Here is a 57,015-nt window from a genome sequence, read left to right as displayed (position 1 = left end):
GCGCCGTGAGCGCCGAGCTTGGTGTGTCCCATCTTTCGGTATCGGCCGTGACCAAGCGGGCTGGCTGCACGCGTTCGCTGTTCTACCACTACTTTGCCGATATGGATGCCGCCGTCACCGCCGTTATGGACGAGGCAATCGACGGCTTTATCGCCGAGCTCGAGCAGTGGAACGCCAGCCGCACGGTTGGCGACATCGAAGGCGCACTCGACACCGTTGCTCCGCTCTTTAAGCGCCTGGTCGTGAGCGGCCACGAGTTGCCGAGCACGCTCACCTCGAGCAGCGGCGCGCTCTACGGCGGCTTTTTGCACAACGTGGTCCAGCGTGTGGCGCAGTATATCTGCGATACCACCGTGGTGGATTTTGTCGCCCATCATGAGCTACGCATCGACCATGTCTACGAGACGTTCTACACCCTCATTATGGGGTTGTTGATGTATATCCGCACGCACCCCGATGTGCCCGACGAGACGGTCAAGGAAATCATCGCCTCGACACTCCACATCGAGGGCTATACCGCCAAGTATCCGGAGCGCAAGCCCCAGAACTGACGACATTTGGCCAAACTGCCCGCGATCAGAAGAGGGGCCGCGGGCGTGTGAAAGGAGAGCAGCATGCTGTTCGATGTTTGGGGTAGCGATACCCTTATCCACTGGGCCGGCTGGGCCATGGTCTTTATTGGCCTGATCGTGCTCAACGAGATCGGCCGCCGCACCAAGCTGGGCGCGGCAATCATCTTTGGCGTGGCTCCGCTGGCCATGACCATCTACTGCGTCGCTATCGCCATCGGCGTTTCGCAGGGCGCCGAGTGGGCGCTCACCAACCCCACCCATGTGTACCAGAACAGCTGGTTCCACTACGCCAAGGTCTACGCGGCGTTGACCGGTTGCTGGGGCTTCATCGCCATTAAGTATCAGTGGGGCAAGATCGGCAAGGCGCACTGGTTCCGCGCGTGGCCGTTTGTGATCGTCGCCATCAACATCATGATCGCCGTCGTGTCCGACTTTGAGAGCGCCTATCACTTCTTTGTCCTGGGCCAGTCCACTTGGGTCACCTCCGAAGGTGCTACGCAGCTTGCCGGCTGGAACAACGTGTTCAACGGCATCGCCGGTATCATCAACATCTTCTGCATGACCGGTTGGTGGAGCGTCTACGCCTCCGAGGACAAGACCGACATGCTGTGGCCCGACATGACCTGGGTCTACATCATCGCCTACGATATCTGGAACTTCTGCTACACCTACAACTGCCTGCCCGCCCACTCCTGGTTCTGCGGCTTTGCGCTGCTGCTGGCGCCCACCGTCGCCGCCTTTATCTGGAACAAGGGCGGTTGGATCCAGAACCGCGCCTTTACGCTGGCCATTTGGTGCATGTTTGCCCAGGTGTTCCCGTACTTCCAGGAGGAGTCCATCTTTGTGACCCACTCCACGCTCGACCCCAGCGCCGCTACTGCGGTCTCGATCGCCGCACTGGTCGCCAACATCGCCGCGATCATCTACATCGCCTACCGCGCCAAGAAGCTCGGCCGCAATCCCTACAAGCAGGATGTCTTTGAGGGCACCAGCGATTGGGAGAAGGCTACCGCTCGCCGCGCCAAGGTGGATTACGCACACGCCGAGTAACGCGCTCGCTGCCGTCCGCATTTGGATGTAGGCGCGTCTCTTTGGCTCCGTAATCTCGCGTTATGCGCAGCCCCCGGAAAGCAATTCGTTTGCTTTCCGGGGGCTTTTTGCTGTCGCGCGTGCATTCATGCACATATTCACAATGTATCGCGCAGATAAAATCGAATTTCCGACTGCACGCCAGCTCTATGTGACCTTAATTTTGGGTACATTGTTGTCCCGATATTGAGCTTGGGGGATATATGGAAAATGAGACGAGGGGCCAAGAGGACGCGGCCCAAGATGCAGCGGCGTGCGCCGAGGCCTTGGAGAGCCTAGACCGGTTTTCGCTGGACGAAGTTGCGTTTGACGAGACAATCGTCGACATGCAGGACGCGGCGGGCGATGGCATACCGGATACGGGCGACGACGTCGAGGATGCTCGCGATGAAGCCGATGTCGAAAAAGGCGATGACGAGGGCAATGGCCAACCGGAACCCAACGCGGGAGATGAGACCTCCCTGCTTGGCGACTTGCCCGTCGACGAATCGCTCACCCGCGAGCTCCCCGGCTTGGGCTCTGCGCCAGTCGTCGACGAGACCATCGCCATGGGAGATATTCCCCTGCCGTCCGCTCCCTCGGCACACGAAGCCGAGGTTCGTCATCGTAAGATGTCGCCCAAGCGCCGCAATCTGATGGTCGCCGGTGTCGTGGCTGTCGCGCTCGTCGCCGGCGGCGCGGGCTATGCGGCTTGGAACGGATACCAGCAAGAGCAGGCCGCCGTAGTTGCCGCAAACGCCCATACCATGATGTCGGTGCAAATTGGCGTACATGCCGCGGGACTCGACTGCTCCACCGGCTCGAAGATCCCCGTGCAGGTGAGTGGCCAGGACTCCGACGGCTCTTCTGTGAGCGAAACGCTCTACGTTGACGAGCACGGCCGCGGCATCAAACTGCTGCCCGGCGATTACACGCTCTCCATCGCTGCCTCCCCCATCGCGGCCGACGGCACCATCTATACCGTCCCGACCACCAAGACGCAGGTCACCGTTAAGAGCGATGGACAGGATTTAAGTGCCCAGGCTGCCTTTAAACTCAAGGTGCCTTCGGCCGACACGGTAACCAACGACCAGATCGACGCCGCCGCCAAGTATGCCGAGGAAGGCGGCGCGAGCTCCGCCGCCACCGCCAAGGTGCTCCAGCAGGCGGCAACCGCGCGGCGCGACGCCGCCGTCAATGCCGTGAGCGCGCAAAAGGCACAGGCAGCCCGTGATGCCGACGCCCGTCACAAGGCAACCGACCTCTACCAGCTCGATATCCCCGTCGAATGGTACGGCAAGGTCGAGACTTGGCAAAATGGCAGCACGCTATGCATCTATCTTGCCGGCGACAGCGATACGCCGATTGTGACGCTCGTCGCGGTGCGCGAGGGCGAGAGCTTTACGCCCGATGAGGGCGATACGGTTTTGGGTGCGGCCAATCTAGGCAACGGTTATACCGTCTACGCCAGCGGCCCCGTCTATCCGTACGTGGTGCCCCAGACCATCAACGGGCGCACGCAGAACCCCGTGTCGACCTATCCCATGGACACAGCCATTGAGCTTGTCGAGCTTACGACCGGCAACCGCTACACCTACAGCCAGATCAAGAGCGTGCTGGTCGGCAAAGACGGCAAGGCCGACGCTGCCACCAAGCTCGAATGCGACTACATCGCCCAGATTCTGCTGCCGAGCATCAAGGCCCAGGACTAGCCGGGCGCATCATGGTACTCCCCAACCGTGATGAAGGGGCCAGGAGGTCCTGGCCCCACAGATCCGTAGATGATTAGGCAAGGAGCCACTTCCATGCGGGCACAGCGTGTACCACACCGTGTTCACATGGAATATCGGCCTGTTCATCCATAGTAACGATTACCGACTCGCCAAGATCAAACTGGGCCATCGAGGCATCGAGGGCTGCAATTTCGCGTTCGCGCGTTTTCTCGCTTGCCATATCCACACTCACCTGAGTCAGGCTATAAGCCTGCATGAGAAGTGCATCCCCAGCCACAAAGTCAACCTCATGGCTTTTATTCTTCTCCTTGACCAGTAGGCGGCAGACCGAACCGACCCGCACCGCAGGAGTCCTTCTTCTGAGCGCATTGAACACCGCAGTCTCGAGCCTCTGGCCCTGGTCCAATGCCGATGCGGGAGAGAATGCTCCAAACATCGCAGGATCGACAGCGTAGACTTTAGACGCAGACCGCGTATTATTTGCAAGTGAACGCGTAAACTCCGGCACAGAAAACAGCAGGTAGGCGTCCTCGTAATACTCAAGTAAGTCGCTGAGCGAATTACGACTGACGGGTATCTGCCTGCTCTTGAACTCGTTGTACACCTTGTTCACCGACAGCTCTCGTCCCGAAGATGCCATACACCGCGTCAGAAACAGTGAGGCCAAACGAGGGCTCTTGACGTCGTAACGCTCCACAACGTCCATAGCGACCGTTCGCGACGCATATTCCTGTAGCAGCTGAATCGCGTCTGCGGGCGTCTGCTCAAGTGTCGCGATGAATCCCCCTCGCTCGAGATATCCGACCAGATGGTGTCGGAGCAACGCTGCAGCGCTTGAGGAGAAGGGCGCGTTCGACTCAGGAACGCTCCCCGTCTTATATCGGACGTATTCCGAAAAACTCAACGGAAAAAGCTCTCGCACAAGAGAACGGCCCCTGAACTCGCTCTTAAGTTCTGAGGACAGCATCTTAGAAGAAGATCCCGTCACGTAAACGGTCGCCTTCTCCGTATCGACCACGCGTCGCAGAAACGCACCCCATTCGGGTATTTCCTGGATCTCGTCAAAGAAAAGGTAGGCGCCCTCGCCTCGAGCAGCAGGATATAGTGCATAGAATGTATCGAGCACGTCCGCTAGTAGCGATGGCTCATACGGACGCAAGCGCTCATCCTCAAAATTGAAATATAGCATCCGGTCAAGCTCGACGCCTTGGCCCTGAAGCCGCCGCATCTCCTGATACAGGCGATACGTCTTTCCACAACGACGGGCGCCCACAATCACATATACGATGTTGTCGCGCTTTGGCTCCTGCGGGTTGCCCAGATCAAGGTCGCGCTCAAAGACCTGCGGAATCCCCTGTTGCTCAAAGTCCTTTATTTTTTGAGCCACCAAGTCGTTGAATGCCATAATTCTCCAATCTTGCTCTCCTGCTAATCAAGATTATAACGATTCTTGATTAGCAGGAGAGCAAGATTACGTGTAACTTGATTAGTAGCTAAGCAAGTTTTTCTGTTGCCGAACATCAAAGGCCAGGGCTAGCGGCTCCTATTAGATGCTGGCTCACATAGCAGCCCAAGTAGCTAAAAGAGCCCCGTCCCAAATGAGCTACTTAGCGCCAGGGGTCGGCTTCGAAGAGGGGCTCGCGCTCGGGGCGGCGATCGCTGTAGGGATCGTAGCCGTCGTCATCCTCGTTCTCGGCGCGGATATAGGGGTCGCGCGGCTTGGGTGCCGGCTTAGGCGCAGGCTTGGGTGCGGCGGGTGCTGCATCGGTCGCCGGCGCGCTTGTCTTGATCTCGTCTTTCATCTGCATAGCTCCTTGCATCGCATCCGTTCAGCATTATCGATTGTCGCACGAAAAAGGGCGGCGGACCCAATTGGATCCGCCGCCCTTGGCGTTCGGCTCAAAAGGCAGATTGTAAGGCATGCGCCAAAAACCTACTGCGCGTTGGGGACCTCGTAGGTGGCCGCCGGCGTGTTGTCGCACACGACGGTAAAGCCGCCGTCCTTGTCGGCATCGACCGTCACCTGATCGCCCTCGCGCACCGTACCGTCGATGATGGCGGCGGCGATGGCGTCCACGACCTCGCGCTGGACCAGGCGCTTGAGCGGACGGGCACCGAACACGGGGTCCAGGCCACCCACGGCGAGCATCTGCTTGGCCGCCGGGGTGATGGCAAGCGTCATGCGCTCCTTGGCCAGACGTGCACGGACATCGGCAAGCTGGATATCGACGATCTTTTCGATTTGCGCCATGCCGAGCGGATGGAACACCACGATATCGTCGATGCGGTTGAGGAACTCGGGGCGGAAGGTCTGAGCCATGGCCGCATCGACCTGATGGCGCATCTCTTCCTCGTCCTTACCGGACAGATCGGCGATGGCCTTGGAGCCCACGTTGGACGTCATGATGATAATCGTGTTCTTGAAGGACACCTGGCGACCCTGGCCATCGGTCAGACGGCCGTCATCAAGCACCTGCAACAGCACGTTGAAGACATCCGGATGAGCCTTCTCCATCTCGTCGAGCAAGATTACGGAGTACGGACGACAGCGCACGGCCTCGGTTAGCTGGCCGCCCTCGTCGTAGCCCACGTATCCCGGAGGCGCACCGATCAGACGCTGGACGCTGAACTTCTCCATATACTCGGACATGTCGATACGCACGAGCGCGCGCTCGTCATCGAACAGGCACTCGGCCAGCGCCTTGGCGAGCTCGGTCTTGCCTACGCCGGTGGGGCCCAGGAAGAAGAAGCTGCCGATGGGCTTGTCCGGATCGGAGAGGCCCGCACGGCTACGGCGCACGGCCGCGGCCACAGCGGACACGGCCTCGTCCTGACCGATGACGCGCTTATGCAGCTCGCCCTCCAGGCCCTTGAGCTTGTCGAGCTCGCCCTGCATCATCTTGGACACGGGCACGCCGGTCCAGGCACTCACGACCTCGGCAATCTCGTCGGAGGTCACCTGCTCGTTGAGGCCCTCGCCGTCCTGCTCTTTTTGTGCCTCGAGCGCAACCTCGGAATCCTGAATCTGCTGCTGCAGACCCGGAATCACGGAGTAGCGCAGCTCGGACGCACGGCCCAGATCGCCATTGCGCGTTGCGCGCTCCTCTTCGCTCTTGGCCTCGTCGAGCTGCCCCTTGAGCTCCTGCACGTGGTCGATAGCGTTCTTCTGGTTGAGCCAGCCGGCCTTTTGCACGTTGAGCTTTTCTTGGACCTCAGCGATCTCTTGGCGCAGAGCCTCCAGACGCTCCTTGGAGGCGTCGTCGGTCTCCTTCATGAGCGCCTGCTCCTCGATCTGCAGCTGGGTGAGCTGACGCGTGGTGGCGTCGATCTCGACCGGCATGCTGTCGAGCTCCATGCGCAGGCGGCTTGCCGCCTCATCGACCAGGTCGATGGCCTTATCGGGCAGGAAGCGGTCAGCGATGTAGCGATCGGAGAGGTCGGCGGCGGCCACGAGCGCGCTATCGGTGATATGCACGCCGTGGAAGATCTCGTACTTCTCCTTGAGGCCACGCAGAATCGAGATGGTGTCCTCGACGGTGGGCTCGGAGACCATCACGGTCTGGAAACGTCGGGCGAGTGCCGCGTCCTTCTCGATGTACTTACGGTACTCGTCGAGCGTGGTCGCGCCGATCGCATGCAGGTCGCCACGGGCGAGCGCAGGCTTGAGGATGTTGCCGGCATCCATGGAGCCCTCGGTGGCACCCGCGCCCACGATGGTGTGGAGCTCATCGATGAACAGGATGACCTTACCCTCGGATTTTTGTACTTCCTTGAGCACGGCCTTCAAGCGGTCCTCGAACTCGCCGCGGTACTTGGCGCCGGCGACCAGCGCGCTCATGTCGAGCTCGATGAGGTCGCGGTCGCGCAGGGTGCTCGGCACGTCGCCGGCCACGATACGCTGGGCGATGCCCTCGACGATGGCCGTCTTGCCGACGCCCGGCTCGCCGATGAGCACGGGGTTGTTCTTGGTGCGGCGCGACAGTACCTGGATGGTACGGCGAATCTCGTCGGTACGGCCGATGACCGGGTCGAGCTTGCCGGCGCGGGCGAGGTCGCAGATGTTGCGACCGTACTGCTCCAGCGCCTCAAACTGCGTCTTGTCCTCGGCAGACGTTACGCGGTCATCGCCGCGCAGCTCCTCGTAAACCTGCTCAATGCGCTCCTTGGTGACGCCAGCGTCGCGCAGAACGCGGCCGGCCTCGCCCTTGTCCTCGGCAAGTGCCATCAGCAGATGCTCGGTCACCACAAAGCTGTCGCCCATCTTGGTGGCCTTCTTCTCGGCCTTTTCGATGACGCGGACGAGCTCGTTGGACAGGCCCATCTGCTGGCCCTCGCCCGAAACCTTGGGCGCGCGGTCGATGGCATCTTGTGTGGAGCGTGCAAGCTGGGCCGGATCGGCGCCGATGCGCTCGATGATCACGGAGATATTGCGCTCGCCGGCACCAAGCAGGGCGGACAGCAGGTGAATCGGCTCCACCGCGCCGGCCTGCGCGTCGGCAGCCGTGCTCATGGCGGTCTGCAGCGCCTCGCGCGACGTCATTGCCAGCTTATCGATTCTCATGGAATCACCTCTCTTGGGGCGGCCGCCCTACGGGGCGGCTTCACGTTGTTCGAGAAGTATTGTTGCCAGCTTTGCGCGATCTTATACATAAATCTAAGTCTCTATATATAAGATTTTCTGAGTGCTCTCATGACATGCGGACCACCACAAAGGGGGCAGGCACCTTTGTGGTGGTCCAGAGAAGAATCAGCCCCAATTATAAGAGGCGGCATCAAGCCCAGCCTACGTTTCGCGACCCCAAATCGAAGCCCAATAGGGCCTTTTAGCCCTCTCATTCCGGGCGGTCGCTTTCTTTTGAATATTGTCGTAAGCTGGTATCACTTATCTTAATGAATGCATGCTGTTTGCGAGGTACCCGCCGTGAAACGCTCCACCTATACCGGCCTGCTCGTCTTAGCGTTTGCAATTACCGCAGTCGGCGTGGGCATTATCTATCTCGCATTTCTCCCCGCCTCGGCAACGCAGGCGGCGGTTGAAACCGTAAGCTACCCCATCAAAATCCTCACCGATATCGTCAAACCCGATTCAATCACCGTCGATTTCGACGGTACGCCCGCAGCGCTTGGGGTCAGTAACTATCCCAGAATCGAACTTGGAGCCACGCGCTATACCCAAGATGAGCAGCTTATCGGCAAGGCAACCAGTTTACTCAAAGGCAAGACGTTTAAGCGATGGTACGGCGCCGCAATATATCGAGCCAAGAAAGGCCAAATGAATGGCGGGTATTATTCGACCCTTGAACTCGATGCGGCAAACGGGAGCAGACTGTGCAACGTTTCATACGACCCCGGCTACGTGGACAACGAAGGGCCGGGAGTCTATATCTCGGATGGCAACGTGATCTACGTCATGGAAGGCGACCAGACGGCAGTCGTCGATTTTATGGATCGGTGTACCGAGGATGCCTACGAACAAACCTGCGAGCCCGATCCGCAGACAGCGCGCGACAGCGGCTCAGCACGCACTTGGCTATTTGACGATGAGATAACCTGGACCCCATCGAAATAAGAACCCGCCGGACAGGCACCTTTGTGGTGGTTTCGGCTCCGATGTTCCGCTGTCTCGATCTGTAACATCTAGCGACCCTTTTCGGTCCTAGGTGTTACAGATTTAGATGAAACGAGCTGCGATGACCGTTTGTCTCGATCTGTAACAGTTATTCGGCAAATTGGGGCCTGTCTGTTATAGGTCGAGATGAAGTGTAGAGCCCCGTACGAAAATCTCGACCTGTAACATCTAGCGGTGTACTTTGGCCCCTAGCTGCTACAGATCGAGACAAACGGGACCACCACAAAGGTGCCTGTCCCCTTTGTGGTGGTCCCAGTCTTTTTTAGCGTCCCTCAAGACCCAACGAGAACGCAGAAATGTAGCCCGGGGCCACCCTTTGCCGAACGCGACCCTCGCGAAGCGCGTGAGCGGGCGGGAAAGGGTGGCCCCGGGCGGACAATGAAGTGCGTTACTCGGCAGCGGCCTTGAACTTGTTGTAGTTGATCAGGCAGCCGGCCTTGACGATGGCACGCTCCTCGGCCGTCATATCGGCAATGTAAAGCTCAATCTGCTCGACCGTGCCGTCGGCGCGCACCACGTAGGCGGCGATGTTCTTGAGGTCGCCATCGAGCGCGGCACGGATACCCGGCACAAAGACGTAGTCGCCCACCTCAAAGTTGGGCTCCGTCTCCATCTGGAAGGGCACCATGCCCCAGTTCATCACGTTGGAGCGATAGCGCTTGGTGGCGTACTCGTGAACGATGTTGGCCAGGCCGCCGATCACGCGCTGGCAGCTCGCGGCCTGCTCACGGGCAGAACCGTCACCGGGCTTCTTGGCATAGAGCATGGAGCCGTACTCGGTCGCCTTGGCATCGACCGCGACACCCGCGCTGGCCAACGCCTCAAACACGCCGGCAAGCTCGGCATCGAGTGCCGCCAGGTCGCCTGCGGCCTCGCCGGCCACGCGACGCTTCTCCACGGCGTCGACCTCCTTGGAGCGGCCCACGTAGGCCGGATCGCGACGGCTCAGCGTAAACTCGGCCAGGCCCAGCGGGTTGGAGCGGAAGGAGCTCGTCTCGCCCGATGGGATCAGCTCGTCGGTCGTGGTGACCGGGTCCATGATCTTGGAGCACACCTTGAGCAGGATATCGTCGCCGAGCGGCTCCATCGCGGGCCACGGCTTGATGTTGGGACCCTCGACCAGCTCGTCGGCCGGCTCGGCCTTGCCGAAGCCCCAGTACACGCGCTTCTTGTAGGGAGCGTCGTCGAAGGCGTACTCGCAGGCCTCGTCCCAAGTCTCCTCGGGCAGGTCGGTCGCCGGGGTGAGCACGCCGCCGTTTGCCGCGGTCGCCGCAATGGAGCGGGCGTCCATCAGAGCCACGGCGCTCAGCTGGCCATTGCCCGGCTTGGAACCCTCGCGGTTGGGGAAGTTGCGCGTGGTGTGGCGAATGGACAGGCCGTTGTTGGCAGGCGTATCGCCGGCACCAAAGCACGGGCCGCAGAACGCCGTGCGCACGATCGCGCCGGCCTCCATGAGGTCGTAGATATAGCCGCGACGCGTGAGCTCGAGCGCCACAGGCTGGCTCGTGGGATAGACCGACAGCGAGAACTCACCGCAGCCGGTGTTGGCGCCCTTGAACACACGGGCAGCCTGGACCACGGAGTCGTAGTTGCCGCCCGAGCAGCCGGCGATAACGCCCTGCTGCACGTGCAGCTTGCCGTCGACGATCTTGTCGAGCAGGCTAAAGTGCGTCTTGCCCTCACCGATCTTGGCGGCCTCGAGCTCCACCTCGTGCAGAATATCCTCGAGGTTCTCGTTGAGCTCGTCAATCTCAAAGCCGTTGGAAGGATGGAACGGCAGGGCGATCATGGGCTTGATGCTCGACAGGTCGACCTCGACGCAGCCGTCGTAGTAGGCGACATCGGCGGGCTTGAGCTCGCGGTAATCGTCGCCGCGGCCGTGCATGGTCAGGAATGCGTGAGTGTCCTCGTCGGTGGCCCAGATGGAGGAAAGGCAGGTGGTCTCGGTGGTCATGACGTCGACGCCGTTGCGGTAATCGGTCGTCATGCTCGCGATGCCGGGGCCCACAAACTCCATGACCTTGTTCTTAACGTAGCCCTTGGCAAAGACGGCGCGGATGATGGCAAGCGCAACGTCGTGCGGGCCGACGCCGGGACGCGGGGCGCCCGTGAGGTAGATGGCCACAACGCCGGGATAGGCGACGTCGTAGGTGTCGCGCAGCAGCTGCTTTGCCAGCTCGCCGCCGCCCTCGCCCACAGCCATGGTGCCTAGGGCGCCGTAGCGGGTGTGCGAGTCGGAACCCAGGATCATCTTGCCGCAACCGGCAAAGTTCTCACGCATAAAGGAGTGGATAACGGCGATGTGCGGCGGGACAAAGATGCCGCCGTACTTCTTGGCCGCAGAGAGGCCAAAGACGTGGTCGTCCTCGTTGATGGTGCCGCCCACGGCGCACAGCGAGTTATGGCAGTTGGTGAGCACGTAGGGCAGCGGGAACTGCTCCATGCCCGAGGCACGCGCCGTTTGGATGATGCCGACAAAGGTGATGTCGTGGCTCGCCATGGCGTCGAAGCGAATCTTGAGCGCCTCGGGGTCGCCGGACGTATTGTGTGCCTGAAGGATCGAATACGCGATGGTGCCACGTTTGGCATCCTCGGGCGTCTGCGTAATACCGCGCTCAGCAGCCTCGGCCGCAGGCACAACCTCGCTGCCACGGCGCAGGTAGATGCCGTCCTCGTACAGCTTGACCATACTGTCTCCCACTCTGCCCAAAAGATTTGGGCGCATAGCATACATTCGTTCAATATCGTGCCATAGAACGGTTGCGAGCGGGTTACGAATCTGCACGTTCACTTTATCTCAGTAAAGCAGAGAACGAGTTGGGTGCCGGGGGCAGACTTAGACGCCGAAATGACGAGAGTGGATAATCTCCCACTTTGAGCCTGCAAACAGGCCAAAAACGGGAGATTATCCACTCTCATTCTGCGGGCACTCATTTAAGTCTGTCCCCAATGAGTGCCCGGCAGCGTCGGCGGAGCTATAGGTCGCTACCCGTACCTAGCAGCTTGCGCATGACTTGCTCGGGGTTAACCGAGCCGTCGCGCGGGGCAAGGGCGGTGATCTTCTTCTGCATCTTGTACTCGTGCAGCTCATCCTCGAGTTGGCGTACGCGGGCGCGGAGCTTCTCGTTCTCGCGCTCGCGTTCCTCGGCGCGCTCCTTCATATCGAGGATACGCACCACACCGGCAAGGTTGATGCCCTCGTCGGTCAGTTGATTGATGAGTTCCAGACGCTCGATATCGGCACGCGAATACAGGCGCGTGTTACCGCCCGAGCGCTGAGGATTCACCAGGCCCTTGGACTCGTAGACGCGCAGAGTCTGCGGGTGCATGCCGGTCAGCTCGGCCGCCACGCTGATCATGTACAGCGGTTTGTTCCTATTGTCCTCGGCCATGCTACCTGACCCCTTTCCGTCTCGTTATCGTCCATCATAAGCCCGCGGGCGCGGGCGTGCGCCACGGCCGCCCTAGTACGTCGCCTTGTAACGGTTGACCTTCTCGCGATAGTCGCGCGTGTCGGCCTCGCGCAGCTTGGTCATGGCATCGCGCTCGTCATCGGATAGGTTCGTGGGGACCTGCACCTTGATCTCGACGAGCAGCGCGCCCGTACGGCCACGGTGCTTAACGTCGGGCGCTCCCATCTCCTTAAAGCGGAACTTCTTGCCCGTCTGGGTACCCGCGGGCACTTTCAAACGGACCGTCGCACCGCCGGGCGTCGGCACGTCCACCGTGCAGCCGAGCGCCGCCTCGTAGACCGAGACCGGTACCTCCATGGTCACGTCGGCGCCTTTGCGCTTAAACAGCGGGTGCTCCTCCACATGCGTGGTCACGACCAGGTCGCCGCGCTCGCCACCCGCAACGCCATACTCGCCGCGACGCTTGTAGCGTAGCTTGCCGCCGTCGACCGCGCCCGCGGGCACCGAGACCGTGATGGTCTGCTGCTCGCCTGTCGAGGGAATGCGATAGGTGACCTTGTGCGTCACGCCGCGAAACGCGTCCTCGGCCGTCACATCGACGGTCAGCGATAGGTCGCCGCCCTTGCGAGCGCGGCTGCGACCTGCGCCGGCGCTGGCAGCGCCCGCAGCCCCGGCAAAGCCCGAGCCCCAATCGCTACCCCAGGCGCCGTTGCCGCTAAAGATGCTGTCGAAGATATCGCCCCAGCCGCTGGCGCCCGCGCCGGCACCGTAGCCGCCGCCATACGCGCCGCCCGCGCCCGGCATGCCGCCGAACATGAGCATCTGGTCGTACTCTTTGCGCTTCTTCTCGTCCGAAAGCGTCTCGTAGGCCTCGCTGATCTCCTTGAACTTGGCCTCGTCGCCGCCGGCATCGGGGTGATATTTTTGCGCGAGCTTGCGAAACGCGCTCTTGATCTCTTTGTCGGAGGCGCTCTTGGATACGCCCAGGATGTCATAGAAGGTTTTGCCTGCAGCCATCGTAGCTCCTCTCCTGTTTCATCCGCCGCACAGCGGGCGGCGGTTCATGCTTTCATATGGCACTAGGCCAGAAAGGGCCCCGGGTGTTGCCCCGGGGCCCTTCTCAATTACTCCTCGGTGCTCTCGGCCGTATCGGCCGCGGCATCCTCGGGCGCCGCTTCGGGCTCCGGTGCGGGGCGCTTCTCGCCACCGTAGGTCACCGTCACCATCGCGGAACGCAGGATGCGATCCGCCATGCGGTAGCCCTTCTGGTACACGTCGTTGACGGTCTCGTCGTACTGCGATGCGTCCTCGACGCGACCCACGGCCTGGTGCTCGAGCGGATCGAACGCCTCACCCTTGGGATCGATGGGCTCAACGCCCTCGTGCGCAAACACATCGAGCAGCTTGGCATGCACCGCGTCGACGCCATCGACGAACTGCTTAAAATCGTCGGAAAACTCCTGGCTACGGGCATGGTCGATCGCGCGCTCGATATCGTCAATCACCGGCAGTAGCGCAGTGACAAGCTTCTCGGTCGCGCGCTCGCGCTCGGCGATACGCTCGTTGGCAGTGCGGCGACGGAAGTTCTCCCAGTCGGCCTGCAGACGGGCGGTACGCTCGGTGGCGTCCTTTGCCTTGTCCTCGGCGGCCTTCTGGGCCTCTGCCGCAGCATCGAGCTCGCTGCGCACGTCGGCAAGCTCCTTTTGGGCCTGCTCGAACTTGAGCTTAAAGTCGTTGTCGGCGGCTTCCTCACCGGCGCGGATAGCGGCTTCCACCATCTCGTCCTCGGTCATCGTCGCCTCCTTGTTGGAATCCTCTACCTGGTTCTCGGCAGCCTCGGCGGCCTCGGCCTCGTTGGCCTCGGTATCGTCGACGGCCTCTACGGGAATCTTCACGTCCTTCTCCTCAGAGTCAACGGGGGCGGCGCCAGCGGCGGCCGCCTCCGTGCGAGCTTTACGGGCGGACATGATTACTTGTCCTCGTCGTCCACAACCTCGTAGTCGGCGTCGACCACGTCATCGTCGGCAGGCTGGGCGCCGGCGGCACCGTCGGTCTGCTGCTGAGCGTCGGCGTAGACAACCTGGGCCAGCTCGTAGGCCACGGACTGCAGGGACTCGCCAGCGGCCTTGATGGCCTCGACGTCAGAGCCCTCGAGCGCCTTCTTGGCATCGGCGATAGCGGCCTCGGCCTTGGACTTCACGTCGGCGGAAACCTTGTCGCCCAGCTCGTTGAGGGTCTGCTCGGTGGAGTAGCACAGGCTATCGGTCTGGTTGCGGACCTCGACCTCTTCCTTCTGCTTCTTGTCCTCCTCGGCATGAGCCTCGGCGTCCTTGACCATACGATCGACTTCGTCGTCGGACAGAGCGGTGGAGCCGGAAATGGTAATCTGCTGCTCCTTGCCGGTGCCCTTGTCCTTAGCGGAGACCTTGACGATGCCGTTGGCGTCGATGTCGAAGGTGACCTCGATCTGCGGCACGCCGCGGCGGGCAGCCGGGATACCGGTCAGCTGGAACTTACCGAGCGACTTGTTGTCGCGAGCAAGCTCGCGCTCGCCCTGGAGCACGTTGATCTCGACGCTGGTCTGGTTGTCGGCAGCGGTGGAGTAGACCTCGGTCTTGGAGGTCGGGATCGTGGTGTTGCGGTCGATCATCTTGGTCATGATGCCGCCCATGGTCTCGACGCCCAGCGACAGCGGGGTAACGTCGAGCAGCAGGATGCCCTCGACGTCGCCGGTGAGCACGCCGCCCTGGACGGCAGCGCCGTCGGCAACGACCTCGTCGGGGTTCACGGACATGTTGGGCTGCTTGCCGGTCATGGTCTTGACGAGCTCCTGGACGGCGGGCATACGGGTGGAGCCGCCGACGAGGATGACCTCGGTCAGATCGGAGAGCTTGAGCTTAGCGTCGCGCAGGGCGTTGGTGACAGGCTGCTTGCAGCGCTCGAGCAGGTCGCGGGTGATCTTCTCGAACTCGGCGCGGGTCAGCGTGTAGTTGAGGTGCAGCGGGCCGGACTGGTTCATGGTGATGAACGGCAGGTTGATGGTGGACTGCTGGGCTGCGGAGAGCTCCTTCTTGGCGTTCTCGGCGGCCTCCTTCAGACGCTGCAGGGCCATGGGGTCCTGACGCAGGTCGACACCGTTCTCCTGCTGAAACTTATCGGCCATCCAGTCGATGACGCGCTGATCCCAGTCGTCGCCGCCCAGGTGGTTGTCGCCCGAGGTGGACAGAACCTCAAACACGCCGTCGGCGAGGTCGAGGATGGAGACGTCGAAGGTGCCGCCGCCCAGGTCGAAGACCAGAATGCGCTGGTCGGTGCCCTGCTTGTCCAGGCCATAGGCCAGAGCAGCAGCGGTCGGCTCGTTGACGATACGCTTGACGTTGAGGCCGGCGATCTTACCGGCATCCTTGGTGGCCTGACGCTGGGCGTCGTTGAAGTAGGCCGGGACGGTGATGACGGCGTCGGTGACGGTCTCGCCCAGATACTTCTCGGCGTCGGCCTTCATCTTTGCGAGCGTCATGGCGCTCACCTGCTCGGCGGTGTAATCCTTGCCCTCGATGTCGACGACGGCACGGCCGCCCTGGCCCTCCTTGACCTCATACGGCACGGTCTTGATCTCGGAGGTGCACTCGGAGTACTTGCGGCCCATGAAGCGCTTGATGGAGAACACAGTGTTCTTGGGGTTGGTGACCGCCTGGTTCTTAGCGGCCTTGCCCACGACGCGGTCGCCGTCGGCACGGAAGCCCACGACGGACGGGGTGGTGCGGTCGCCCTCGGCGTTCACGATGATGGTCGGAGAACCGCCCTCGAGAACGGCCATTGCGGAGTTAGTAGTACCAAGGTCGATACCAAGAATCTTACCCATTAGAAATTCCCTCTCTCTTGTGCGTTCGCGCCACCTCGACGGTCTGTCGCGCGGCGCTTCGGCTTGTCTTTCAGGATGTAGTGTATCCCCTTATGGACCGGAATATACAAAATCTAAGTCAATTCATATAAGATTTCTTATCTCTAAGAGTTTAGGTTCTCGAATGCGCAGGTAGACGCACTGATTGAGTTCTCGGCAGATCTATTGAGATCTATGTAGAGATGGCTGAGGTTTGGGTCCGAAGGTGCCTGGGGCTGCCTTGCGGAAAGGGTATCCCGGTCTGAGCGCGAATTCTGGGACACAGTTTCCGCCGGGCGGTCCAACCGGAAGCTGCGACCCGTTTTTCGGCCAAATAACGGGATGCCCTTTCCGCAGGCGCGCTCAATAGCTCAATATTTCAAGTCACCTTTAGCTAACATTTGCGCAGCTCAGCGGCCCCACCTGCGCGTTTTTTAGTAAACCTTGGCATACTCGGCGAACGGTATGAAGATGCCGGCCAGAGGGTATTGCAAACGGTCGCTCCCGTGGTATGTTTTTGCCCGAATCAAACCGGCGCGCATCGTCTGTAGCGTCGGTCAACAGAGAGGAAACTACCATGGCTCATCCCGTAATTGATGCCGACGAGTGCATCGCTTGTGGCGTTTGCGTCGACTCCTGCCCCGCTGGCGTTCTGGAGCTCCAGGACGTCGCCACCGTCGCTGACGAGGACTCCTGCGTCGCCTGTGGCGCTTGCCAGGACGCTTGCCCCGCTGGCGCGATCACCGAGATCGTCGAGGAGTAACAACTCCCGCACTTGCACACTCAAAAGTACACCGTGCACAAAAAAGGAGGCCTCCGCATCGCCGCGGAGGCCTCCTTTTTTGTGCGGATAACCAATTAGGCACCATCGCAGGTTGAGCTCACGTCAGCGAAAACGTCCCTAAGCGAGCAAGGTGACGTGAAAGAGGAGGGAAGCGTACTTTGGTACGCGACCGACGATTGAACGTCAGATTGCCGCTTAGGGACGTTTGCAGCATCGGCTACGACAGATCGTCCTCGTAGGGCATCAGGTCTGCCAAATAGCCTTTCTCCTTGAGTATGGCCTCGATCTCGTCGAGGGTTTGCTCATCCTCAGCCGCAATGCGATGGAAGTGATAGCCACTCGTCACCGTTAGTAGTGGAAAGCTCTTGCCGCTCTCGATATCGTGCAGGTAGCGCTCAACATCGCGACGATTGCGAATGTCCAAGTCGGCCGTGATCTTACCGTACACGCGGTGATTGACGATCACGTTGAGCACGGCGCCACCCGCGTCGACGATACTCGTAAGCTCGTCGCCCGCCTGCTCCACGCTGTGGCGCACCTTAACAAGACGCGTGGGCACGGCGGGGCTACTCGCGGCTTCCTGCAGCACGTAGCCGCGGTTGGTCGCCACGATATCGTGCCCATCGGCACGCAACAGGGCAATATCCTGAACCACGACCTGACGGCTCACGCCAACCTCGCGGGCAAGTGCGCTGCCCGAAACGGGCTCCTTGGCTCCTTCGAGCACGCCCATGATGGCACGGCGACGCTCGCGGGCGTTCATTATTTACCGTCCAGCAGACGCAGGTGCTTAAGCGAGAGGTCGAGGATCGGCGCGGAGTGCGTCAGGGCGCCCGAGCTAATGTAGTCGACGCCCAGGTCGGCAAGCGCGCGGATATTGTTAGCGTCCACGTTGCCCGAGCACTCGGTCTTGGCGCGACCGGCGATAAGCTCGATGGCGGCGGCCATGTCGTCATGGGTCATGTTGTCGAACATGATAATGTCGGCACCGGCCTCCACGGCTTCGCGTACCATGTCCAGGTTCTCGCACTCAATCTCGACCGTCGTGGTAAACGACGCGTGGGCGCGCGCCATCTCGATCGCGCGCGTCACGCCACCGGCGGCATCGATGTGGTTGTCCTTGAGCATGACGGCTGTCGACAGGTTGTAGCGATGGTTGCTGCCGCCGCCGATCTCGACCGCCGCCTTCTCGAAGACGCGCATGCCCGGCGTGGTCTTGCGTGTGTCGACAAGCACGGTCTTGGTACCCTCGAGCGCCGCTGCCATTCTGTGCGTATAGGTAGCGATACCGCTCATGCGCTGCAGGTAGTTGAGCGCCACGCGCTCGCCCGAAAGCAGCACGCGCGCATCGCCGCGCACCTGGCCCACGTGGTCGCCGGCGTGCACTTCGTCACCGTCGGCAACATCAAACAGCACCGAGCTCTGCGAATCCAGCAGCTCAAAGGTGCGAGCGAACACATCCAAGCCCGCGATGATACCGTCGGCCTTGGCGATAAGCTCAACGGTAGCGGGACGCGCCGTGGGGCACACGCTCGCCGTGCTCACGTCCTCAAACGTGATGTCCTCGCGCAGAGCCCGCAAAATCAGATCATCGACGACGAGCTTCATGGTAATGGGATTCATGGTCTACTCCTCCACGGCCTGCGTGCCGGCGGCACGGGCCAAATCATCGATTGCAAGGGTATCGGCGCTCAGGGCGCGGTGACGCCCGTCAAGTGCGGGCTCACCGGCCTGCTCCACGGTCAGCGACTCGCCGGTGCGCATACGCCAAGCAGCGCGGCGGCCCCAAACTAGGGACTCGAGCAGGCTGTTAGAAGCCAGGCGGTTCTTGCCGTGCACGCCATTGCAAGCCGTCTCGCCGGCGGCGTAGAGCTCGGACATCGAGGTGCGGCCGTCCTTGTCGACCCATACGCCGCCCATAAAGTAGTGCTGCGTGGGTGTGACAGGGATGGGCTCGTCCAGGATGTCGCGTCCGTCCTCCAGGCAGCGCGCACGGATATTGGCAAAATGCCCGGTCACCACGTCGCGCTCGACGGGGGCAAAGCTCAGCCACTCGTGCTCGGTGCCGTCCTGCTTCATCTGCTCGCGAATAGCGGCGGCGACAACATCGCGCGGCTGCAGCTCGTCGGTAAAGCGCTCGCCGGCGGCGTTGAGCAAAATCGCGCCTTCGCCGCGGCAGCTCTCGCTGATCAGGAAGGTGCGGCCCGGCTGCGGCGAGAACAGTCCCGTGGGATGGATCTGCACGTAGTCCAGGTGCTCCATCTTAATGCCATGCTCCTGAGCGATATAGCAGGCATCGCCCGTGAGCTGCGGGTAGTTGGTCGAGTGGTCGTATACGCCGCCGATGCCGCCCGTTGCCCACAGCGTATGGCGGGCATGGATCTTAAAGGGCTCGCCGGCATGCACGTCCTCAGCGGCATTTGTCAGCTCGTCGGCGGGGCGAGCTGAATCGTCCTCGTCCACGGAAACGGCGACGACGCCGGTGCACGCCGTGGCGCCATCGCGCTCGGCAGTCAGGATATCGGTCATGGCAACGTGTTCGAGAATCTGCACGTTGTCCAGCTTGCGGACAGCCTGGAGCAGTTTGGTCGTAATCTCCTTGCCCGTAATATCGGCATGGAAGGCGATGCGCGGGCGGCTGTGCGCGCCCTCGCGGGTAAAGTCGAGGCCGCCATCGGCCTTGCGCTCAAAATCCACGCCCATCGCTAGCAGGTCGTTGATGACCGAGCGGCTCGAGCGGATCATGATGTCGACGCTCTCGCGGCGGTTCTCGTAATGGCCGGCGTGCATGGTGTCCTCAAAGAAGGCATCGTAGTCCGAGCCCTCGGGCAGCACGCAGATGCCGCCCTGCGCGAGCATCGAATCGCACTCGTCGACCGCGCCCTTGGAGAGCATGATCACGCGCGTACTCGTCGGCAGGTTGAGCGCCGCGTACAGGCCCGCCACGCCGCAGCCGGCAATGACGACGTCGCACTCCATATCGGGGTATTGCTTGGTTTCCACAGGAATCCTCTCCCTTGAATGTGACATAAGGAACCGTCCCTCATGCCACATTGTTCTAGCGTGCTGCGTACTCGAGCATGCGGTCGAGCGTGAGCTTGGCCTGGTCTGCCGCCTCGTCCGAGACGCCGATCTGCACCTCGCCCTCGCCCGTCTCCAGGCAGCGCACGAGCTTTTCGAGCGTGATGAGGTCCATGTTGACGCAGGTGGGCTGCACCGCGGGGAAGTAGAACTTCTTGCCGGTGCCCTGGCAGCGGCGCTCGAGCTCGTAGAGCACGCCGCGAACCGTCACGATAATGAACTCGCTCGCGTCGGACTCCTCGGCATACTTGATGATGCCGGCGGTGGAGCCGATGTAGTCGGCCTCGGCCAGGACGTCGGCCTTGCACTCGGGGTGCGCCAGCACGAGCGCGTCGGGGTGGGCCTCCGTCGCGTCGACGATCTGCTCGACGGTGATGATGTGATGGCGCGGGCAGTAGCCGTTGTTGAGAATGACGTGCTTTTGCGGCACCTGCTCGGCTACGAAGCGGCCGAGGTTTTGGTCGGGAATGAACAGGATATGCTGCTGCGGCAGCTCGGACACGATCTTGACGGCGTTGGAGCTGGTGACGCACACGTCGCTCCAGCTCTTGATCTCGACCGTGGAGTTGACGTAGCAGACCACGGCCAGGTCGTCGCCGTACTCGGCGCGCGCCGCGTCGACCGTCTCGCGCTTGACCATATGAGCCATGGGGCAGTCCGCGCCCGGCTCGGGCAGCAGCACGGTCTTGGTGGGGTTGAGCAGCTTGGCGCTCTCGCCCATAAACTCCACGCCGCACAGCACGATGGTCTGCTGCGGCAGGCTCTTGGCGAGCTTAGCCAGGTAGAAGCTGTCGCCGACGTAATCGGCCACAGCCTGGACCTCGGGCGCCACGTAATAGTGCGCCAGGATCACCGCGTCGCGCTGGGTTTTAAGTTGCTGAATGGCCTCGACGAGCTCTGCGGGCACCAATGCCGCGCGCTCCGTTGCCGTCGTTGCCGATGCCAGGCCGGCCGCAATGTCGCGTGCAAGCTCCGACGCATCCATGTTCGCGCTCTGTGCCATCAAGGCCCCTCTCTTTTGGCGAATCTTGGGGCTTTAGTATGACACCTAGGTTTACAGCTGACAAGACAGCTGTAAACCTAGGTGTAAAGTTGGAATAAAGATTCAATCTTGGGGCGGATCCATTTTCGAACTGGCAAGCTGAGGATAGCCGAAAATGGACCCGCCCCAAGATTCGAGCGGCCCGTTTTGTCCTGGGCCAAGGGGCGGTGGTCAAAAAAGGCCAAATATGAGTACTGTCACCAAATTAGTAGCAGCGATTTTCCGGTCCAGAGCAGCAAAATCGCCTTGTTTGGAGCCCGATCACGACTCTGAAGGACGAAAATCGATGCACTTTTGGCCGCTGGCACCGATTTTGGAGGCCATTTGGCTGCCACTAAACTGGTAACAGTACTCATATTTGGCCTTTTTTGACCACCGGGTTTCCGGCAAACCCCAAAAGCGGGTCCGGATCGCTCGATCCGGACCCGCTGGGGGTAGCGAGCACAATCGAGGTGTAAGAAGCAAGAGAGGGCCATCGCCTAGAATCGTCAGCGCCTAGATATTCAACGAGAGGAAAGACAGTGGTCCGCAGCGACATGCTACCCCAGCCGGACCGGGGGCTCGGCCTCGACCGGCCCCAGACCGAGGCATTTCACCGACGAGTTCAAGAGGAAGATAGTCGATCTCCACAACGCCGGAAAGCCCAGGCGCGAGGCCATGGACGAGTGCGACCTCGGCAAGAGCACCGTGGAGAGGTGGATCAAGTCGATAAACGCGACCGGCTCGCCGCGCGCCGCCGACAACCGCACGCCCGAGCAGAACCGGATCCTGGAGCCCGAGCGCGAGAACCGCAGGTTCCGGATGGAGGTCGACGTCTTAAGACGAGCGGCGCCGGTATACGCTCGGAAGTGAGGGCCATGGCGGCCAACGGGGGCCGCTGCCCCATGTCGGCGCAGCGCGGACATCGAGGTCTTCCACACGGACCGCGGCAGCGAGTTCGACAACGCCGAGATCGACCTGATGCTCGAGACCTTCGGCATAGAGAGGTCGCTGTCGGCCAAGGGCTGCCCCTACGACAACGCCGTCGACGAGTCGACCAACAGGATACTGAAGGCCGAGCTCGTCCACCGCGAGACGTTCGGCACGACGCGCGAGCTCCGGGCCAAGCTCTCGGACTACGTGAACTGGTACAACAACTTCAGGATCCACTCGACGCTGGGCTACATGTCGCCGGTCGAGTTCAGGGAAGCGGGGCTGTCCCTCCCGGAATCGTCCAAATAGGTGTTGCCAATCCAGCGCGTCGAGGCGGGCCCTGCCGGCGAGAAGACGGCTGCGTGGGCGGCCGCCCAAGCCGCCGCCCACGAATTCGTGGGCGAAGTCGGGCTCGACTTCTCGCGCGCCCATGCATCGACGCGCGCGGCGCAGCTCTGCGCCTTCGACCGCATCGTGGCCGCCTGCGCCGCGCAGCCGCGCGCGGGCCGCGTCGTGTCCATCCATGCCGTACACGCCGCCACAGAAGCGCTCGACATCCTCGAGCGCCACGGCCTCCCCGCGCACGCGACCTGCATCTTCCACTGGTTTTCGGGCAGCGGCGAGGACTTGAACCGCCTGCGCGCGCTCGGGTGCCTCGTCTCGGTCAACGAGTGCATGCTCGCGACCAGGCGCGGGCGCGCCTACGCGCGCCAACTGCCGGAAGACGCACTGCTCTTGGAGACGGATGCGCCCGCATGGCTCGATGCCCCCTGCTCCGCCGCAGAGCTGGAAGCCTCGCTCGCCCACACGCTCTCCCTGCTCGCCGAGATCCGCGGCACCTCTACGCAAACGCTCGCCCCCGCTCTTGCGGAGACGAGCGTGCGTCTCTTGCGATTGTAATCAGCAGATGCGCGGGGCGGCGCATCGCGCAACTCGATTAACCGCCCCGCCGCAGTCCGGACGGTTAGACCACATTGAACGTGAAGCGCGTGCCCGCACGCAGGCCGTCGAGCAGCATGAGCTCCGCGCCATCGATATACCCCACCACATTCGTCCGCCCGCTGTTTTCCATGGCCGCGAGCGCAATCTGAACCTCGCCGGCATACTGGCCGTAACCGTCGTTGTCCACGAGCACATCGCCCCGCCGGATATCGACCGTGTTGAAGGGAGCGACCTCCCCTTTCACCATCCGGCTCTCGACGGTGCGCACGAGATAGCCGTTTTGCTCGGGACGACACGACAGGCCGAGGCGCAGGCGCCGCTCAAGCTCCTTCGGCAAACCGGGAGCGCGATGCAAGGTGAACGCCATCGGGGCTGCGACGCCCGCAGCGATTGCCGCAAGCTCGCGCTCGCTCGCAAAGCAGTTGCCCACGATGATGTCATCCACGCAGCCGAGTTGCACGAGGTGACGGGCCTGCACGGCGGCGGGCAGATCGCGATGCATCTCAAGCGTAGGCAAACCGTCGCATGCCGGCCACGGGCCGAAGGCCTCCGGCTCCTGCGATGACACGAATGCCTGGAGTGGAAGCCCGCGCTCCTTCCACCGACGCGAGCAGGTCAGAAAATACTCGAGCGTCAGACCCGTGTAGCGATGCGGATAGTAGTTATGGCAGCCTACGATGCGCGCCGGCTCCCCACCGCTCGCGAGCAGCGCCCCGATGTGGTCGCACGCGTTTGCCGAGGCGTTGAGGCACACCCCGATGCCCGCCTCGTTGCGCGTGAGAAACGCCTCCTCCATCTCGGAGAGACCGAGATCGAGACGCATGACATCGCAGCCTATCTCCTGGAGAAATCCCAGATCGAGCTTGCCGCGCAAAACGCTCGCATTCACGCCGAATCGCGCAAGCACCGAAGGGTTCACGTCGCAGAACACCTCGAAGCCGAGCGCATGCGCCTCGTCGGTCAAAGCCCGGTAACGTGCCGTGACTTCATCGCGTTCATCGCGGACGCCGAGCAGCGCCACGAACAGCACGCGATAGCCGTGACGGGCGGCGAGGCGCAGGTATTCTCGGCACGCCTCGGCAGAGGCGAATTCCGGGTAGAGGGAAATGCCCAACCGCACCTCACGCATGGGAGACCTCCCCGCCGAGATCCTCGCCGTTCGTCTCGATCACGCGCTGGTACCAATAGAACGAGTCCTTGCGGCTGCGCTCGAAGGTGCCCGTTCCGTCATCGTGGCGATCGACGTAGATGAAACCGTAGCGCTTCGCGAACTCGCCGGTCGAGGCGCTCACCAAGTCGATGGGGCCCCACGAGGTGTAACCCATGAGGTCGACGCCGTCGGCCACCGCCTCGGCCATCTGCTCGATGTGCTGGCGCAAATACTCGATGCGGTACGGGTCGTGGATGGAACCGTCCTCCTCGACCGTATCGTAGGCACCCAAGCCGTTCTCCACGAGCATGACGGGCTTCTGATAGCGATCCCAGATGGCATTCAGCGACCAGCGCAGGCCCACCGGATCGACCTGCCAACCCCAGTCGCTCGTCTTGAGGTAGGGATTCTTTGCGCCGAAGGCGAAGTTGCCGCCCGTCGTCTCGAGCTTCTCGGGATGCGCGGAGAGGCAGACCGACATGTAGTAGCTGAACGTGACGAAGTCGACCGTGCCGCGCGCGAGCGTCTCGGCGTCGTCCGGCTCCATCGCGACCTCGATGCCCCTCTCGGCAAAGTGGCGCCTCATGTAGCTGGGATAGTATCCTCGCACCTGAACATCGGAGCAGAACCAATTGGCCACGCGCATGCGCTGCTGCACGAGCACCGCGTCATCGGGATCGCAGGTATAGGGGTACATGAGCGCAAACGAGGACATGCAGCCGATGCGGTACTCGGGATAGCGCTCGTGGGCCAGAGCCGTCACGCGCGCGGCAGCGACGAGCATATGGTGCAGCGCTTGGAAGCGCTCGGCGGGGTTATCGGGCAGGCCGTTGACGGGCCCCTCGTACCCGCGGACGGTGCTCAAGTTGAGCACGGCCCCGCCGCGACCGATGCCCGTATTCATCTCGTTCAGCGTGAGCCAGTAGCGCACCTTGCCCCGATAGCGCTCGAACACGCAGGCGCAAAAGCGCTCGAAGCACGCGATGAGCTCATGGCCGGCCCAGCCGTTGTACTTGCTCGCCAGCGCATAGGGCATCTCATAATGGCTGAGCGTCACGATGGGCTCGATGCCGTGCTCGCGGCAGCAGTCGAACACGCGATCATAGAACGCCAGACCGAGCTCGTTGGGCTCCGCCTCCTCCCCCGTAGGGAAGACGCGCGTCCACGCAATCGAGAGCCGCAACGCCTTGAAGCCCATCTCCGCGAGCATCGCGATGTCCTCGCGATAGCGATGGTAGAAATCGCACGCCTCGTGGCTCGGATAGAACGTGTCCGGCTCAAGGGTCGGCGTGATGCGCTTGTCGACCTTATGCGAACCGGCCGTGCACACGTCAGGCACCGAGACGCCCTTGCCGTCCACATCCCATGCGCCCTCGATCTGATTGGCCGAGATGGCGCCGCCCCACAAGAATCCATCGGGAAATCTACCCATGGAATACCTCCAAATACAACGAGGGGCGAGACTCGAAGAGCCGCGCCCCAATCACAAGTCACCCGCAGAGAGTGGGGCACATGCGCACATGCGCCAAGATGGTCCCTACGCTTCGGAAGCGGCCTTCTCGGCAGCCTCCTTCTCGCACAGCTGATGGTCATACACCTTCACGAACGGCAGGTAGACCAAGAAGGCGATGACGAAGGCCATAGGGGCAATGAAGAGGTTCTGCCACGCAAGGGAGGGCATGAAGCTCTGCATGATGATCGGCAGCTGCGTCATGATGAGCAGGTGGCCGGGCTGGAAGAAATCGAGCGAGTAGCCGATATAGGCAAAGAACATGATGATCATGGGGTTCAGGATAAACGGGATGGCCATGATGGGGTTATAGATGATGGGAGTACCGAACGCCATGGGCTCGGAGATGTTGAACACCGCAGGAACGATACCGGCCTTGCCCACAGCGCGAAGCTGCTCGGACTTGGAACGCATGCAAAGCACGGCGAGCGGCAGCACGTTGCCGCTACCACCGCAGCAAGACATGACGCCATACAGGGCGATCGGAGCGAACATGGCAGCCTGGCCGGAGGCGACGAGCTCGGCGTTCTGGGTGTAGAACTGGATCATGGGGGCCATGATGACCGGAGAGAGCACCATCGCGCCGTGGATGCCGAGACTCCAGAGCAGCTGGCACACAAACGCGAGTACGAACATGCCGGGCACCGACATGAGGGGCGTCAGCGGGATGGACAGGATACCGGCGATGGCGCCCGGGAGCACGACGCCGATGGTCATCTGGGCAAGTGTGTTGAGACCATGCCAGAGCAGGATGCAGATGACGAGCGGCACGAGGGTCGCGAAAGCGTCCGAAAGGAACTGCGGAACCGCGTCGGGCATCTTGAGGCTCACGTGATGCTTCTGGCAGAAATCGATGATCTTGACCGAAACCAGCGGGATGATGAGCGCGGTGAAGAGACCGGTGCCGCCAAGGTAGGTGGTGGCGAGCACTCTCATGGTCGAGCCATCCTGCAGGGTGACACTCTGAACGGGAGCACACACGAGCAGGAAGAGAATCATGGTGACGATGCCGTTCGCCAGCGCGCCCTCCATCTCCAAGTTCTTGGAGTAGATGTAGCCCACGGCGAAGGCCACGACGACGCCCAGGATGCCCATGGTCATGTTATAGGGCGTGGTGAGCCACATATAGGCGGCGTCGGTCGTCTCGAGCACGCCTACGATATCCAGCAGCGTGGCGACGACGGTGAAGATGGCGCCGGCGAGGATGACCGCCATGGCCGCCATCATGCCACCGCTGATGGCGGACAGGGCCTTGTTGGCCTGGAGCTTGCCGCCCCATTCCTGCAGCTTCATCATCACTGGGGATTGATACAGGTTGTCAAGTTTGGACATTGGTGTTCCGTTTCTCTTCGATCGAGACGGGTATCTAGCCCTGGACGAGAGACTCGATGAGCTTCATGATATTGGCGCAGTTGCCCGTGCCGTAATCGGTCGGCGGAATGACGGCGACCGGCATGCCGGACTCGGCGGCGATGTTGTCCTTCTGATAGGAAATCTGCGGACCCATGAGGATGCAGTCATACTCATGGCAGACCGTCTTGTACGTGTTGACGCTCTGGGCGGCGATGCTGAAATTGATCCCCTGCTCAGCGGCATACTTCTCAAGCTTCTTCATGAGAATGCTCGTGGACATCCCCATGGCGCAAACCAGCAATACCTTCATTGTTTTGATTCTCCTTGCATAATGGTCGTATCAACAAAGACGGCGGCCTTGAGCGCGCCATCCCGCCCGCATTACTCGGCGCGCGTCGCGTCGAGCTCGCGATACACATTCACGATCTCCTCGACCAGCTCCTGTGCGAGCATCGAGGTCATGAGATGGTCCTGGGCGTGCACGAGCATCACGTCGACGACGGTATGGTCGCCCGAAGCCTCCTTGGAAAGAAGCTGGGTCTGCACGTGATGGGCCTCGAGCGCGGCCTCCTTGCTCTGCTCGAGCAGGGCCTTCGCCGCCTCGAAATCATGCTCCTTGGCCTTCTTCAGCGCCTCGAAGGCGAGGCTGCGCGCCTGACCCGCCGAAGCGATGATGCCGAAGGAGATCATCTCGGTGCTCTGTTCCTCCTCTGCCATGGTTTTCACCTCCCTCTCGGTTTGCAAATATCTCAATGGAAAACGTATGGGCTATCGTGCGGAGCACGACTCGATGGGATCGACCAACTCGATGAGCGTCTGCCAAGAGCGCTCGGAAAGCAGGCGGTCGATGAACGCCTCGCTCAAAACCAGCTCAGACATCGCCGAGAAGAAGCCCTCGGAGACGTCGGTCGCATCGCGGGCGATTGAGACGAGGAACACCGCCTGCACCTCGCGACCTCCCCAGATGATGGGTTCGTCGGTGAGGGCGAGGGCCACGAAGCTCTGCGTGCTCGCCGCTTCGAGCGGGTGCGGCATGGCGACCCGGTTGCCGAATGCCGTCGGAGCCGTCTGCTCGCGGCGATACACCAAATCGAGGAAATCGGGCGAAAGGTCGTAGACGCGCGAGGCCTTGCCGACCAGCAGCTCGATTGCCTCCTCGGGCGTCGAGCACGACGCATGCGGCAGAAAAAGCTCCTCGCAGAACAGCGGGCGGGCATCCGACCGCCGCGAATCGGAAAGCAGGATTTCACGCACGTCGCTCACCTCTGCCGCGTCCAGAAAATAGCCCACTTGGCGTACCGGGACCGGCACCTCCTCGGCAAGCGGAACCGTCGTGAACACATAGTCGATGCGCGAGAAGTCGACGAAGCGCACGTGGGCGGCATCGCATGTCTCGATATGCTCGACGTACGAACCGAACTCCTGACGATAGCGGTGCTCCAGCAGCCGGGCGCTGCCCGAGCCCGAGGCACAGACCACCAGAATGCGTTTCTTGGGGGCATCGGTCTTTTGGCGCTCGAGCGCCAAGGCGAAGGAGAGAGCGATGTAGCCAATCTCTTCCTCGGAAAGCTCAGCTTCATAATGCGCCGCCAACGAGGAGCCCGCCTCGACGGCCATGGAATAGGCAAGCGGAAAACGCGACTTGATGTCCCCCAAGATGGGATTATCGAGATGCAGATGGTGATGCAAGCGCACCTCGAGCGGCACGAGATGGCGCGCGAGATTCATGCGCAGCTCCAAATCGTGCCTCAAGTCGAATCGGAACGTGCGCCACACCGCGTCGAGCATGCCCGTCACGACATCCCACACCTCATCCGAGATGACAAGCCCCGCCTCCTGATCATCCCCGGCATCGAAATCCCCGAGCAGGCGCTTGCCCGCCAGATGGATGGCGATATAGGCGACCTCCTCGTCGGGCAAAACGACGCCGGTGCGTGCGCCGATGGCATCGGAGATGCGCCGGGCAATCGGGAAACTCGGGGACTTCCGAATCTCGGTGAGCTGCTCGCCCTCCATGGGCACATAGCAACCTTCGCGTATCCGCAACAAAGCGATGACGATATGCGTGATGAGGTTGCGGTAGGCGACCGAGTTGATGGCGAAGCGTTCCTCGGTCGTCACGTCGTCGACGCAATCGGAAACCACGTCGAACAGCGCACGATACGCCTCGGCGTCGACCGAGAGGCGCGCCGCGCCCTTCAGCTCATCCGAGCCCTCCATGGCGAGGCTCGCGAGGCACAGACGCTTGGCCATCTCGGATCCGATGACCTTGATGCCATGATGGCTGCGCCTGTCGATGGCGAGGCCAAACTGCGCCAAGCGCTCCTCGACCTGTTTCAAATCGTTCGATATGCTCGTCCGGGATACATAAAGGACGCTCGCCAGTGTGTCGATGGCGATGTAATCACTGCGCGAGAGCAAATCGTTGAGGAGATAGGAGACGCGGGCCTCGGCCGTCTGGGGCAACGACGCACGCCGCTGCTTGCGCGCCTGCTCGAATATCGCATCAAGCGCCTGCTCGTCGGCGACGGAAACGGTATAGCCCCGCCCGCGCGCAAGGTCGATAGACGCGACGCCCTCAAGGCTGCGATTGACCGCCTGCACATGGTTGCGCACGGTACGAACGCTCACGCCGAACGCCTCGGCAAGCTCAGCGGGCTTGATGCCCTCGTGCTCCATGATGTGGAGCGCAAATCGCGCCAGCTGCACGTCCATCGGCTTTGACCTCCTCTCGCCTAGCTATGGTACCAGCGGCGATGGGACGGGTTCCATACCCGGCTTTTCCCTTCCAAGAAGGAAAGCGTTTGCCGAAAACGAGCGCCCGGCGTGCGTGTGGCGCTCGCCGCGCTCTTTGAGACCCGCCAAGACCTCGTGCACGCCGGGATTCATCAGTGCGGCGTAATCGACCTCGCGCCCGTTCTTCCAATCCCGATAGATGCGCAGGGCCTCGTCCGGCGTCACCACGCGCCCGATGCGGCCCAACCAGTCGACGAGGGAGCGCTGGAACGACTGGAACGAGACGCCCACGGTCGCCAACAGCTCCTCGTCGGTCACCTCGATGCCGAATTCCTCGAAGAACTCGCGCTGCTCGATCTGGTAATACGCCTCGGTATCGACGATGACGCCGTCCATATCGAAGATGACAGCTTTGAAGGGAAGGCTCCTTGGACCATGATGATGGTTCTCCTGAATCCACTCGTGCGCCGCAACGGCGAAGGGCGCCCTTCGCGACGCTACATCGAAAAGGTGTATCGCGACCCGATGATATATTGCTGCCCCACGTACAGCGGCTTGTTGAATTGATCGCGATACCTGCCCCTCAGATTGAAGAGGGGCTCGGCGAGAGGGACCTCGAGCAGTTTCGCGAGCTCGTCATTTGCCAGTTGGATACCAAGCGACTGCTCGCTGCCGCGAAACGCGCGACGATCCGTCCGCTCGCGAATCGCCGCCGTTTATGTTGCAGCTGGCGCTTCGTGCAACATTGAGGGCATATTGCTACCCTGTTTGATGTTGAACAGCCATCAAGTTTGCTCAACCCGCCAGTTAATCTTATCGTTCACGTAGACCGTGCCATCGATGTAGATCCTCACAGGATTAATCCGAGACGCATCCGGCGCGTCGATGGTGCAACCCGAAGATGGCATGACCTTACCCTCAGCCGTCTTAAGTACGTAACTGCCCGGCTCGGAGATTTGGATGGATTCGTTGTTGGCCTGCGTAAGCGGCAGCACCTCCGCCTTCACCCCGTCTGGCATGATCTGAGTCTCGGCGCTGGCCACCGCTGGCGTCGCCACGAGTGCGCAGGCCACGGTGGCGATACCCAGCAGGCGCGTCAACACAGTGCGCATCCCCATCTTCTTCTCCCTCATCGTGCAGCTCCCTTTATCCCTATGCTTCGCGATGTCTGGCATCGTTTGGCGCTGGCGGCTGGCGTGTTCCCCGGCCAGCCACCAGCATGTATTGACATGTTTATCCACGGATTATTTTGCTGCTGCACTTTCTAACGCCCTGCCGCTTGGCGCGAGTTGCACGCCGTGGGGCGCAAACGGTGCGCACCCCCGCGAGCGGTACGCGCCCAATGTGGCAAAATCGAATTACTAAGGGGGCCGAATGCTCAAGATTATTGCCTGCGACGATGACGTCGCTTTTCTAGATAGACTGCACCGGATGATCGACCGTTGGTCGACCGAGACGGGCACGGCGGTCGATGTTGCGCTCGTTACGCGCGGCGAGGACCTGCTGGCGCGCCATGCCGCGTCGCGCGCCGACATCATCCTGCTCGACATGATCATGCCGCTCGTCAACGGCATGGACACCGCGCGCGAATTGCGCCAGGCCGATACCGCCGTGCGTCTGGTGTTCCTTACCTCGTCGCCCGAGTTCGCTCTGGAGTCCTACGAGGTCCGCGCCTTCGACTATCTGCTCAAGCCCGTGACTTACGAACGCCTGGCGCAGTTACTCGACGAGCTTTCGAGCATGCGCCCGGCGGCAACCGACGAGCTCGTGATCAAAACGTCCTTTGGCTACCACGCCCTGCGCCTGTCCGACATCGAATATGCCGAGGCGCGCAACAAGCACGTGGTCTTCCATCTGCGCGACGGGCGCGATATCGAGGCACTCGAGTCGTTCCGCAGCGTCGAGGACCGTTTGGCGCAAAACGCGGTCTTCTTTAAATGCCACCGCAGCTACCAGGTCAACCTGCGCAATATCGATCACTTCGATCGCACGGACATCGTCATGCGCTCGGGCGCGTGCATCCCGCTTTCGCGCAGCTGCAAGCAGGGATTCCAAGACGCCTACTTTGCGGTGCGCTTTGAGGGCGGGAGGCGTTGATGATCTCCTCGGTCGAAATGGTCCTTTGGGCAATCCACCACGCCACAACGCTACTCTTTGGCGTCTTTGCCTCGGCGGCGCTGTGCGGTATCGAAATTAATCGACGCCATGCACTCGAGTTGGTGGGGGTCGGAGCCGCAACAGGCGCTGCCTTTTCGATCGCCAATGTCGTAGGCGGAGAGCTTTTTGCCCGTCAGGCTTATCCGCTTGTCGTGCACCTGCCGCTTATCGTCTACCTGTGTGCGCTATCGTCTGAGCCCGCTGCTTGCCGCGCTCGGCATTACGAGTGCCTATCTGAGCTGTCAGTTCAGCAATTGGATGGGTATCGCCGCCTTTGCCGCAACCGATTCTCAGATTGCGTACTATCTGGCACGCATCGCTACCACGCTCGGCGTCTTTGCCGTCCTGCCGCATTGGGCCGGCGACATTGGACCCCGCCTGGCGATTAAAAGCCCCACCGAGCTGGGCATCCTTTTAATCCTGCCGCTCGTCTATTACATCTTTGACTACGCCACCAACGTCTACACCACGCTGTTCCACTCGGGCTCGGTGGTGACGGTTGAGTTTTTGGCCTTTGCGCTCTGTGCGTTCTACCTTATGTTCCTCGCCGTCTACCTGCGTGAATACGAAGAAAAAGAGGCTGCCGAGCGTGAACGCTGGATGCTCGAGACACGCGATAGCTCGGCCATGAAGGAACTCGATGCATGGCGCCAGTCCGGACGCGAGCTGTCGATTCTGCGCCACGACATGCGGCACTTCTTGCGCGGTCTGGCCGTCTTGATCGAAGAAGGCCGCACCGACGAGGCGCTCGATCGCATCGATACGCTATGCGAGGCCAACGACCGCACCGCCGTGCGCCGCTACAGCGCCAACGAGACCGTCAACATCGCGCTTTCGTCGTTTGGCTCGGATATCAGCAAGCGCGGCATTTCCGCCGACTTGCGCGCCGCCGTGCCCCAGAGCGTGCATGTGGCCGATGTCGACCTGTTCAGCGTGCTTTCGAATGCCCTGGAAAACGCCATTGACGCGGCGAGCACCGCCCCCGAGGGCAAGCGCTTTGTCGATCTTGATCTGCGGTTTGAGGACGGGCAGCTGCTGCTTTCGGTTTCCAACACATTTGGACGGGCGCCGCACATGGTCGACGGCATGCCCGTGGCTCAGCACGCCGGTCACGGCTTTGGCACCAAGAGCATTAAACTCGCCGTGGAGCGCATGAACGGCAACTGCCAGTTCCGCATTAACGGCGATCGGTTTGAGCTGCGCGCTGTGATGTAAGGGCGCGGGCGCGACGGATTTGCGTTCCGCGGGTACGGCTCGCCCGCTCGGGGTCGTTTGTCGACGCGGGCTCGCTACAGCGGAGCGGCCGCCGGAGTCAGCTGCTTGATGTAGGCCCACATGCGCTGCTTAGCGGCCTTGTCGGTGAGTGCCGCCTCAAAACCGTCGAGCGCGAGCACGCGGCGACCCTGCACATGGGCGACCAAGCCGGGCTTGAGCATGGCGGTGTCGAAGTCATCGATCGCCACGAGCATATCGGCGTAGGTCTCGCGCATGGCGTCAGCCGCGTTGTTGTCGAGCAGTAGCACCGCCTCGGGGTCCAAAGCCTCAAGCGCCTCACGGAACAGCTCGCACGGCAGAGTCTCGCCCACCGCGACCGCTCCGTCGCCTGCGCCGGCGACGCTTGCCAGCACGCAAAAATCCTCGGGCGCGTAGCCGATGGCCCCAAGCGCCTTGCGCAACGCCGCGCCATCCGGGCCGGCGGCAAGCTCGCCACCCGAACGCTCGGCCTCGTCCAAATCGCCTTTGACCAGCACGATCGGCGAGCACGCGTTGCCCGCGATACGCACGCCACGGACCGCAAGCGATGTGAGCTCCTGCTCGGCCGCCTGGGCGATGGCTTCTTTTTTCTGGCTTTGTGACGTGGACATGCGCTCTCCAATCGTTTGCGTGCCCACCATTATATAAAAGAGCTGCCCGCGAGTGGTTGCTTTGCGGGCGGCTGGGTATAAGCACGGTCGTACTGAGTTTTACGCGGCCAAGCCGCGTCGCATTATGGAGGTCACCATGGCTGACATTAAGCAGATTACCCCCGAGAATTTCGATTCCGTCGTTAACGACAGCCTGCCCGTGCTGGTCGATTTTTGGGCACCGTGGTGCGGGCCCTGTCGATCCCTCTCGCCCATCGTTGACGAGGTTGCCGATGAGCTGGCGGGCAAGCTTGCCGTTGCCAAATGCAACGTCGACGACAACCAGGACCTGGCCATGAAGTATGGCGTCATGAGCATCCCCACGCTGATTGTGTTTAAGAACGGCGAAGAGATTGACCGCTCGGTTGGCGCTCTGCCCAAGGCGAGGCTGCAGGCGCTGCTGGAGAAGCATCTGTAATACGCTTGTTACTTACCCGCCGTCCATGAGCGCTTTTGCACCGCTCGCCGGACTTCTGGATGCACCGAGTGCAACCACGGATAGTATGGTAGTCACAAACAGCCCCCAGTGAACGGGTGCGGGTCGCACAGACTCGTACCCGTTTTCTTATGCAGCTGCGCGCAAAGCGGGCGTAGTAAAATCTGAACCACTGAACTGCCCCATACAAAAGGAGATTTCCCATGCATGATGTTGGAATGAACATGAGCCAGCTTGCCATGAGCGTCAAACAGGTCGACGACACCATCGAGCTCGCTCACGAATGGAGCCATCAGTTGCTACATGCGACCGAGAATTTTGACATGGAGCGCATCGGCGCCAAGCTCGAGGCCGCCATGGCCGCGCTGCACGAGGCGCATGACGCGCTCGAGGGCTACGAGGAAGCCATCGAGGCCGACCACAACTCCGTCGGCTCCGTGAAGCTGGTGTAAGGTGGCCGAACACGAGCACTGCTGCGGGTACGAGCACGAGCATCCGCACGGGGCGGACGGTGACGCGGGCTGCCACTGTAGTGGCTCCGGTTCCGAGCTGGTCCGTTTTTCGGTTACCGCACCCGACGACCTGCTGCGCCGTTTTGACGAGCAGATCGCGCGCCGCGGCGACGTGGCCAACCGCTCCGAGGCCGTGCGCGACCTGATTCGCGCCTCGATTGCCAAGGAGCAGATGCGCACGCCCGATGAGCATGTTATCGGGTCGCTCACCATGATTTACGACCACCATACCGGCGACCTGACGCGCCGTCTGGACGAAGTGCAGCACGACTACACCGACGAGATCGTATCGACCATGCACGTGCATCTGGATCACCACAACTGCTTGGAGATTCTGGCGCTCAAGGGTCGCGGCGAGCGCGTCTACGAGCTGGCCGACCGTCTGCTGGGCCTGCGCGGCGTTAAGCACGGCGAGCTCACGTGTGCCGCTACCAGGCAGAGCCTGGGGCTGTAGCGCACCTGTCCCTATTTGGTCGGTTTTGATGAGGGGTGTCGCATGCGGCATGTGCATATTCATGTGACGGGCATTGTGCAGGGCGTTGGCATGCGACCGTTTGTGTATCGCGAGGCCATGGCGCATGGCATTTGCGGATGGGTGCTCAATGCGGGCGACGGCGTGCATATCGAGGCGCACGCTCCGGCCGATGCGCTCGATGCTTTTGTTGCCGCGCTTTCTGAGCATGCGCCTGCGGCAGCCCGCGTTGAGCGAGTCGATGTTGCGGATTTGGGGCCTGGCGGCTGGAGCGCTGCCGATGAGCGGGGCTTTCGCATTGTGGCATCGCAGGATCAGACCGCGCATACCACGCTCGTCTCGCCCGATATCGCTACCTGCGACGATTGCCTGCGCGAGTTGTTCGATCCCGCCGACCGACGCTATCACTACCCCTTTATCAACTGCACTAACTGCGGGCCGCGCTTTACCATCATCCGCTCGCTGCCTTACGATCGAGCGGCCACCTCGATGGATTGTTTTCCCCTGTGTCCCAAGTGCGCCGCGGAGTATGCCGACCCACTCGACCGGCGTTTTCACGCGCAGCCCGATGCCTGCTTTGATTGCGGGCCGCATATTACGTGGCGCGAGGCTGTGAACGGCGATGCGTGCGGGAATTCGTCCGCGACACCGGCCGTCGGCACCACACGCGAGGCCAGCGACGCCATTATCGACCGCTGTGTTGAGTTGCTGGCCAACGGCGGTATCGTCGCCATCAAGGGCCTGGGCGGATTCCATCTAGCCTGTGACGCTGCCAACGAGCAGGCGGTGGCCGAGTTACGCCATCGCAAACGCCGCAGCAACAAGCCGCTTGCCGTCATGGTGCGCGACCTTGCTGATACCGAGCGCCTGTGTCATATCGACGATGCTGAACGCGATCTGCTCGCCGGCAGTATCCGCCCCATCGTGCTGCTGCGCCGACGTGCCGTTTGCGGGAGCGACGACGATTCTCCCGACGCCCTCGTACTCGCGCTGTCCATCGCGCACGACCTGCCCGAGCTCGGCGTTATGCTCCCCTACACCCCGCTTCAGCATCTGTTGCTTGCCGCGGCAGAAGCCCGCGGTATGCACGCGCTCGTCATGACCAGCGGCAACCTGAGCGAAGAACCCATCGAGACCGACGACAACCTTGCCTGGGAACACCTCGTTGCCGTCGGCATCGCCGATGCGCTGCTCGGTAACGACCGCGCAATTCTGTCGCGCTACGACGACTCTGTGGTACGCGTGGTCGACGGCGCCGTTATGCCCGTGCGCCGCGCCCGCGGATACGCTCCGCAGCCGCTGCCGTTGCCGGCGCTCGACGGCGCTCCGTCCTGCGTGCTCGCCTGCGGGCCACAACAAAAGGCCACGATCGCGCTCACGCGTGAAGGGACGAACGGCGAGGCGACCTGTTTTGTGTCGCAGCATATCGGCGATGTTGAAAACGGCGGGACCTTCGATGCCTGGAACGCCGCGCGCACGCGCTTGGAAGATCTTTTTGACTTGGCGCCCGCCGCCTTGGCCTGCGATGTACACCCCAGCTATCTATCGGGCCAGTGGGCGCGCGAGCAGGCGCGAAAATGCAATCTGCCGCTCGTCGAGGTGCAGCACCATCATGCGCATATCGCGAGCGTAATGGCCGAGGCCATCGCCGCGGGCCAGCTTACAACCGACGCGCGTGTCCTTGGCATCGCCTTTGACGGCACCGGCGCCGGCACCGATGGGACCATTTGGGGCGGCGAGTTTCTTGTCGCTGGCCTTGCTGACTTTGAGCGCGCAGCGCATCTGCGCACTTGGGCCCTACCCGGTGGCGTAGCGTCCGTACGCGATGCCCGCCGCAACGCCTTTGCCCTGCTCAGTGAGCTCGGCCTGCTCGAGCACCCAGGCGCCGCTCGTCTTTTGGACAGCCTCGACGAGCAAACGCGCAGCGTGACAGCCACCATGATCGTGCGCGGCATCAACAGCCCGCGTACCAGCAGCATGGGGCGTCTCTTTGATGCCGCGGCAGCGATTCTGGGCATCTGCGACAAGGCAACCTACGAGGGCGAACCCGCCATAGAACTCGAATCCGCCGCCTGGCGCGCGCTCGGCGGTAAGACCGTTCGTCTCGACGGCAATCATGCAGGCGTATTCACGTCTGCCGACGACTCCCCCATCTTGGACCCCCAACCGCTCATCGAATCTCTTCTGAATGGAATTGAGGCAGGCACGCCGGCCGACAGGCTCGCCCTCGAGTTTCACATCGCCATTACGCACGCTACGACCCACATCGCGTGCGAGATCTGCAATCGCGAAAACCTCGATACCGTCGCGCTCTCGGGCGGTGTGTTCATGAACCGGCTTTTGCTTCAGCTCCTTACCCACGAACTCAAAGACGACGGGCTTGCCGTCTTGGTCCCCCATACTGTGCCCGTCAACGACGGCTGCATCGCCTACGGTCAGGCCGCCATCGCTCGCGCTCGCCTCGCGCAGACAGCATCGCGATAGGCGTTTTGCCAGCCTGCGCGCCGCCGTCTCACAGGTGTAACGCGTTTGCTCGTGACTCCCGCGAGCGCTACCATCAACTGATGGGTAATTAGGCGCCTATCCAGCGCAAAACGTATAAAAGGGGAACATTATGTGCCTTGCCGTTCCCGGTAAAGTGGTCAAACGCGACGACGACCTTAAGGCGACCGTCGACATGATGGGCATCGAGCGCCCCGTTTCGCTGCGCCTCGTGCCGACGGCACAGGTAGGCGACTATATTCTCGTGCACGCCGGCTTTGGCATTCAGATTGTCGACGAGCAGGAAGCCCAAGAGACACTCGAGCTCGTCAATACCATGACCGAGCTGGCCGAAGAGGACCAGCTCGCCACTAACCCGGCCGAGGCATACTAGTGGCGGCGGCGCAGCCGGTTCGCTCCGGTATCGACTTTTCGGCATTTCGCGACCCCAAGCTGGCTCGCGAGCTCATCGATCGTATTCATGAGCTTGTCGGCAACCGCAGCATCAACCTTATGGAAGTCTGCGGTACGCATACCGTGAGCATCGGTCGCTATGGCTTTCGCTCCATTATGCCTGCCGGGCTCAAACTGCTGAGCGGTCCGGGTTGCCCAGTCTGTGTTACCGCCAACCGCGATATCGACCATGCAATCGCGCTCGCCAAGATGGACGGCGCCATCATCACCACCTTTGGCGACATGATGCGCGTGCCCGGGTCGTCTACCTCGCTCGCCGCGCAAAAGGCGGCGGGGCGCGATATTCGCATTGTGTACTCCCCGCTCGATGCACTCGATATCGCCGAACACAACCCCGATCGCCCGGTCATCTTTATGGGCGTCGGCTTTGAGACCACGACGCCCACCATCGCCGCCGCCATTTTGGAGGCCGATGCACGCGGACTCCAGAACTTCTCGGTCTATTGCGCCCACAAGACCACGCCGCCGGCGCTGCGCGCCATCGCCAACGATCCCGAGACCACTATCGACGGCTTTATCCTTCCGGGACACGTCGCTACCATCACGGGCCTGGCACCCTTTGGGTTTTTGGTCGATGAGTTCGAGACCCCCGGCGTAGTCACCGGGTTTGAGCCGGTCGATATCCTGCAAGGTATCTGCATGCTGGTCCAGATGGTTGTCGAGAAAAGGCCGGCGATCGACAACGCCTACCGCCGTGGCGTCAACGCTGACGGCAACCCCGTAGCGCGCCAGCTGGTCGAGCAGGTATTTGAGCCGTGCGACACCACGTGGCGCGGACTGGGACCGATTGCCAACTCGGGTCTTTCCATCCGGCCCGAATTCGCGCGCTTTGATGCCGGCGCCCGCTTTGACGTACCCATTGAACCGACGGTCGAACCACGCGGGTGCCGCTGCGGCGACGTGCTGCGCGGCGCCATCACGCCGAGCGACTGCCCGCTGTTCGGCCACGCATGTACGCCCGAACATCCCGTCGGACCGTGCATGGTGAGCTCCGAGGGCAGCTGTGCAGCATATTTCCGCTACCGAGGCTGTTAGGTTCCGCCGTTCTAACGAACGGCGGACCGGTCGACGCTGCGCGCCATTCAGGCGAGCGATTTGCCTTTCAATCGTCGGCTGCGGGCAAAAGCCCAGCAGCCTCCTCTTTCAAGGCAACTCACTTCGCCTGAATGGCGCTCGCTGACTTTTACTTAACATCGATTCTGCCACACTCAGCTATTGCCGACCCCCACGATTGGAGTTTTCGATATGTCCCGTACTGCCACCGATAGCACTGTCCTGTTGGGCCACGGCTCTGGCGGCCAGATGATGAAACGCATCATCGATGAGGTCTTTTTGGATGCCTTTGGGTCGCCCGAACTGCTCGAGGGCAACGATGCCGGCGTCGCTGCGCTGCCCGCGAGCGGGCGCATCGCCATGTCGACCGACAGCTTTGTAGTCTCGCCGCAGTTCTTCCCCGGCGGCAATATCGGCCGACTCGCCGTGTGCGGAACCGTCAACGACGTCGCGACCTCGGGCGCTAATGTGCGCTACCTCTCATGCGGCTTTATCCTCGAAGAGGGCTATCCCATGGACAAGCTGCGCCAGATTGTGCAGACCATGGCCGAAACGGCACATGAGGCAGGCGTGAAGATTATCACCGGCGACACCAAGGTGGTCGAGCGTGGCGGTGCCGACGGCGTCTACATCAATACCGCTGGCGTAGGCGAGGTGCCCGCAGGCGTGACGCTCAGCGGTGCCAACTGCCGGCCCGGCGATGTCATCCTGGTGTCGGGCACACTCGGCGACCACGGCATCGCCATCATGAGCCAACGCGAGGGCCTGGCGTTTTCGAGCACCATCGAAAGCGATGCCGCGCCGCTCAACCACCTGATTGCCGATGTGCTTGCCGCAGCACCCGACACACACTGCTTCCGCGACCCCACGCGCGGTGGCCTGGCCTCGACGCTTAACGAGTTTGCGCAGGCCAGCGGCGTTGCCATGGAGGTCGACGAGGATGCCGTGCCCGTGCGCCCCGACGTGCAGGCCGCCTGCGAGATGCTCGGCTACGATGTGCTGCAGGTGGCAAACGAGGGCAAGATGGTTGCCGTCGTGCCGACCGAGCAAGCCGATGCCGCGCTGAGCGCCATGCGCGCCGCCCGCTACGGCGAGAATGCCGCCATCGTCGGTCGCGTGCTGCCACTTGCCGAGGGCGCCCGTCCCGCCGTGCGCGTACGCACCGGCTGGGGCTCGACCCGCATCCTCGACATGCTCGTAGGAGAGCAGCTGCCGAGGATTTGCTAGCGGGCGAGCGCCGGCCGGCGCGGCTTCGCTCCGCCACCAGGCCGTCGTCCCGCCCTGCCCGATCCGCTGCCACCCCAAGATTGAGCGAGCCAAATGTTCACCCTGGAAATGAGCGGGGCACACGTGCGGCAGAGAGCATGTAAATCGACGAATGCATTTCCCCCAAATATCAAATAGCCCCGCGACCGGGCTGAAATCGGTCGCGGGGCTTTGCATTTTCAAGCTTTGCTGTTGTCTACGCTCTGAACTTTGGATACGTCAGCAGCATGAGCGCGACGCTCACGCCCAGCTGCATGAGAATCTGGCGCACGTCGCCGGCACCTCCTAACGCCGCGGCGCGAACCAGATTGGCGACGCCGAGTGGCATGCCGCCGCCAAACCAGAGCGAAAGACCTAGCAGCACCTTGTCACCCATATCAGGCTCAAAGGGCACCGAGGCCACCACCGCCCGATACGCTCGCACCTCAAGGAAGATCAACGCCACGATGAGCAGCAAGGTAACGAGCATCGACGCGATCGATGCAGAGGACGCCGCAGAGCCCGTAAGCTCGCCCACAGTCGCATCCATAAGTAGAACGCCCACCGCATAAATCAGTGACATGACCCCCAGGGTCGTAAGCGCCGAACGCGCCCCAACGCGCCCCGCGCCCCTAGCGCCAACGTTTCTTGCCGTCATCGTTAACCTCCCTAAGCAAAGGGCCCGCCGGCGCGCACCGGCGGGCCAATCTTTCTGGAGCCAGCCCACCTTGGGTGGCCCAAAGCGCATCGGCGCGGCTTTTGCCCGCCTACTCCCCGCAGCCACTCTCGACAAGCGCCACGAGGGCATCGACGGCGGCCGCCTCGTCGGCGCCGTCGGCCGCAATCACAATCTCGCAACCGCAGATCATCCCCAGGCTCATGACCATCAAGATAGACTTGGCGTCCTTGGCGTCTCCGCCCAACTTGCCAACGGTGATCGAGCTCTCGTACTTGCTTGCCTCCTGCACAAACAGCGACGCAGGACGCGCGTGGATACCGCTCGGATTCTTGACGATCGTCGTCTTGGAAACCATCTCTGCTCCTTACTCCACCACGATGTTGTCGGTTGCGGTATCGGCACCATTGCTAGCGATAAGTTTCTTATAGTAGAAGAAGCTCTTCTTCTTACCGCGTTTGCCGGTGCCGTTGCCGTGGTCGTCCTGGTCGACCGAGATCTGGCCGTAGCGCTTGGTCATCTCGGAGGTGCCGGAGCTGATCAGGTCGATAGGGCCCCACCAGGCGTAACCAAAGACGTCGACACCGTCGAGAATCGCCTGGTGCATCTGCTCGACGTGCTCCTTCATATACTCGATGTGCGCGTCGTCGTCGCAGAAGCCGTTCTCATCGCGGTTCTCGGTCATGCCGTTACCATTCTCGGCGATGAAGATCGGTAGGTGGTAGCGATCGTAGATGTGGTTGAGCGTGATGCGGAATCCCACGGGATCGATCGGCCAGCCCCACTCGGTCATCTCGAGGTATTGGTTCTTGATCTCGGTAACCAGCTTGCCGCTCGGCTCGGGGGAAATTTTGCCCTTGTAGCGCATGATGTAGGTCATGTAGTAGCTGATGGAGATGTAGTCAACCACGCCGGCCTTGAGGGTTTCGAGGTCGCCGTCCTCCATCTTGATATCGACGCCGTAGTCGCGTAAGAAACGCTTCACGTAGTAGGGGTACTCGCCCTTGGCCTGGATATCGGTGAAGAACCAGTTGAAGTGGTCCTCAAAAAGCACCTGGAGCTGATCCTCGGGCTTGGAGGTCTCAGCGTAGTTCTCAAGACGGCAGAGCATGTTGCCGATGTGAGCCTCGGGGTCAATCTCGCGCAGTTTGATAACCGCCTTGGCGGAAGCCACGAGCTGATTGTGAGCGACCTGGAACTTCTCGGGCCAACGGCCGGCATAGGGGTTGGAGCCGTCTTCTTTCTCGTCCCAAATCACGCCGCAGCAGGTGCAGGGGTTGGCGTAGACGTGGTTGATTTCGTTGAAGGTCATCCAATACTTGACCTTGCCCTTGTAGCGGCGGAAAAGCGTCTCAGCATAGTGCTCAAAGGCGTCGACCACGTGACGGCTCGCAAAGCCGTTGTACTCCTCGGCCAGGTGAAGCGGCATATCAAAGTGGTTGAGGGTGACCATGGGCTCGATCCCGTGCTTATGGCACTCGTCAAAGACTTTATCGTAGAAGGCCAGACCCTCCTCGTTGGGCAGGGCGTCGTCGCCGTTGGGGAAGATACGGCTCCAGGAAATGCTCATGCGAAAGACGCCGAAGCCCATCTCGCCCAAAAGCGCAATGTCCTCCTTGTAGGTGTGGTAGAAGTCGATGCCGCGTCGTTTGGGAAAATCATAGGCCATCTCGTCTGCCTTGCGAGCTGCGAGTGACTGTCGCGTAACGGAGTTGAGCGGGCCGCCCTCGACGATGCCCTCGCGGGCGCAGGTCTCGCGGTCGAGCAGAATCACATAGTCGGAGACCGCAGGGCCGCGACCGCCCTCGTCCCATGCGCCCTCGATCTGGTTGGCAGCGGTAGCGCCGCCCCATAGAAAACCCTCGGGAAAAGTCTCACCAAAGTCATAGGTAGAAAGGTCGATCATGGTATGTCCTCATCTCTCTTGGTTGGGTTGGGGATGCGAGCCGCAGGGCGCGACCCGCAATCGGGAGACGCGTTAGCGGGCGGTCAGCGCGCGCACTACGGGCATCATCTTCTTGGCCATGTGCAGCTCGGCGCTGATGGTCATAAGCGTATCCTGGGCGTGCACGAACAGCAGGGAGTACTCGACCTCCTCGCCGCCCGCCTGGCGCTGGATCATCTCGGTCTGCGCTTTGTGCGCCTCAAGGATCTTGGCATCAGCCTCGGCAAGATGCGCGTCTGCCGCATCGAAATCGAACTCCGCCAGGGCATCCATCGCCTTGTCGATGCAGGCGCGGCCGTCGCCAGCGTTGATGATGACGTTCATCGCGACCGCAGGAACGTTGATTGTCTCATCAGCCATCATGGCCTCCTATTCTTGGGTACCGGCCGCCTCCACGGCCGGTACTGAAACATCTGGTAGCAACTAGGCGACGAACTCTGAGTCGCCCGTAGAGGTTTACTCGACAGCAGCTGCGGCAGCGGCCTTGGCGGCTTCCTTGGCAGCCTTCTTGGCCGCTTTCTTTGCAGCCTTCTCGGCAGCCTGCTCTTCCTCGATCTTGCACTGGTAGTTATCGGCAGCCTTAAAGAACGGGAACCACAGAATCGCGGCGATCAGCAGGTTGACGCAGACAAGTGCGATATTGCGCACGTCTCCGCCCGACATAAAGAACGCCGAGACCGCATTGGGCAGGAAGTTCATATCGAAATTCTCGACGTGCAGGCTCGCCCAGCCCATGCTCATCCAGAGGTAGGCGTTGGCAGACAGCAGGATAGACTGCAGCACCATGGGGATGAACATAAAGGGGTTGGCGACGATCGTGGAGAAGACCAGCGGCTCGTTAATGTTGAACAGCGACGGGATAATCGTTGCACGGCCGAGCGTCTTGTTCTTCTTGGACTTGGCAAAGAGCATGTAGAAGGCCAACGGAAGCGTTGCGCCCTCGCCGCCGATCATGATGTAGCGAGTAATGCCGTACGCGTTAATGTTAGTGGGAGCGAGGCCTGCGGCATAGGCGGCCATGTTCTCGGCAAGAGCAGACTTTTGGATGGACTGCTGGATCGGCGAGAACACCCAGCCGGAGATGCCAAAGAAGTAGAAGGTGTCCATGACAAGCGGGATGGCGATGGTGCCGGGCAGCGTCTGGGCAAAGCCGGTAACGGGCGAAAGGATGATCGCGACCGCGCTAAAAACGTCGACCTGGAGCATGTTGGTAAAGAGCCAAGCCACAAAAAGCGACAGCAGCACCGCAATGATGTTATCGAACCAGTTCTTGACGAAGTCGGGCACGAGGCTGTCCTCGGAAAAGAACGTCATGCGCGCCATGCGCTTGTAGATAAAGCCAACGACAAATCCCACGACCATCGCGGTGAACATGCCACCCGCGCCAAACTTGGCCATCTGGAAGACATAGCCCTGATCGGTGATGGTGGGGTTCATGCACAGCATAAAAGCGCCTATACCGGTAAAACCGGCAATCATGCTGCGGTCTTTGCGATCTTCCTTGACCGCAACGTTATGCGGGATGATAAACGCCATGAACATGCCCACGAGGCCAAACGAGAACGTAGTGAGCGGCGACAGGTCGGGCAGGGCCGGGACAAAGCGACGGATAATGTTCCACAGGCTCGGGATGGCCGAGACCATGGAGAAGGGGACGATGTAGAGAACTGCGTCGGAGATAACGCCAAACCAGTAGGTTGAGGTAAGCTTGTTCATCACGGGGACGACATGCTCGGTGATCCACGCCTGGATCGCTTCCATGACCTTTTGCAGCATGTTGTCCCCTCCTAGTCTTCGTCAAGCAGGTCGTAGGCATCCTCGAGGATGCTCTCGCCGTCGAGCGCCGCGTAATAGTCGGGGTCGATGGCCATGACCTTCACGCCGTGAGATGCCACTTGAGACTGGATCTCGGGCACCTCGGAGGCGAAGTGCGGACCGAGCAGGAGGACGTCGATCTTGTCGGCGTAGTCCATAATCTCAGACTTACTGACTGCCTTGATGGTGCAGTCAAGACCCTTGGACTTTGCGACCTTGCGCATGCCTGCCGCCATAAAGCCGGTCGAGGCACCGATGCCGCAAGCGAGGAGAATGCGAACGGTGCCGTTCTCATCTGCCATGGGGTACTCCTTTCCCAATAAGCGGGCTCGAGGCAGCTCCGATGCCGCTGCGATCCCCGCTGTGTTCTTGGGCGCCCGTGTCGACCCGGCCGCCCTTGACCGTGACTGCACTATACGCGGCGGAGGGCTCTTGCCGCCAACCGACTTTTTGCCGCATGGCGGCAAGGCGGCAGATTTTCCGCCCGCGCGGCAAGCCGGGCGATTTTCCGCTTGGGCGGCAAATTGGAAAAGACACCCTTTCTTAACCTGAGATACCATGGGGCGGTACACCCTGTCTGCCGTTCATCTCTTGGAGGAAAGCCATGGCGAGCGCCAAGCAGAACCGCATCAACCGCATGATCGACGTGCTCGAAAACAGCAGCTCATGGGTGTCTTCCTCGATGCTTGCCGGCCTTTTGGGCGCGAGTGAGCGAAGCATCCGCAACTATGTTGCAGAGGTCAACGAGACCGGTACGCGACATATCGAATCGTCTAAAGAGGGCTATCGCCTTGCCACGGCGGCGCCGGCTGCCGCCAGCGCTTCCGCTAGTCCTTGCGAAGGTGTCAATACCCTCCCCGCGAACGCGGACTCCAGGCGCGACTTTACTATCTCCCGCCTTGTCAACGCATGCGATGGACTCTCCGTCTTTGATATCGCCGATGAGCTCTTCATCAGCGAGAGCACGTTTCAGAGCTCCGTGATGCCGCAGGTGCGCGCACTCGTGCGGCAGTTCGGCCTCAATGTCGAGACACACGACTACCGCATGACACTCACGGGGCGAGAGGCCGACAAGCGCAAGCTTCTCGGCCACATAGCAACCCACAACTCCTATGGCTATTTCACCTCAACCAAAACGCTCGAAAACATGTTTCCCGACTTTGACGTGCAGGCAACCCTCTCGAGCTTGGTCGCGATCTGCCAGCGCTCGGATTTATTTATCAACGACTACGCGCTCTCCAACCTGCTCGTGCACCTGTTAGTGATCATCATCAGGCTCACCTCGAACAACGAGCTCAGCGAGGTGGACGGCCCCATCGATGCAGACGGCCTAGTGGCACAACTCGGGCAGCGCGAGCAGATCGTACGCTGCGCCCAGCGCATCGCCGCCTACTTTGAGAAGGAGTTTGGTTGCGCCATCCCACGCGCCGATTTTCAGCAAATCCTGCTGCTTTTGGCGCTTTCCGTCGAACGTTGCGATTTTGACGAGCTCAACCGCGAGAAGCTCTCAAGCATCATTGACCGCGATTTTGTAGACATGGTTCTGGGGATTCTCGACGAGTGCGGCAAGCGCTACAACCTACCGCGCTTTATCGACGAGCCCATGCGCCTGCAGCTCGTCCTGCATATGTTTAACGCCTACCAACGAGCCGTCTACCACGTAAGCTACCCCAACCCGCTCGCTGCGCAGATCAAAAGCGAGTACGCACCGGTCTACGATATGGCGGTCTATATCGCCCATCGCTTCTCGACGGCCATGGATATCGAGGTAGGCGAGAACGAAATCGCGTTTATCGCCTTTCACATCGGCGCCTATTTTGAGAAGTTCTCCGCACCCGACGGCGCCATCACCTGCACGGTCATCATCGAGGAGTATCACGACTTTGCGCGCAGGCTTGTCGACGACCTTAAGGCCGAGTTTGGAGACGACATCAGCGTTGTTGCCGTGAGAAGCTGTGATAGCTACCTGGCCGATCCTCCCGAGAGCGATGTGGTGGTCACTACGGTCGACGTGCCGGTTTATGGCGGTAGCACCAAGATCTTGATCGGGCCCATCCTCACTAAACAGAACGTGCGAAAGATCCGCGACCGGCTTTGTGCCATCCAAGAGCGGCGACGGCGCCTCTACGCTCAGGGCCTTTTGGGGCACCTGCTGCGGCCGGAGCTATTTATACGCAACATAGACGCGGTTGACGCCACAAGCTGCATCGACCGAATGGGAGAGCTTTTGGCTGCTCAGGAGCTCGTAACGCCCGAATTTATCGCCAACGTGCATCTGCGCGAGAACGTCTCATCGACAGCGTTTACTGACTGCCTTGCCATACCCCATGCGATCTCGGTGTATCCCAAGCGCTCGTTTATTGCCGTGGTCCACAATGACGCCCCGATTCCTTGGGGACGCCACGACGTGCGATTTGTGCTGCTTATAGGTACCGCGCAGGAAGACATGGGGCTCTTTAGAGATGTGCTCGACCTGATTATCGAAGTGTTCTCCTCGGTAGAGACCACGATGAGGCTCATGCAGACCGACACCTTCGAAGAGTTTCTGGCTGCGTTTACGCACGATATCGGATAAAGGCTCGACCCGCATCCTCGACATGCTCGTGGGAGAGCAGCTGCCGAGAATTTACTAGGGCGGAATTGCACGGCTGGCGCGATGTGGCTTGATATCCCTGGAGATGTTCAGATTCCAGCCACGCCAGACGCGTAAGCCCAGTATTATGAGGTGCGTTTTAAACCCAATGACGGGAGCTTTCATGGCAGCAGCTTTTTCCACCGTGATCTTTGACCTGGACGGCACCATTCTCAACACGCTCGAGGACCTGGCGGCCGCCGGCAACCATACCTGCGAGATGCACGGCTGGCCCACGTTTGCCGTAGACGAGTACCGCTACAAGGTGGGAAACGGCATGCTCAAGCTGGTCGAGCGCTTTATGCCCGCCGAGTACGCGGGCGACGGCCGTATGTTTGGGCAGACGCTTGCCGAATTTAGGGCCTATTACGGCGAGCACAAGGAGGACCACACCGCCCCCTACGCCGGCACGATTGAGATGCTCGACCGTCTGCGCACAGCGGGCGTTCAGCTTGCCGTGCTCACCAACAAGGATCATATTTCGGCAGCCCCGCTTATCGAGAAATACTTTGGTTCCGAGCGCTTTGCGCTGGTGCAAGGCCGTGTCGATGCGTTTCCGCCTAAGCCCAAAGCGCCCGTCACGCTGCACGTGATGAAGGAGCTGGGCGCCAATCCGGCAACCACGCTCTATGTGGGCGATTCGAATGTCGATGTTCTGACCGGCCACAACGCCGGCCTCAAGAGCGCCGGTGTCAGCTGGGGCTTCCGCGGCCGCGCAGAGCTGGAGTCCGCCGGCGCCGACTACGTGGTGGACACGCAAGAAGAGCTCGCAGCCCTGATTCTGGGCGAGTAGCGAGCGGCACTGCTTAACGTAGCTGCGACAATTCTTCCACGCGGAAAGTGCATCCCGTTTTGGAGCTCCGAAATGGGATGCACTTTCCGTTTGAGGCGCGTCGGGGAAACCGCATCCCGTTTCAGAGCAATATTCCGGGTCGCGGTTTCCGCAACCCACCCCATCCGGAAACCGCGACCCGGAATTCGGCCAAAAACCGGGTCGCATTTTCCCGAGCGTTCGCGATGCAACGCTGGCGCAAGGAGTGTCCCCAACTGCCGGCAGAAAAGGAACGTCCCCAACTGCCACCTCAATGACTACCATGGCAACGCCGCAGGTAGAGGACGGGCAGCGAGCGGGCACCAGAGCGAACAAATTGGCATGAAAAAGGCGAGGCATAGACCTTCTGGTCATGCCTCGCCTTTTGAATGACAAATTGTCGTCCTGGGCGGCGCGCAGCGTCGGGCAGTTACGGCGTTTGGCAAAACGCCGTAACGAACTACCGTGTAACTCCCCTAGCTCATCATGGCATTCATCATCTCGTTGGTTGCGGAATCGTCGGCAGACCACTCGCCGTCGTCATTGCAGGAATACTTGAAGGTGACCTTGGTGTCCTTGGTCTTAGCAGCCTTGGTCACATCGACCATAACCTGACCGGCCATCTTGTACAGCTCGTCATCGGAAGGCATCGAATCGAGCGCGGCGACCTTCTCCTGGTACTGGGTGGCAAAATCCTCAACGATCTGGTTCATGGACTTGCAGGTAATGGTGACCTCGGCAGTTGCGGTACCCTTGTCCTCGTCGACCGTCACGTCGCCGATCTTGTAGTCAAAGCCCTCGAGATAGCTCTTGGCGTACTCCTTGGGATCGATGCCCAGCTGCTCGAACTCGTCACCCGAGGCCTCTTCCAGGCCGGCGAGGAAGTCGTCGCCACCGTTCTTGACCTCGTCAAACTGCGTCGTAAGATCATCGGTGATGAGCTCCTCAACCGAAGGGCCTCCGCAGCCGGAAAGCACAACTACGCACGCGACCAGAACAGCCATCAGGGGCGCAAGCAGCAGCTTCTTCTTCATGACATTCCTCCCAACAAGCGGCACCGCGCTTCCCGACGCGGTGCACGTCGTAACAATAAGGCCATTCTAGCCGCTAACGAACACCCCCGGCAAAGCAAAGGCGCAGTCGGCTCGATTTAACGTCCGAACGGTTTACCGTTCCGCCCAACGCGCAATAAAACGTTCCGCCGCATTGTAATAAAAAAGGGCGGCCGGATAACCCGACCACCCTTGCGCATCCTTATGTTGCCGCAGTTTACTTGCGGACGACCTTGACGATGACATCGCCGGCGGCGACAGCGGAGTCAGCCTCGACGGCGAGCTCGACGTCGGCAAACTCGGCGGTGTTGGACACAGCAACGACGACGCAGTCCTTGTAGCCGGCAGCGGCGATCTTGGCGCGGTCGATCTTGAGCATGGGCTGGCCAGCCTTTACGACGTCGTCGGCCTTGACGAAGCCCTCGAAGCCATCGCCGTTCATGTTGACGGTATCGACGCCAACATGCACCAGAACCTCGATGCCGCTATCGGACTGCAGACCCACGGCGTGGCCCATGGTGACGGTCACCTTGCCGTCGCAGGGAGCGTAGACCAGATCGTCCTCGGGCCACACGGCGCAGCCCTTGCCCAGGACCTCGCCGCCAAAGACGGGATCGGGCACGTCGGCCATCTTGATGACCTTGCCCTTGACGGGCGAGCACAGCACGTCGGCGCCGGCAGAAGCAGAGATGGAGGACGGAGCAGCGGCAGTCGCGGGCTCAGCCTTCTTCTTGAACATGTCAAACAGACCCATACGTTTTCTCCTCTTGATTAAGCGCAACGTTGTGCGCATGCCTATGGTGATTATAGTGCCAAATGGTTCAAATGCTAAGGTGGGGACTCGAATCGCGAGCCCATCCCAACGCTTTTCCCCGGTGGCACTCATATTGTCGATTAATCCAGGCCCTCGGCACCGTTGGACTTGATGATCTTCTGGTAGGCGTAGAAGCTGTCCTTGCGGCGGCGCTCGTAGGTACCGGTGCCGTCATCGTACTTATCGACGTGGATAAAGCCGTAGCGCTTGCGCATCTCGCCGGTGCCGGCGGAAACCAGGTCGATGGGGCCCCACCAGGTGTAGGCGATCAGGTCGACGCCGTCGGCAATGGCCTCGCCCATGGCCTTGACGTGGCTCTGCAAGTAGGCGATACGATACGGGTCGTGGATGGAGCCGTCCTCCTCGACCTCATCGTAGGCGCCCATGCCATTCTCGACCACCATCAGCGGAATCTCGTAGCGGGCGTAAATCTCGTTGAGGGCGATGCGCAGACCCAGCGGATCGATCTGCCAGCCCCAGTCGGTGGACTCCAGATAGGGATTCTTGCCGCCAAAGGTCATGTTGCCCTCGGTCATCTCGTGATCCTTGTGGGTGCCCACGGTGCCGGACATGTAGTAGCTAAAGGTGTAGAAATCGACCTTGCCGTCGGCGATATCCTGCAGGTCACCGTCCTCCATCACAAGCTCGACATCGTTCTCGGCCCAGAAGCGCTTGGCATAGAACGGATACTTGCCGCGCACCTGCACGTCGGAGCAGTACCAGTTCATGGTATTCATCTCCTGCTGCGTGGCGAACACGTCGGCCGGATCGCACGTGGCGGCATAGGAGAGGATGAAGCAGTCCATGTTGCCCATCTTAAACTGCGGATAGTGCTCGTGGGCATAGCGCACGACGCGGCCGCTGGCGACAAACTGGTGATGCAGGGCCTGCATACGGGCCTGCGGCGTGGTGTGGACCGCCGAAGCCGGGCCCTCAAAGCCCTGGATCATGCTGGTCCCAAAGAGGTTGCCCATGTCCTGGGTGCCGCAGTTGATCTCGTTGAAGGTGAGCCAGAACTTGACCTTGTCCTGATAGCGGTCGAAGACGGTCTGGCAGTACTTCTCAAAGAAGCCGATGAGCTCGCGGCTCGCCCAGCCGTTGTATTTCTCGACCAGGTGATAAGGCATCTCGTAGTGCGACAGGGTCACGAGCGGCTCGATATTGTGAGCGCGCAGGCAGTCGAAGACGCGGTCGTAAAAGGCGAGGCCGGCCTCGTTGGGCTCGGCGTCGTCGCCGTTGGGGAAGATGCGGCTCCAAGAGATGGACATGCGGAACATGTTGAAGCCCATCTCGGCGAACAGCGCGATGTCCTCCTCGTAGTGATGGTAGAAATCGATGCCGTCATGGTTGGGGTAGAAGCGGTTAGGGTCGATGTCGATCGTAATCTGGCGCGGCTCCTTGTAGCTGCCACCCAAGAAGTGGTCGTCGACCGACGGACCGCGGCCGTCAACGTTCCAAGCGCCCTCAAACTGATTGGCGGCCGTGGCGCCGCCCCAATAGAAACCCTCGGGGAACTTGATGTTTGCCATGAGCATCTCCTTTGCATTGCGGGTCGATAGGCCGAGTATCGCCCACGCACGCGACAGGCAGGGGCAGGGGTGCCAAACCCGACACTTCTTTTCGCAGACGCGCGCTGCAACAGCGCTGCAGCTGAAACTTTTTGACACCGAAGGAGCGAAGACGATCCGCCCCGCGCTTACCGGCGGTATGCCGCGGGGGTGCAGCCATACTTGTCGTGAAACTTACGGTAGAAGAAGCTCATGTTTTCATAGCCCACCGCATGCGCAGCCGCCCCGGCCGTGGCGCCACCGCGCAGAAGCTCGGCCGCACGCACCAGGCGTCGCTCCTGCACAAGCTGCCTAAAGGTCTTGCCCACATGTCGCTTGAGGAGCGCCGTCGCATAATTAGGGCTCAAGCCAAACTCCGCCGCCATCCCCTCGAGGGAGCATGCAGCGAATTCGCGATCGATATAGCCAAGCATTCCCGTCACCAGGGCAGTGGGCCCCGCCGCGCCGTCCGCCGCGCCGCGCACCAGCTCGCGCTCGTAGCAATCCATAAGCTCGGCCAAAAACAGCTGAAACAGACGCAGGACGATCTCGGAACCGTTGGGGCTCGGGTCGTACAGCTCACAGAGCATCTCCTGCATGTAGCGCCGAATCCGACGGCTCTCGCCGCAGTAAAAACGGACATGCCCCCGATGGTCCGTCTCGCTGTTGAGCGCGTTGAACAAAAACCGCGAGACCGCGCTCTCGCGCGAGAGGCTCGACTCGAGACTCCGGCGCAAAAAAGAGCGTGAAACGGTCATGCTCAGCATGATGTCGTCCTCGCCGAGCGCCGCCACGGCATGGGGGCAAAGGGCGTCGAGCAAAAGCACCTCGTTGCGGCGCAACTCGAGCCTCTCCCCCGCCACCGTCTGCGGACAGCGCCCGCGATACACATAGCTCATCTCCACGTAATCATGCACGTGCTCGGGAACTGCATTAAAGCGCGAGTTTTTCCTTATCGTCAGGCCACGCGGCATGCCGGGCTGGGCATAGGCAAACCCTGGCTGCCCAATCTTGCGCACTGGGCATCCGTCGATTTCGACATGCTCGGTCATAATCGACCAATCAAATGCCATGCCGTCTTTATAAGTGATCTCACTGGCGCTCAGTTCGCTGAGCCTACGCTCGAGCTCGTCGATCTCCATGGCTTGCCAATCGTTGATTTGGTCATAGTTCGTCGTGATTCAGATATTAGCAGAACGCGCCGACGCGTCCATAATCTGTGCTATGCAGCAGATCGATCGAGCCAAGGAGGATCCATGACCGCGTACTATCAGCAGGTGCTCGAGGGCACATACGACAACCACGTGCTTCCGTTTTTGTGGATGAAGGGCGAGAGCCATAAGACCATTGCCGAGTATCTGGAAAAGATCGCCGGCGCCGACATCCACGAGGTCTGTCTCGAAAGCCGCCCACACCCCGATTTTTGCGGCGAGGGCTGGTGGCGCGACTTGCGCTTTGTCATTGACGAGTGCAAGCAGCTGGGCCTTAAGCTCTGGATCTTGGACGACGCGCACTTCCCCACGGGCTTTGCCAACGGCGCCGCCAAGGAAGCCGTGCCCGAGCTCCGCAAGATCGTGCTCACGCACCGCACGTTCGACATCGTGGGCCCCACGTCCGCCGCGAGCATCGCGCTCGCCAACATGCTCGACAAAACGGAGCGCTTCTACGGCGTGACATTTATGCAGGACGGCAGCCCCGTCGACGTCGCTTACCGAGTATTCGACGATGCAGACGGCAACCCCAGCCGCCTGGTCTTCGATGCACCTGCGGGCCTCACGCAGGCATGCGTGATATTCACGAGCGGCAAGACCTCCTACAACGAGGACTACATCAATATGGTCGACCGCGCCTCGGTGGCGCAGCTCATCGATGCTGTCTACGAGCCGCATTTTGAGCATCTGGGCGATGAGTTTGGCAAGACGATCCTGGGCTTTTTCTCCGATGAGCCCGGATTTGCCAACGAGAAGGGCACCACGGGCCCCGATGGCATCTCGGACACGCTCATCGGCAAGGCCACCGCGCCCCTACCCTGGTCGGCCGAGCTTGAGCGTCGCCTACGCGCGGCACTGGGCGAGCGCTACCTGGCCGAGCTCCCGCACCTGTGGGACCGCGAGCCGGCCGGCGCGCACGTACGCCACGTCTATATGGACATCGCAAGCACCCTCTATAAGGAGTGTTTCTGCGACCAGCTCGGCGACTGGTGCCGCGCGCGCGGCGTGCAGTACATCGGCCACGTTATCGAGGACAAGGACTGCCACGCGCGCCTGGGCGTGGGCGCCGGGCACTACTTCCGCGCCGTGGGCGGTCAGGACATGGCGGGCGTCGACATCGTGATCAACCAGCTGGTACCCGGCATGGACCGCGGCCTTCACAGCTACGGACGCGGCGTGTGGGACCTCGAGTTCTATAACTACGTGCTGCCCAAGCTGGGCTCCTCGGCAGCACACCTCGACCCCAAAAAGCAGGGGCGCTGCATGGCCGAGGTCTTTGGCGCATTTGGATGGCACGAAGGCCTACGCGAGATGAAGTGGATCGCCGATCATTTTTTGGTGCGCGGCGTCAATTGGTTTGTGCCGCATGCCTTTAGCATGGCCGCCTTCCCCGACTGGGACTGCCCGCCGCATTTCTATGCGCATAGCCAAAACCCCCAGTTTGCACACTTTGGGCAGCTCATGAGCTACATGAACCGTACGGCGAGCCTGCTGAGCGGCGGGCGCGCAACGACCCCGGTGGCGCTTCTCTACCATGCGGACGCCGAGTGGGCAGGCAAGGCGAACTTTATGCAGCATGCCGCCTCCGAGCTTTTGCGCGCGCAGGTCGACTTTGACATCGTGCCGGCAGAGGCATTTGAGGACGCAGGGCGCTATGCCGTTGAAATTGCCGCAGACGGTAGCGGCTTTAGCGTGAACGGCCAGGCATACCGCTGCCTGGTGATGCCCGGAGCCGAGTTTGTCGGCGGAGCCGTGCTCGACTTTGCCGCGCGTGCCGCAGCCGCAGGTGTTGCCGTGTACGCGCTGGATGAGTTGCCGAACAAGCGCTACGACGGTGACACTGCAGGCCGCGAGGGCTTTGCCTCCCTGGATGCAGCCGCGGTCGCCGACATCAAGCTCCTGGCGACCACCGAGCTCGCAGACACACTTGCCAATACCGGCATGCAGACCGTGGTTTGCGCCGAGCCCCAGCCCTGGCTGCGCGCACTGCGCTACGAGCGGGCGGGCGAGAGCTATCTGATGCTCGTCAACGAGCATCCCAAGCAGGGTATCTCCACTCAGATTGCGCTTGCCGACGGCACACCCGTTGCAGGCGCGCGCCTCGACCTGCTCAACGGCACCGAGCCCGCCGCCTTTGACGGCACGCTCGAGCTGGCTCCCTACGAGAGCTGCATCGTGGTCCTTGGGGCTACAGGTTCCGTTGCTGTGGCAACCGCCGAAGACGAAGCCACATGCGTCGACGGGCCCTGGGCGGTTGCCTTCTCTGCCCCTGGCACCGATGCCTTTGGCGAGTCTGTTGAGCTTGCAGACCTGCACGACCTTTCCTCGGCCGAGTTCCCCGGCAAGGCCGGCACATTCCGCTACCGGGCCTCCTTTGTCCTGGGCGAAGCGGCCACCCGCACCGTCATCGACCTTGGCGAGGTCTTTGAGACCGCAACCGTCACCCTCGACGGCAAATCCCTCGGCACGCGCATCTGTCCGCCTTACTGCTTTGAGGCCGGCGCGCTTTTGGCCGGCGAGCACGCGCTTGCGATCGATATCATCAACACCCTCGACCATGCCGTCCCCGACGTGTTCGGCATGACCGAGCCCTCCGAGCCCAGCGGTCTCTTGGGGCCCGTACGCGTGCTCGGGTAACGCCCCGGGCGCAAACGGCCCAACAAGGACAGCGCCCTATGTTGAGCCCACAACAGCGAGCGGGCCCCTGGTGCGGCAAATTGGGCCGAAAGAGGAGGGATGTGTGCTTCCGCACGCGCCCGACGATTGAAGCCCAAGGTGCCGTGCCAAGGGCCCGCGCAGCGTCGAGCGGTCCGTCGTTCATAGACCGGCGGACCAAAACTCCCAGCCAAGCCGAACGTTTTATTTATCGCTATGATTGGTTTATCGCGACGCAAACGCATAGGAGCCATATGGATATCAGGCGGAAGATCACGCAGGGCAAAAGCCTCACCCCCACCGAGCAACAACTTGGGCGAACGGCCCTCGCCATGGGCGAGGATGTGCGCGGGCTTTCCATTAAGGAATTTGCCGCGTGCGCCAACGTTTCGGTCGCGAGCGTGCACCGCTTTTGCAAAAAGCTCGGCCTCGAGGGATTCAAAGACCTCAAGGTCGAGCTCATCCGCCAGGCGACCGAGGCGGGCAACCGGCGCGACGTGGACATCAACTTTCCCTTCGATGCCACCTCCACCCCTGCGCAGGTGATGGAGCGCATGGAGGGGCTCTACCAGACCACCTTGGCCGAAACGCAGGAGCTGCTCGACCCTGCACAGCTCGACCACGCCGCCAAGCTCATCATGCGCGCCGGCACCGTGGACATCTACACGGGCTCGCATAACCTGTATCCAGCGGGAATGTTCCGCGATCGCCTGCTTTCCGCCGGCAAAAGCGCGACGTGCCACGACAGCGTCGAGGCGCAGGTGCGCACGGCGCTCGCCTCGGGTCCCGACCATGTGGCAATCATCATCTCCTACAGCGGCCTTGCCCCCAACCTCAAGGAGATCTTGCCGATCCTTAGCAGTCGACATGTCCCGGTCATCGTCATCGGCACGCCGTACTGTGCCCGCATTCACCCCGGCTTTGCCGCCTATCTCACGGTAAGCGACCACGAGAGCATGACGCACCGCATCACGCAGTTCGCCAGCCATATCGCCGTGCAATACGTACTCGATTCGCTCTATAGCAGCTACTTTGCCAAAGATTACGCCCGGTGCTCCGAGTTCTTAGAGCGCTCGTTCCCCTACACCCGCCTGCCCGGACTCAAGTAGCGACGAGCGTGGATTTTTGGACACTCAGATAACGAGCGTGGATAATCTCCCACTTTGAGCCCGCACACAGGCCAAAACCGGGAGATTATCCACGCTCATTTTGGGTCCCTTGGGAACGCATGAGGAGGGCGGATAGACAGCCGTTATTTGCGAGGCGTCAGCGACGTAAAGAGTCCGTGTTGGTTGCAGTAAAGATATATCCTGCCGCG

Annotated in this window: 54 protein-coding genes (2 of these 54 only partly in view); 21 read left to right on the top strand and 33 right to left on the bottom strand. The window is 61.4% G+C overall.

Translation table 11 applies throughout. From position 1 onward, the window contains the following. The 3 genes from DXD39_RS06800 to DXD39_RS06790 form a co-directional block, all read left to right on the top strand. Window positions 1-551: the 3' portion of a TetR/AcrR family transcriptional regulator gene (locus DXD39_RS06800; RefSeq protein ID WP_117634468.1), read on the top strand. 112 nt of this gene lie to the left of the window's left edge; only the last 551 of its 663 coding nucleotides appear in the window; the start codon falls outside the window, past its left edge; it ends in the stop codon at window positions 549-551. A 63-nt stretch (window positions 552-614) separates the two neighbouring features. Beyond that, complete coding sequence (locus DXD39_RS06795; RefSeq protein ID WP_117803571.1) at window positions 615-1,622, top strand: DUF5692 family protein; 1,008 nt, start codon at window positions 615-617, stop codon at window positions 1,620-1,622. Between the two features lie 242 nt (window positions 1,623-1,864). After that, on the top strand, window positions 1,865-3,352 hold the full coding sequence (locus DXD39_RS06790; RefSeq protein WP_117634472.1) for a hypothetical protein: 1,488 nt from the start codon (window positions 1,865-1,867) through the stop codon (window positions 3,350-3,352). Between the two features lie 73 nt (window positions 3,353-3,425). On the opposite strand, the gene DXD39_RS06785 is transcribed toward DXD39_RS06790, so the two are convergent. The 3 genes from DXD39_RS06785 to clpB form a co-directional block, all read right to left on the bottom strand. Beyond that, complete coding sequence (locus DXD39_RS06785; RefSeq protein WP_117637939.1) at window positions 3,426-4,778, bottom strand: ATP-binding protein; 1,353 nt, start codon at window positions 4,776-4,778, stop codon at window positions 3,426-3,428. Window positions 4,779-4,980: 202 nt separating this feature from the next. Beyond that, complete coding sequence (locus DXD39_RS06780; protein WP_233505209.1) at window positions 4,981-5,175, bottom strand: hypothetical protein; 195 nt, start codon at window positions 5,173-5,175, stop codon at window positions 4,981-4,983. Between the two features lie 131 nt (window positions 5,176-5,306). Further along, entirely contained in the window at window positions 5,307-7,934 is a 2,628-nt protein-coding gene (gene clpB / locus DXD39_RS06775) for an ATP-dependent chaperone ClpB (RefSeq protein ID WP_117803570.1), read from the bottom strand. Between the two features lie 360 nt (window positions 7,935-8,294). Between clpB and DXD39_RS06770 the strand changes: the two genes are divergently transcribed. Further along, entirely contained in the window at window positions 8,295-8,942 is a 648-nt protein-coding gene (locus tag DXD39_RS06770) for a hypothetical protein (protein ID WP_117803569.1), read from the top strand. Between the two features lie 448 nt (window positions 8,943-9,390). On the opposite strand, the gene DXD39_RS06765 is transcribed toward DXD39_RS06770, so the two are convergent. The 5 genes from DXD39_RS06765 to dnaK form a co-directional block, all read right to left on the bottom strand. Continuing rightward, window positions 9,391-11,691 carry a hydratase gene (locus DXD39_RS06765; RefSeq protein ID WP_117803568.1) on the bottom strand — a complete coding sequence of 767 codons (2,301 nt, stop codon included), beginning with the start codon at window positions 11,689-11,691 and terminating at the stop codon, window positions 9,391-9,393. Between the two features lie 286 nt (window positions 11,692-11,977). Next, the gene (locus DXD39_RS06760; RefSeq protein WP_089573643.1) at window positions 11,978-12,394 is read right to left on the bottom strand and encodes a heat shock protein transcriptional repressor HspR; all 417 of its coding nucleotides are present in this window, start codon (window positions 12,392-12,394) and stop codon (window positions 11,978-11,980) included. Between the two features lie 72 nt (window positions 12,395-12,466). Beyond that, window positions 12,467-13,432 carry a DnaJ C-terminal domain-containing protein gene (locus DXD39_RS06755; protein ID WP_117803567.1) on the bottom strand — a complete coding sequence of 322 codons (966 nt, stop codon included), beginning with the start codon at window positions 13,430-13,432 and terminating at the stop codon, window positions 12,467-12,469. A gap of 107 nt (window positions 13,433-13,539) precedes the next feature. Beyond that, a complete protein-coding gene (locus DXD39_RS06750) occupies window positions 13,540-14,382 on the bottom strand; it encodes a nucleotide exchange factor GrpE (RefSeq protein ID WP_117803566.1) in 843 nt (280 codons plus the stop codon). A gap of 2 nt (window positions 14,383-14,384) precedes the next feature. Beyond that, window positions 14,385-16,277, bottom strand: a complete 1,893-nt coding sequence (gene dnaK, locus DXD39_RS06745) for a molecular chaperone DnaK (RefSeq protein WP_117637945.1) — start codon at window positions 16,275-16,277, stop codon at window positions 14,385-14,387. Between the two features lie 595 nt (window positions 16,278-16,872). Between dnaK and DXD39_RS06740 the strand changes: the two genes are divergently transcribed. Then, window positions 16,873-17,058, top strand: coding sequence for a DUF362 domain-containing protein (locus DXD39_RS06740; RefSeq protein ID WP_006235216.1), 186 nt, complete (start codon window positions 16,873-16,875; stop codon window positions 17,056-17,058). A 238-nt stretch (window positions 17,059-17,296) separates the two neighbouring features. Here DXD39_RS06740 and DXD39_RS06735 read toward each other — a convergent pair whose 3' ends face one another. From DXD39_RS06735 to nadA, 4 genes are read right to left on the bottom strand one after another with little or no spacing between them, the layout of a single operon-like run. Next, the gene (locus DXD39_RS06735; protein ID WP_117803565.1) at window positions 17,297-17,842 is read right to left on the bottom strand and encodes a transcription repressor NadR; all 546 of its coding nucleotides are present in this window, start codon (window positions 17,840-17,842) and stop codon (window positions 17,297-17,299) included. Beyond that, on the bottom strand, window positions 17,842-18,702 hold the full coding sequence (nadC, locus tag DXD39_RS06730; protein WP_117803564.1) for a carboxylating nicotinate-nucleotide diphosphorylase: 861 nt from the start codon (window positions 18,700-18,702) through the stop codon (window positions 17,842-17,844). Before nadC ends, DXD39_RS06735 begins: the two co-directional genes overlap by 1 nt. A 3-nt stretch (window positions 18,703-18,705) precedes the next feature. Continuing rightward, window positions 18,706-20,082 (bottom strand): L-aspartate oxidase, encoded by a 1,377-nt coding sequence (locus DXD39_RS06725; RefSeq protein WP_233541131.1) that lies wholly within the window; start codon window positions 20,080-20,082, stop codon window positions 18,706-18,708. A gap of 55 nt (window positions 20,083-20,137) precedes the next feature. Next, a complete protein-coding gene (nadA, locus tag DXD39_RS06720; protein ID WP_117583639.1) occupies window positions 20,138-21,163 on the bottom strand; it encodes a quinolinate synthase NadA in 1,026 nt (341 codons plus the stop codon). Between the two features lie 696 nt (window positions 21,164-21,859). On the opposite strand from nadA, the gene DXD39_RS10310 reads away from it, so the two are divergent. The 3 genes from DXD39_RS10310 to DXD39_RS06710 all read left to right on the top strand — a co-directional run bounded on the left by DXD39_RS10310 (window position 21,860) and on the right by DXD39_RS06710 (window position 23,014). Further along, window positions 21,860-22,054 (top strand): hypothetical protein, encoded by a 195-nt coding sequence (locus tag DXD39_RS10310; protein ID WP_233541130.1) that lies wholly within the window; start codon window positions 21,860-21,862, stop codon window positions 22,052-22,054. A 108-nt stretch (window positions 22,055-22,162) separates the two neighbouring features. After that, complete coding sequence (locus DXD39_RS10305) at window positions 22,163-22,423, top strand: IS3 family transposase (protein WP_233541129.1); 261 nt, start codon at window positions 22,163-22,165, stop codon at window positions 22,421-22,423. Next, window positions 22,424-23,014 (top strand): TatD family hydrolase, encoded by a 591-nt coding sequence (locus tag DXD39_RS06710; protein WP_117803562.1) that lies wholly within the window; start codon window positions 22,424-22,426, stop codon window positions 23,012-23,014. Window positions 23,015-23,078: 64 nt separating this feature from the next. On the opposite strand, the gene DXD39_RS06705 is transcribed toward DXD39_RS06710, so the two are convergent. The 9 genes from DXD39_RS06705 to DXD39_RS06665 all read right to left on the bottom strand — a co-directional run bounded on the left by DXD39_RS06705 (window position 23,079) and on the right by DXD39_RS06665 (window position 30,923). Beyond that, window positions 23,079-24,185 (bottom strand): DUF871 domain-containing protein, encoded by a 1,107-nt coding sequence (locus DXD39_RS06705; protein WP_117742909.1) that lies wholly within the window; start codon window positions 24,183-24,185, stop codon window positions 23,079-23,081. Next, window positions 24,178-25,638, bottom strand: a complete 1,461-nt coding sequence (locus DXD39_RS06700; protein ID WP_117803561.1) for a glycoside hydrolase family 1 protein — start codon at window positions 25,636-25,638, stop codon at window positions 24,178-24,180. Before DXD39_RS06700 ends, DXD39_RS06705 begins: the two co-directional genes overlap by 8 nt. A gap of 105 nt (window positions 25,639-25,743) precedes the next feature. Beyond that, window positions 25,744-27,048, bottom strand: coding sequence for a PTS sugar transporter subunit IIC (locus tag DXD39_RS06695; protein ID WP_117742911.1), 1,305 nt, complete (start codon window positions 27,046-27,048; stop codon window positions 25,744-25,746). 34 nt (window positions 27,049-27,082) lie between these two features. Continuing rightward, window positions 27,083-27,379, bottom strand: coding sequence for a PTS sugar transporter subunit IIB (locus tag DXD39_RS06690; protein WP_117742912.1), 297 nt, complete (start codon window positions 27,377-27,379; stop codon window positions 27,083-27,085). A 71-nt stretch (window positions 27,380-27,450) separates the two neighbouring features. Further along, window positions 27,451-27,786, bottom strand: a complete 336-nt coding sequence (locus DXD39_RS06685) for a PTS lactose/cellobiose transporter subunit IIA (RefSeq protein WP_117742913.1) — start codon at window positions 27,784-27,786, stop codon at window positions 27,451-27,453. Window positions 27,787-27,837: 51 nt separating this feature from the next. Next, window positions 27,838-29,784 (bottom strand): BglG family transcription antiterminator, encoded by a 1,947-nt coding sequence (locus DXD39_RS06680; RefSeq protein ID WP_117742914.1) that lies wholly within the window; start codon window positions 29,782-29,784, stop codon window positions 27,838-27,840. 24 nt (window positions 29,785-29,808) lie between these two features. Further along, window positions 29,809-30,210: an HAD family hydrolase gene (locus DXD39_RS06675; RefSeq protein ID WP_369832334.1), complete on the bottom strand. Its 402-nt coding sequence runs from the start codon at window positions 30,208-30,210 to the stop codon at window positions 29,809-29,811. A gap of 92 nt (window positions 30,211-30,302) precedes the next feature. Next, window positions 30,303-30,512: a UTRA domain-containing protein gene (locus tag DXD39_RS10420; protein ID WP_117742962.1), complete on the bottom strand. Its 210-nt coding sequence runs from the start codon at window positions 30,510-30,512 to the stop codon at window positions 30,303-30,305. A gap of 78 nt (window positions 30,513-30,590) precedes the next feature. Next, a complete protein-coding gene (locus DXD39_RS06665) occupies window positions 30,591-30,923 on the bottom strand; it encodes a hypothetical protein (RefSeq protein WP_147347903.1) in 333 nt (110 codons plus the stop codon). 256 nt (window positions 30,924-31,179) lie between these two features. Here DXD39_RS06665 and DXD39_RS06660 point away from each other — a divergent pair, with 256 nt between their 5' ends. After that, window positions 31,180-31,902, top strand: coding sequence for a LytTR family DNA-binding domain-containing protein (locus tag DXD39_RS06660; protein WP_117803558.1), 723 nt, complete (start codon window positions 31,180-31,182; stop codon window positions 31,900-31,902). Window positions 31,903-32,142: 240 nt separating this feature from the next. Further along, complete coding sequence (locus DXD39_RS06655; RefSeq protein ID WP_117803557.1) at window positions 32,143-33,177, top strand: GHKL domain-containing protein; 1,035 nt, start codon at window positions 32,143-32,145, stop codon at window positions 33,175-33,177. Between the two features lie 74 nt (window positions 33,178-33,251). On the opposite strand, the gene DXD39_RS06650 is transcribed toward DXD39_RS06655, so the two are convergent. Further along, complete coding sequence (locus DXD39_RS06650; RefSeq protein WP_117758618.1) at window positions 33,252-33,827, bottom strand: hypothetical protein; 576 nt, start codon at window positions 33,825-33,827, stop codon at window positions 33,252-33,254. A gap of 136 nt (window positions 33,828-33,963) precedes the next feature. On the opposite strand from DXD39_RS06650, the gene trxA reads away from it, so the two are divergent. The 7 genes from trxA (at window position 33,964) to hypE (ending at window position 40,521) form a co-directional block, all read left to right on the top strand. Beyond that, window positions 33,964-34,284: a thioredoxin gene (gene trxA, locus DXD39_RS06645; RefSeq protein ID WP_117735375.1), complete on the top strand. Its 321-nt coding sequence runs from the start codon at window positions 33,964-33,966 to the stop codon at window positions 34,282-34,284. Window positions 34,285-34,505: 221 nt separating this feature from the next. Further along, the gene (locus DXD39_RS06640) at window positions 34,506-34,754 is read left to right on the top strand and encodes a hypothetical protein (protein ID WP_006235225.1); all 249 of its coding nucleotides are present in this window, start codon (window positions 34,506-34,508) and stop codon (window positions 34,752-34,754) included. A gap of 1 nt (window position 34,755) precedes the next feature. After that, window positions 34,756-35,268: a nickel-responsive transcriptional regulator NikR gene (gene nikR, locus DXD39_RS06635; protein WP_199572135.1), complete on the top strand. Its 513-nt coding sequence runs from the start codon at window positions 34,756-34,758 to the stop codon at window positions 35,266-35,268. A gap of 42 nt (window positions 35,269-35,310) precedes the next feature. Beyond that, entirely contained in the window at window positions 35,311-37,770 is a 2,460-nt protein-coding gene (gene hypF / locus DXD39_RS06630; RefSeq protein ID WP_117803556.1) for a carbamoyltransferase HypF, read from the top strand. 130 nt (window positions 37,771-37,900) lie between these two features. Then, the gene (locus DXD39_RS06625; RefSeq protein WP_055250830.1) at window positions 37,901-38,161 is read left to right on the top strand and encodes a HypC/HybG/HupF family hydrogenase formation chaperone; all 261 of its coding nucleotides are present in this window, start codon (window positions 37,901-37,903) and stop codon (window positions 38,159-38,161) included. Further along, on the top strand, window positions 38,161-39,276 hold the full coding sequence (hypD, locus tag DXD39_RS06620; RefSeq protein WP_117803555.1) for a hydrogenase formation protein HypD: 1,116 nt from the start codon (window positions 38,161-38,163) through the stop codon (window positions 39,274-39,276). The genes DXD39_RS06625 and hypD overlap by 1 nt, the downstream gene beginning before the upstream one ends. 210 nt (window positions 39,277-39,486) lie before the next feature. Then, complete coding sequence (gene hypE, locus DXD39_RS06615; RefSeq protein WP_117803554.1) at window positions 39,487-40,521, top strand: hydrogenase expression/formation protein HypE; 1,035 nt, start codon at window positions 39,487-39,489, stop codon at window positions 40,519-40,521. 235 nt (window positions 40,522-40,756) lie between these two features. Here hypE and DXD39_RS06610 read toward each other — a convergent pair whose 3' ends face one another. From DXD39_RS06610 to DXD39_RS06585, 6 genes are all read right to left on the bottom strand, one after another. Then, the gene (locus DXD39_RS06610) at window positions 40,757-41,122 is read right to left on the bottom strand and encodes a hypothetical protein (protein ID WP_147347901.1); all 366 of its coding nucleotides are present in this window, start codon (window positions 41,120-41,122) and stop codon (window positions 40,757-40,759) included. 184 nt (window positions 41,123-41,306) lie between these two features. Further along, window positions 41,307-41,573, bottom strand: a complete 267-nt coding sequence (locus DXD39_RS06605) for an HPr family phosphocarrier protein (RefSeq protein ID WP_117803552.1) — start codon at window positions 41,571-41,573, stop codon at window positions 41,307-41,309. A gap of 9 nt (window positions 41,574-41,582) precedes the next feature. Next, window positions 41,583-43,121, bottom strand: a complete 1,539-nt coding sequence (locus DXD39_RS06600) for a glycoside hydrolase family 1 protein (RefSeq protein ID WP_117803551.1) — start codon at window positions 43,119-43,121, stop codon at window positions 41,583-41,585. Window positions 43,122-43,193: 72 nt separating this feature from the next. Further along, a complete protein-coding gene (locus DXD39_RS06595) occupies window positions 43,194-43,520 on the bottom strand; it encodes a PTS lactose/cellobiose transporter subunit IIA (protein ID WP_199569964.1) in 327 nt (108 codons plus the stop codon). Window positions 43,521-43,616: 96 nt separating this feature from the next. After that, on the bottom strand, window positions 43,617-44,936 hold the full coding sequence (locus DXD39_RS06590) for a PTS sugar transporter subunit IIC (RefSeq protein WP_117803549.1): 1,320 nt from the start codon (window positions 44,934-44,936) through the stop codon (window positions 43,617-43,619). 11 nt (window positions 44,937-44,947) lie between these two features. Continuing rightward, window positions 44,948-45,277, bottom strand: coding sequence for a PTS sugar transporter subunit IIB (locus tag DXD39_RS06585; protein WP_117803548.1), 330 nt, complete (start codon window positions 45,275-45,277; stop codon window positions 44,948-44,950). 302 nt (window positions 45,278-45,579) lie between these two features. On the opposite strand from DXD39_RS06585, the gene DXD39_RS06580 reads away from it, so the two are divergent. Together DXD39_RS06580 and DXD39_RS06575 are read left to right on the top strand one after the other, a co-directional pair. Beyond that, window positions 45,580-47,550 (top strand): transcription antiterminator, encoded by a 1,971-nt coding sequence (locus tag DXD39_RS06580; RefSeq protein ID WP_117803547.1) that lies wholly within the window; start codon window positions 45,580-45,582, stop codon window positions 47,548-47,550. Window positions 47,551-47,731: 181 nt separating this feature from the next. Continuing rightward, on the top strand, window positions 47,732-48,400 hold the full coding sequence (locus DXD39_RS06575; protein WP_233541128.1) for an HAD family hydrolase: 669 nt from the start codon (window positions 47,732-47,734) through the stop codon (window positions 48,398-48,400). 494 nt (window positions 48,401-48,894) lie between these two features. On the opposite strand, the gene DXD39_RS06570 is transcribed toward DXD39_RS06575, so the two are convergent. From DXD39_RS06570 to DXD39_RS06555, 4 genes are all read right to left on the bottom strand, one after another. After that, the gene (locus tag DXD39_RS06570; protein ID WP_117637959.1) at window positions 48,895-49,452 is read right to left on the bottom strand and encodes a hypothetical protein; all 558 of its coding nucleotides are present in this window, start codon (window positions 49,450-49,452) and stop codon (window positions 48,895-48,897) included. 235 nt (window positions 49,453-49,687) lie between these two features. After that, a complete protein-coding gene (locus DXD39_RS06565; protein ID WP_117803545.1) occupies window positions 49,688-50,224 on the bottom strand; it encodes a PTS glucose transporter subunit IIA in 537 nt (178 codons plus the stop codon). A gap of 140 nt (window positions 50,225-50,364) precedes the next feature. Next, complete coding sequence (locus tag DXD39_RS06560) at window positions 50,365-51,813, bottom strand: glycoside hydrolase family 1 protein (RefSeq protein ID WP_117800618.1); 1,449 nt, start codon at window positions 51,811-51,813, stop codon at window positions 50,365-50,367. Between the two features lie 167 nt (window positions 51,814-51,980). Further along, a complete protein-coding gene (locus DXD39_RS06555; RefSeq protein ID WP_117803544.1) occupies window positions 51,981-52,973 on the bottom strand; it encodes a helix-turn-helix domain-containing protein in 993 nt (330 codons plus the stop codon). A gap of 114 nt (window positions 52,974-53,087) precedes the next feature. On the opposite strand from DXD39_RS06555, the gene DXD39_RS06550 reads away from it, so the two are divergent. Together DXD39_RS06550 and DXD39_RS06545 are read left to right on the top strand one after the other, a co-directional pair. Beyond that, a complete protein-coding gene (locus DXD39_RS06550) occupies window positions 53,088-55,679 on the top strand; it encodes a glycosyl hydrolase (protein ID WP_117803543.1) in 2,592 nt (863 codons plus the stop codon). A 272-nt stretch (window positions 55,680-55,951) separates the two neighbouring features. After that, entirely contained in the window at window positions 55,952-56,806 is an 855-nt protein-coding gene (locus DXD39_RS06545) for a MurR/RpiR family transcriptional regulator (RefSeq protein WP_089573523.1), read from the top strand. A 143-nt stretch (window positions 56,807-56,949) separates the two neighbouring features. On the opposite strand, the gene DXD39_RS06540 is transcribed toward DXD39_RS06545, so the two are convergent. After that, window positions 56,950-57,015: the 3' portion of a helix-turn-helix domain-containing protein gene (locus DXD39_RS06540; protein WP_055250846.1), read on the bottom strand. 555 nt of this gene lie beyond the right edge of the window; only the last 66 of its 621 coding nucleotides appear in the window; its start codon lies off the right edge, out of view — the gene reads right to left on this strand; the stop codon is at window positions 56,950-56,952.

The organism is Collinsella sp. TM04-29 (assembly GCF_003466565.1).
GTDB lineage: Bacteria > Actinomycetota > Coriobacteriia > Coriobacteriales > Coriobacteriaceae > Collinsella.
The sequence above is the reverse complement of the archived record's forward strand: the minus strand, read 5'-3'. Positions and strand labels throughout refer to the sequence as shown.

Excerpts from the sequence above, each read along its gene's own strand:
- DXD39_RS06795 (WP_117803571.1), top strand. The coding sequence starts at position 615 with ATGCTGTTCGATGTTTGGGGTAGCGATACCCTTATCCACTGGGCCGGC.
- DXD39_RS06790 (WP_117634472.1), top strand. The coding sequence starts at position 1,865 with ATGGAAAATGAGACGAGGGGCCAAGAGGACGCGGCCCAAGATGCAGCG.
- DXD39_RS06785 (WP_117637939.1), bottom strand. The coding sequence starts at position 4,778 with ATGGCATTCAACGACTTGGTGGCTCAAAAAATAAAGGACTTTGAGCAA.
- DXD39_RS06780 (WP_233505209.1), bottom strand. The coding sequence starts at position 5,175 with ATGAAAGACGAGATCAAGACAAGCGCGCCGGCGACCGATGCAGCACCC.
- clpB (WP_117803570.1), bottom strand. The coding sequence starts at position 7,934 with ATGAGAATCGATAAGCTGGCAATGACGTCGCGCGAGGCGCTGCAGACC.
- DXD39_RS06765 (WP_117803568.1), bottom strand. The coding sequence starts at position 11,691 with ATGGTCAAGCTGTACGAGGACGGCATCTACCTGCGCCGTGGCAGCGAG.
- DXD39_RS06760 (WP_089573643.1), bottom strand. The coding sequence starts at position 12,394 with ATGGCCGAGGACAATAGGAACAAACCGCTGTACATGATCAGCGTGGCG.
- DXD39_RS06755 (WP_117803567.1), bottom strand. The coding sequence starts at position 13,432 with ATGGCTGCAGGCAAAACCTTCTATGACATCCTGGGCGTATCCAAGAGC.
- DXD39_RS06750 (WP_117803566.1), bottom strand. The coding sequence starts at position 14,382 with ATGTCCGCCCGTAAAGCTCGCACGGAGGCGGCCGCCGCTGGCGCCGCC.
- dnaK (WP_117637945.1), bottom strand. The coding sequence starts at position 16,277 with ATGGGTAAGATTCTTGGTATCGACCTTGGTACTACTAACTCCGCAATG.
- DXD39_RS06740 (WP_006235216.1), top strand. The coding sequence starts at position 16,873 with ATGGCTCATCCCGTAATTGATGCCGACGAGTGCATCGCTTGTGGCGTT.
- DXD39_RS06735 (WP_117803565.1), bottom strand. The coding sequence starts at position 17,842 with ATGAACGCCCGCGAGCGTCGCCGTGCCATCATGGGCGTGCTCGAAGGA.
- nadC (WP_117803564.1), bottom strand. The coding sequence starts at position 18,702 with ATGAATCCCATTACCATGAAGCTCGTCGTCGATGATCTGATTTTGCGG.
- nadA (WP_117583639.1), bottom strand. The coding sequence starts at position 21,163 with ATGGCACAGAGCGCGAACATGGATGCGTCGGAGCTTGCACGCGACATT.
- DXD39_RS10310 (WP_233541130.1), top strand. The coding sequence starts at position 21,860 with ATGGACGAGTGCGACCTCGGCAAGAGCACCGTGGAGAGGTGGATCAAG.
- DXD39_RS10305 (WP_233541129.1), top strand. The coding sequence starts at position 22,163 with ATGCTCGAGACCTTCGGCATAGAGAGGTCGCTGTCGGCCAAGGGCTGC.
- DXD39_RS06705 (WP_117742909.1), bottom strand. The coding sequence starts at position 24,185 with ATGCGTGAGGTGCGGTTGGGCATTTCCCTCTACCCGGAATTCGCCTCT.
- DXD39_RS06700 (WP_117803561.1), bottom strand. The coding sequence starts at position 25,638 with ATGGGTAGATTTCCCGATGGATTCTTGTGGGGCGGCGCCATCTCGGCC.
- DXD39_RS06695 (WP_117742911.1), bottom strand. The coding sequence starts at position 27,048 with ATGTCCAAACTTGACAACCTGTATCAATCCCCAGTGATGATGAAGCTG.
- DXD39_RS06690 (WP_117742912.1), bottom strand. The coding sequence starts at position 27,379 with ATGAAGGTATTGCTGGTTTGCGCCATGGGGATGTCCACGAGCATTCTC.
- DXD39_RS06685 (WP_117742913.1), bottom strand. The coding sequence starts at position 27,786 with ATGGCAGAGGAGGAACAGAGCACCGAGATGATCTCCTTCGGCATCATC.
- DXD39_RS06680 (WP_117742914.1), bottom strand. The coding sequence starts at position 29,784 with ATGGACGTGCAGCTGGCGCGATTTGCGCTCCACATCATGGAGCACGAG.
- DXD39_RS06665 (WP_147347903.1), bottom strand. The coding sequence starts at position 30,923 with ATGGGGATGCGCACTGTGTTGACGCGCCTGCTGGGTATCGCCACCGTG.
- DXD39_RS06660 (WP_117803558.1), top strand. The coding sequence starts at position 31,180 with ATGCTCAAGATTATTGCCTGCGACGATGACGTCGCTTTTCTAGATAGA.
- DXD39_RS06650 (WP_117758618.1), bottom strand. The coding sequence starts at position 33,827 with ATGTCCACGTCACAAAGCCAGAAAAAAGAAGCCATCGCCCAGGCGGCC.
- trxA (WP_117735375.1), top strand. The coding sequence starts at position 33,964 with ATGGCTGACATTAAGCAGATTACCCCCGAGAATTTCGATTCCGTCGTT.
- DXD39_RS06640 (WP_006235225.1), top strand. The coding sequence starts at position 34,506 with ATGCATGATGTTGGAATGAACATGAGCCAGCTTGCCATGAGCGTCAAA.
- hypF (WP_117803556.1), top strand. The coding sequence starts at position 35,311 with ATGCGGCATGTGCATATTCATGTGACGGGCATTGTGCAGGGCGTTGGC.
- DXD39_RS06625 (WP_055250830.1), top strand. The coding sequence starts at position 37,901 with ATGTGCCTTGCCGTTCCCGGTAAAGTGGTCAAACGCGACGACGACCTT.
- hypE (WP_117803554.1), top strand. The coding sequence starts at position 39,487 with ATGTCCCGTACTGCCACCGATAGCACTGTCCTGTTGGGCCACGGCTCT.
- DXD39_RS06610 (WP_147347901.1), bottom strand. The coding sequence starts at position 41,122 with ATGTCACTGATTTATGCGGTGGGCGTTCTACTTATGGATGCGACTGTG.
- DXD39_RS06605 (WP_117803552.1), bottom strand. The coding sequence starts at position 41,573 with ATGGTTTCCAAGACGACGATCGTCAAGAATCCGAGCGGTATCCACGCG.
- DXD39_RS06600 (WP_117803551.1), bottom strand. The coding sequence starts at position 43,121 with ATGATCGACCTTTCTACCTATGACTTTGGTGAGACTTTTCCCGAGGGT.
- DXD39_RS06595 (WP_199569964.1), bottom strand. The coding sequence starts at position 43,520 with ATGGCTGATGAGACAATCAACGTTCCTGCGGTCGCGATGAACGTCATC.
- DXD39_RS06590 (WP_117803549.1), bottom strand. The coding sequence starts at position 44,936 with ATGCTGCAAAAGGTCATGGAAGCGATCCAGGCGTGGATCACCGAGCAT.
- DXD39_RS06585 (WP_117803548.1), bottom strand. The coding sequence starts at position 45,277 with ATGGCAGATGAGAACGGCACCGTTCGCATTCTCCTCGCTTGCGGCATC.
- DXD39_RS06580 (WP_117803547.1), top strand. The coding sequence starts at position 45,580 with ATGGCGAGCGCCAAGCAGAACCGCATCAACCGCATGATCGACGTGCTC.
- DXD39_RS06575 (WP_233541128.1), top strand. The coding sequence starts at position 47,732 with ATGGCAGCAGCTTTTTCCACCGTGATCTTTGACCTGGACGGCACCATT.
- DXD39_RS06570 (WP_117637959.1), bottom strand. The coding sequence starts at position 49,452 with ATGAAGAAGAAGCTGCTGCTTGCGCCCCTGATGGCTGTTCTGGTCGCG.
- DXD39_RS06565 (WP_117803545.1), bottom strand. The coding sequence starts at position 50,224 with ATGGGTCTGTTTGACATGTTCAAGAAGAAGGCTGAGCCCGCGACTGCC.
- DXD39_RS06560 (WP_117800618.1), bottom strand. The coding sequence starts at position 51,813 with ATGGCAAACATCAAGTTCCCCGAGGGTTTCTATTGGGGCGGCGCCACG.
- DXD39_RS06555 (WP_117803544.1), bottom strand. The coding sequence starts at position 52,973 with ATGGAGATCGACGAGCTCGAGCGTAGGCTCAGCGAACTGAGCGCCAGT.
- DXD39_RS06550 (WP_117803543.1), top strand. The coding sequence starts at position 53,088 with ATGACCGCGTACTATCAGCAGGTGCTCGAGGGCACATACGACAACCAC.
- DXD39_RS06545 (WP_089573523.1), top strand. The coding sequence starts at position 55,952 with ATGGATATCAGGCGGAAGATCACGCAGGGCAAAAGCCTCACCCCCACC.